The organism is Nocardioides luteus, assembly GCF_000960475.2.
GTDB classification, from domain to species: Bacteria; Actinomycetota; Actinomycetes; order Propionibacteriales; family Nocardioidaceae; genus Nocardioides; species Nocardioides luteus_A.
This window is the reverse complement of the sequence record NZ_JZDQ02000002.1, coordinates 1-56182: the sequence shown is the minus strand read 5'-3', so window position 1 is coordinate 56182 and position 56182 is coordinate 1. Positions and strand designations below refer to the sequence as shown.

The following is a 56182-nucleotide window of genomic DNA, read 5'->3' as shown; positions in this document are numbered from 1 at the left end:
GTGGTCGTCGACGACCAGGCGATGGTGCGCTCCGGCTTCGTGGCGCTGCTCAGCACCCAGCCGGACATCGACGTGGTCGGCACCGCCGCGGACGGCTCGGAGGCGCTGCAGGTGATCCGGCGTACGCATCCCGACGTGGTGCTGATGGACGTCCGGATGCCGGTGATGGACGGGATCGAGGCGCTCCGGCAGCTCTCCGAGAACCCGGCCACGGCGCAGACCAAGGTGATCATGCTGACCACGTTCGACGCCGACGAGTACGTCCACGAGTCGCTGCGTCTCGGCGCCAGCGGCTTCCTGCTCAAGGACGCCTCGCCCGACGAGCTCGCCTCAGCGATCCGGGTCGTCCATGCCGGCGAGGCGCTGCTCTCGCCGTCGGTGACCCGCCAGGTGATCGCGCAGTTCGCCCGCTCGCCGCGCAAGCGCAAGCAGGACCCGCGCCTCAAGCAGCTCACCGAGCGCGAGCGCGAGGTGCTCGAGAACATCGCCCGCGGCAGCTCCAACAGCGAGATCGCCGCCGAGCTCTTCCTCGCCGAGCAGACCGTGAAGACCCACGTCAGCCGCATCCTCGGCAAGCTCGGCCTCCGCGACCGCGCCCAGGCTGTCGTCTTCGCCTACGAGAGCGGTCTGGTCGCGCCGCACGTCTAGCCTGCGTGACCCCTCAGGGGCATCCCGGACTACCCCGGTAGGGGGTCGAATGGCTCCCGGGAGTGACGCGCGGCGGGACACCTGATTCCTACCGTCACGGCCATGACAGTTGTGACGCCGCTCAGGTACGGCCTCAACGAGGCCGACGGAACCATCGGACCCCGCCTCCTCGCCTGTGACCCGCCCGGAGGGGCGCGGGTCGTGGAGGTCTTCGGGGACGCCGCCACCGCCGACCACATCGCCGTCGTCGTGCCCGGCAACGGCCACCACCTCGGCAACTACTTCACCAGCACCGAGGCCCACAGTCCGCGCTCCCGGGGGCAGCTGCTGCTGCGTACGATGCAGGAGATCGCGCCCGAGAGCCGGTCGGCCGTGGTGGTCTGGCTGGGCTACCACTCGCCGCCGGAGTGGTACAACGCGATCACCAACGGGCCGGCCTATGCCGGCGCCCGCGACCTCGCCGCCCTCACCCACTACCTGCCGCGCGCCGCCCATCTCACCCTGATCGGCCACAGCTACGGCTCGACGGTCGCCGGCCTCGCCCTCGCCAGCGCGCGCGCCGAGGACTGCGTGGCGCTGGGCAGCCCCGGCATGGGCGTCGTGCACCGCTCCGAGCTCGGGTCACGCACCCGGCTCTGGGCGGCGTACGGGGAGAACGACCGGATCCGGCTGGTCCCGCAGGTACGCCTCGGCCGCCTCGGGCTCGGGCGCGGCCCGCTGCACCCGGAGCTGGGCGCGACCCGGTTCGGGACCGGCGACATCCCCGGCCACTGCGGCTACTACGCCGAAGGCAGCGAGTCGCTGCTCAACATCGCCCGGATCGCTCTGGGTCGCTACGAGGAGGTGACGACTGCTTTGGTCTCGACACGCCGCCGTTCGTCCCTCACGACGTCGGCTCGACCGACAGAACTGGAGGCAGCAGCATGATCACCGACGAACCCGCCATCTGGACCCAAGGGCTCCGCAAGAGCTACCCCGGCCGCGGCGCCGCCCTGGACGGCATCGACCTCGCCGTCCCCGCCGGCACGGTCCACGGTCTGCTCGGCCCCAACGGCGCCGGCAAGACCACGACCGTACGCATCCTGGCCACCCTGGCCAGCTTCGACTCGGGCCAGGCCTGGGTCGCCGGCCGCAACGTCGCCCGCGACCGCGCCGGGGTGCGCGCGCGGATCGGCATCGCCGGCCAGTACGCGGCGGTCGACGGCGTGCTGAGCGGCCGCCAGAACCTGGAGATGTTCGCCCGCCTGCACCGGATGAGGGCCCGCGAAGCACGAGCCCGTGCGGACGAGCTGCTCGAGCGTTTCGATCTCGTCGAGGCCGCCAGCCGCCCGGTGCGCGGCTACTCCGGCGGCATGCGCAGGCGGCTCGACCTCGCCGTCAGCCTGATCCGCAGCCCCCGCGTGCTCTTCCTCGACGAGCCCACCACCGGGCTCGACCCGCGCAGCCGGATCGAGGTCTGGGACGCCGTTCGCGAGCTGGCCGACTCCGGCACGACCGTGCTGCTCACCACCCAGTACCTGGAGGAGGCCGACCGGCTGTGTTCACGCATCACGATGGTCGACCGCGGCCGGGTCGTCGCCGAGGGGACGCCCGCCGAGCTCAAGTCCAGCGTCGGCGGCCGCGACCTCGACGAGGCGTTCCTGCTGATCACCGAGGGGGCCTGAGATGAGCACCCTGACCGAACCCACCGTCCACGGATCACGCATCACGTGGGCGACGGTCGACACCTGGGTGGTGGCCAAGCGCCACCTCCTCCATCTCGTACGCCGCCCCGACGAGCTTCTCGGCACCCTGATGATCCCGGTGATGGCGGTGGCCATGTTCGGCTTCGTCTTCGGCGAGGCCTTCGGGGTCGCGATGGACGTGCCGGGGTCTGAGTACCGCGAGTTCCTGCTCCCCGGCCTCTTCGCGCTGACCATGGCGTTCGGCATCGGCAACACCACGATCTCGGTCGCCGAGGACGTACGCGGCGGGGTGCTCGACCGGATGAGATCCCTCCCCATGTCGCCGGTCGCGGTGCTGGCCGGGCGCGCCCTGGCCGACGTCATCCTGGCCGTCGTCGAGCTCAGCATCCTGCTGGCGCTGGGGACGCTGTTCGGGTGGCAGGCCCACCTCGGGGTCGGTGGGGTGATCGCCGCGCTCGGGCTCCTGGTCCTGCTCAGGATGGCCTTCTCCTGGGTCGGCATCCTGCTCGGCCTGCTGGTCAGCGGCCCGGAGGCGGCGATGAAGTACTTCGCGCTCGTCTTCCCGCTCGCCATGGTCGCCGACACGATCGTGCCGACCGACCTGATGCCCGGCTGGCTGGCCCTGCCGGCCGCGTGGAACCCGCTCTCCTCGACCGTCATCGCCACCCGTGAGCTCTTCGGGAACACGGCCGTCCCGGCCACCACCTGGGTCGGCGAGCACGCCCTCACCATGGCCGTCCTCTGGCCGGTCGCCATCATCGCGATCTGCCTGCCGCTGGCGATGGCCCGGCTCCGCCGGCTCGGACGGTGACGACGATGACCACGCTCCCGAGCCAGGCGCACCGTCAGGTCAACGCCTACACCGAGCTGATGCGTCGCGTCAGGCAGGCGGGTCTGCTGGAGCGGTCGCCGAGGACGTACGTCCGGCGGGTGGCGCTCCTCGGCACCGGCTTCGCGCTCGCGCTGATCGCCCTGCTCGCCCTCGGACAGACCTGGTGGCAGCTGCTGGTCGCGGCGGCCTTCGGGATCCTGTTCACCCAGACCGCGTTCCTCGCGCACGACGGCGCCCACCGCCAGATCTTCGCCTCGGGCCCGAAGAACGAGTGGGCCTCCCGCATCCTCGGCAACCTGGTCGTCGGGCTGAGCTACGGCTGGTGGATGCGGAAGCACACCCGCCACCACGCCAACCCGAACAAGGTCGACGCCGACGAGGACATCCGCCCCTCGGTGCTGCTGTTCACCACCGAGGACGTGGAGCGACGCACGGGCCTCAAGCGGTGGCTCACCGCCCGCCAGGGATGGCTGTTCTTCCCGCTGCTGACCCTCGAGGGCGTCAACCTCCACCTCGGCGCCGTCCTCACCGTGATCAAGGGAAGAGACCTCGAACATCGGCGTACGGAGGCAGCGTTCCTGGCGCTGCGGCTGGTCGGCTGGCCGGTGCTGGTCTGCTCGGTGCTGGGCCTCGGCCTAGGCGCGGCCTTCCTGGGCGTGCAGCTGGCCGTCTTCGGGGTCTACATGGGGGCCAGCTTCGCCCCCAACCACAAGGGCATGCCGCTGGTGCCGCGCGACACCAGGATCGACTTCCTCTCCCGCCAGGTCCTGACCTCCCGCAACATCCGCGGCGGACGCTGGGTCGACCGGCTCATGGGCGGCCTGAACCTGCAGATCGAGCACCACCTCTTCCCGAGCATGCCGAGCAGCAGCCTGCGCCGCGCCCAGCCCCTGGTCCGTGCCTACTGCGCCGAGCAGGGCGTCCCCTACACCGAGGCCGGCCTCCTGGAGTCGTACGCCATCGTCGTCCGCCACCTCAACCGCGTGGGTCTCGGCGACCGCGACCCGTTCGCCTGCCCGTTCGTCGTCGCCAACAGGACGGGCTGAGCGCCCGATGAGGGGTAGGGGAATCCCTCATCGAGCTGCGGTCATTGCCACTGGAGCCCGGTGCCCGCGCTTCCTACCGTGAAAGCATGACGAGCACCCTGGAGACAGACACGATCGCCGCCCTCCTCCGACGGGTGGAGGCCCTCGAGTCGGAGGCGGAGATCCGTCGGCTGGAGGCGCGCTACATGTTCCTCTGCGACACCCCCTGCCCCGAGTTCGGCGTCGACGACGATGCTCGACGGATCGACCTGATCATGGACCTCTACGCCGAGGACGCGGTCTGGGAAGGGGTCGGGGAGTACTACGACGGTCAGTTCGGCAAGGTCGAGGGGAAGGCCGCGATCCGTGCTCACTTCGAGAGGTTCTGGGGCGAGAAGCAGGACCCGGCCCTGCTGCTCAACGCCCACTACCTGACCTCCGAGCAGATCCACGTCGACGGCGACGAGGCCGAGGGGCAGTGGATCCACATGCAGCCCTGGCTCTTCTCCGACGGCAGGGCGATGCTCCGCTCGAGCCGGCTGAACAACGCCTTCCGCCGCGTCGACGGGACCTGGCTGATCACCCGGACCCGCACCGAGAACGTCTTCATCGCACCGCTCTCGCCGGGCTGGGCCGAGTCCTACCCGTCGACGTCGGTGCTGATGAAGCCCTGAGGTTCGCCCAGATCAGGTCAGACGTCCACCTGGTGCAGGAGCACGTCGCGTACGAGCGTGCCGAGGCTGTCCGAGCCGGTCTTCGCCTTGATCCGTGCCCGGTGGACGTCGACGGTCTTGACGCTGGTGCCCAGCTCCCGCGCGATGTGCTGGCTGGGCAGGCCGTCGATGACCAGGCGCAGCACCTCGAGCTCACGCGGCGTGAGCTGGTCGACGCGGGCCTGTACGTCGCGGCGTACGGCATCGGCGGCGAACCGCTTGCTCGCCTCGAGGAGCTGCTCCTGGACGACGTCCAGCATCTGCTGGGAGTCGTACGGCTTCTCGAGGAAGTCGACGGCGCCGTGCTGCATCGCCCGGACCGACATCGGCACGTCACCGTGGGCCGAGCAGAAGATGACCGGTGCCGGGTAGTGCTGCTGGCGGAGCTTCTCCTGCAGCTGGAAGCCGCTGACGCCGGGCATCCTGACGTCGACGATGAGGACGGCCGGCTCGGTCGGGTCGTACTCGTCGAGGAACGTGGTCGCGTCGGGATAGGTCAGCGCCTCGATGCCGACGGTCTCCAGCAGGAAGACCAGCGACTGACGCAGGTCGTGGTCGTCGTCGACGATGTGGACGACCGGGGTGCGCGCGACGGCGGCGGTGTCGGGCCGGGGGAGTTCGGTGATGCTCATCGTTGCCGCCTTGCTGGTGGGGATGGTCGTCGACGGTACGTCGTCGCTGTTTCCCGTCGGTTTCGTCATCGCGCTTCACTCATCCCTCGTGGTGTGACCTGGGCCATGCCCAGGATCAGGACACCAGGCTTTGCTCGACAGTGCACGCCGCCGACAGGAGCGCGGCCTCGCCGTGGCTGCGGCCGATCACCTGGATGCCCAGCGGCATGCCCTCGGCATCACGCAGCCCGGGCACGGTGACGACGGGCAGGCCGAGCGCCTGCCACGGCCGGCTCAGCACCGGGTCGCCGGTCGCCCCGAGCCCGTGGGGAGCGGGACCCGGGGCGGCGGCGCCGACGATGACGTCGTAGGACCCGAGGAGCTCGGCGACCCGCTCGCGGCCTCGCGCGATCACGTCGCGAGCGGCGTCGTAGTCGCGCCGACTGGTCTCGGCACCCGTACGCAGCAGTCCGGCCAAGGGCTCGGACAGCTGGTCCGCGGCGGCCAGTTCCGCCGCGCGCTCGCGGGCGGCCTCGTACGCCATCACGACCGGGTGCGCGGCGGCGAGGTCGGCGACCAGCTGCTCCTCGGGAAAGTCGACGACGCGGGCGTCGCTCGCCTCCAGCGCGGCCCGGGTCGTGTCCAGCGCACCCTGCATCGCCGGGTCGAGGACGCCGAGCGGCGCCGCCGACCAGAGCAGCACCCGGAGCGGCTCGACCCGATCGGGCGCACCCGGGCGGGCGACGTCGGGTTCGCCGCTCAGCGCGGACCAGGCCAGGGCGAGATCGCTCGCGGTCGCGGCGTACACGCCGTGGCTGTCGAGGCTCTCGCTCAGCCCGGTGACGCCGTCGACCGGGAAGCGACCGTGGCTCATCACCAGCGCCGCGACCCCGCAGTACGCCGCGGGCCGGGTCACCGAGCCGGCGGTCTGGGAACCCAGGCCGAGCGGCACCTGACCGGCGCCGACGGCCGCCGCGGAGCCACTGGAGGAGCCGCCCGGGGTGCGATCGGTCGCGGCCGGGTTCGCGGTGGGGCCGGGGGAGAAGAACGCGAACTCGGTGGTCACGGTCTTGCCGACCGGCACCGCGCCGGCCCGGCGCCAGGCCGACACGATCGCCGCATCCTCGTCGGCCGGCGTCGCCTCCGCGCGCAGGGAAGAGCCGCACCTGGTCGGCAGGCCGGCCACGTCGATGATGTCCTTGACGCCCAGCGGTACGCCGGCCAGCGGCCCGGCCGCGGGAGCCGACTCGTGCCGGATCACCCAGGCCCTCAGCTCGGGCTCGGTCTCCTCGATCCGCGCGGCGGACCGGGCCATCGCCTCTGCCGGCGTGGTGGTGCCACGGTCCAGCTCGGAGACGAGCTCGCGCAGCGACCACGGCTGCCACAGCGACGTACTCATGCCTCGCCCCAGGTCGCGTCGGCGGTCCAGTAGTCCATCCCGCTCGCGGAGACGTCATGACGCCACTCGGACGTGCGCCGCAGGGTCGGCTCGACCTCGGCGGTGATCTCGTCGGCGACCTCGGGGCCGTCGCCGGGGGCCTGCCAGTGCACCCAGTTGAGCTCATGGCCGGAGGCGTCGTGGACGAAGAGGTCCACGTGCTGCCAGCCGTACCCGTGCGTGTCGGTGTAGCACATCAGCGTCATCCGCGCGCCCGGCTCCCTGATGATCGCGCTCGTCCGGCTCATGCGGACAGCTCCGTGGGGTGCAGGGTGTGGAAGCGACGCTGGAAGTAGACCAGGCCTCCGGTGTCCTCACGGCTCTCGACGGCGTCGACCTCGACGAAGAGCACGGTGTGCGAGCCGTGGGAGCGGTGGTCGGCGACCCGGCCGATGACGGTGGCGACGGCCTCACGCAGCACGGGGACGCCGTGGACGTCGTGCTCCCACTCCGGCGCGGCGAGCCGGTCGCTCATCGAGACGTCGCTGGCTCCGGCGAACTGCATCGCGATCGCCTCGTGCTCGGCGGCGAGCACGTTGATGCCGACGCGCTTGTTCTCCACGAAGAAGTCGTGGGTGTAGCTGGACCGGTTGACGCAGACCAGCATCGTCGGCGGGCTGTCGGTGACCGAGCAGGCCGCGCTGACGGTGATGCCGGCCGGGCCGCGCGGGCCGTCGGTGGTGACGATGTTGACCGCTGCGGAGAGATTCGACATCGCGGCACGGAAGGCGCGCTGGGTCGGGGTCAGCTCGGGACTGGTCGGGGTGGACAACCTGGGCCTCCTACCGGATCGGATACCTCGACCGTAGGCAGTCTCGCGCCGCCGTGGAATCGAGAGTTCCTCGACGCCGGATGAGGATTTCCCCTACGCCGGAGCGGCTAAGCGCGGGGCAGCGTGAACGCGAACCGGGTCCCGCCGCCCTCGCGTGGCTCCGCCCAGATCATCCCGTGCTGGCGGGTGATGATCCGGTAGCTCAACGCCAGCCCGATCCCGCTCCCGCGCTCCTTGGACGTGAACGACTCCGCGAACGGATCCTGCGTCAGCCCGCGCCCACGGTCCTCGACCGTCACCATCCCCGAGGTCTTCCCGTCGTACGTCGCGGTGCTGGTGCCGATCCGGAGCACTCGCTCGCCGGGGGCGCACTGGCTCAGTTCGTCGACGGCGTTGAAGCAGAGGTTGAGCACGACCTGTCCCGTCAGGACTCGTTCGCAGCGTACGGGCACGGGGTCGGGGGAGAGGTCGAGCTCGACCTCGATCCCGGCCGGTTCCGCGCGCAGAGCGACGAAGTAGAGGCACTCCTCGACGACGTCGTTGAGGTCCACGCGACTCGAGACCTGCTCCAGATGGCCGACGTAGGAGCGTACGGAGCTGACGATGGTCGCGGCCCGCTCGATCTGGCGTTCGGCGCCGTCCAGCCCGAAGGCGAGCATCTCGGCGTCCCGGGCGACCTCGGCACATCCCGCCAGCGTTCGAGCACGGGCGCGGACCCCGGCCAGGAAGTTGTTCGCCGCGGCCAGGGGCTGACCCAGCTCATGGGCTATCGCCATCGCCATGTCACCCATCGCGTTGTAGCGGGCCAGATAGTTCTCCTGGTCATAGGCCTGTTCGGCGCGCACCCGCTCGGAGATGTCGTAGACGGTCAGGACGAACTCCTCGATCCCGGGCTGGTGCATCCGTTCCAGGGTTCCGCCCAGCCAGGCGGACCGGGCCGGACCGGTTCCGGTGCGGCGGCGCAGCCGGAGCCGGACGGTGGCGATCGGGTCGGCAGCGCCGACCGCCGCCGGCCAGCCGCTGCGCTCGCGGTCGCCGCGCCGGTCGATCTGCACCGTGGCGACGTCATCGAGATGGTGTCCGGCCATCTCGGTGCGCGACACCCCGAACTGGGCGAGCGCCTGGTCGGTCACGTGCTGGACGACGCCGTCCGGGCTCAGCACCACGACGCCGGCGGCCGTGTGCCGGCTCAACGTCTCGACGTACGCCGTGGTCTGCCGCAGCTCCCGCTCGACCGCCTGCTCGCGCTCGATGTCACGGAACTGCACCATCACGGCCGGGCCCTGGGCGAGCTCGATGCGGGTGGCGACGGCCTCGGTGGGGATCACCCGGCCGGTGCTCGAGCGGTAGTGCCACTCGATCCTGCTCCGACCCTTGTCGACGGCCTCCTGCAACCACGCCCTGCCGATCACCCGGTCGTACTCCTGGGCGGAGCTGCTCATGTCGTCGGCCTTGAGCGGGCGCAGCTCGGTGACGCTCCATCCGAGCAGCTCGCACGCGGCGGGGTTGGCCCAGATGATGTCCTTCGTCGTCGCGTCGTGGATCAGCACGCACAGCGAGGTCGCGTTCATCATCGCGAGAAAGTCGGTTTGGACCAGCTCCGGCACCTGCGGGTCGACCTGCATCTGGTCAGGATAGGTCGCCGGATGAGGCGCGGGCGCTGAAGAAATCCCCTACGCGGGGCAGTGACGCCCCCTCATCCGGGCCGGGCATTCCCAATTCCCGCCACGCGGGGAGCCTCATAGCGTCGATCCCGGCGGCCGGCGTCCGGCCGATCCCCCACATCCGACCCGACGCAGAGGAGCCGACATGGCCCAGACCCAGGAGATCCAGCCGGAGACGACCGGCGCGCCCCTCACCCTGGAGGACGTCCTGTCGGAGCTGGCCGAGCGACGCGGTGAGTTCCACGAGCAGAGCTACGTGCCCCGTGACTTCGTCGAGCGGCTCAAGCAGGTCGGGATCTACCGGAGCTCGACCCCGCGGATGTTCGGCGGCGAGCCGATGGCCCCCGCCGACTTCCTCGAGGTGGTCGAGCGGATCTCTGCCGTCGACGGCTCGACCGGATGGGTCGCGGCCTTCGGTTCGGCCCTCACCTACCTGGCGGCCCTTCCGCTGGAGACCCAGGCCGAGCTCTATGCGGACGGCCCCGACGTCGTCTTCGCCGGCGGGCTCTTCCCGGTCCAGCCCGTCACCCCCACCGAGCGTGGCTTCGTCGTCGACGGACGCTGGAAGTTCGCCAGCGGCTGCATGGGCGCCGACGTGCTCGGCGTCGGCATCCCCGGCGACGACACGTCCGGCGGCAAGCCCCGGAGCGCCCTGCTGCGACCCGACCAGGTCGAGATCGTGCAGGACTGGGACGTCGCCGGGATGCGAGCGTCGGGCTCGTTCGACCTGGTCGTCAAGGAGGTCGAGGTCGCCCGCGAGTGGACCTTCATCCGTGGCGGAGCGCCGACCGTCGACGAGCCGCTCTACCGCTACCCGACCATCGGCTACCAGGCCCAGGTCCACGCCGCGGTCGGCCTGGGTGTCGCCCGGGCCGCCCTCGAGTTCGCCCAGGAGGCAGGCTCGCGCACCGGCGTGACCGGAGCACCGCCGCTGGCCGCCCGCGCCTACTACCGCACGTCGTACGCCGAGAGCTATGCCGCGCTCCGTTCGGCGCGCGCCTTCTTCCACGAGGTGGCCGAGGAGGTCTGGAGCACCGTCCTCGCCGGTGACGACGTACGGCCGGAGCAGCACGCGCGGATCCGGCTCTCCGCCACCCACGCGGCCTCCACCGCGGCCCGCGTCGTCGGTGACCTCTGCACCATCTCCGGCACCGGCACCATCGCCAACCGGCACCCCCTGCAGCGGATGCGCCGGGACGCCGAGGTGCCCCAGGTGCACGCCTTCCTGGGGCCGTCGATGTTCGACGCCGCCGGCGCGGTGCTGCTCGGCCAGGAGCCGACCGTCCCCGGATTCATGTGACCAGCCGCCCGTCCCGCCACCCCAAGGAGACCCGATGAGTGATCCGACACCACTCCGCGTCCTGTTCTGCATCGGTATCAACCAGAACTTCTTCGATCTGCCCAGCGCCGGCGTCACCGTCGACGACGTCTGGCGGGCCTTCGTCGAGATGATGGACGGCATCAAGGCGCTGCCGGGCGTCGACTTCATCGGGGACATCGACGACGACGCGCACATGGTCGGCCCCTCCGACTCCTGGCCGTGGACCTGCTACCTGCTGGCCGACGTCGACAGCCAGGAGACCGTCCGGGCCGCCTGCAACCTGTTCCGCACCATCGCGGTGGGCGAGGGCGGCTTCAAGCTCTGGCGTTACGCCAAGGTCGAGGCGCGGATGGGCAGAGCCCTGACCCCGCGCTCCTACGAGCCCGTGGAGGCGAACTGAGATGACCATCGAGATCACCGCATCCAACGTGTACGACCTCGCGCCCGCCGACCTGGTCCAGGACGACCGGGTCGCCGGCCGGATGTACACCGACCCCGAGATCTTCGAGCTGGAGATGACCCGCATCTTCGAGCACACCTGGATCTGGGTCGCGCACGAGAGCGAGCTGCCCAACCCCGGCAGCTTCAAGTCGACGTACGTCGGCCGGCAGCCGGTCATCGTCTCGCGGGACCGCAAGGGTGCGATCCACACCCTCGTCAACCGCTGCCGGCACCGCGGGGCGAGCCTGTGCGAGAAGCGGACCGGCGAGGCGAACGGCTTCACCTGCCCCTACCACGCCTGGTCCTACAGCCTCGACGGCAAGCTGCGCGGCATCCCCTACCCGGAGGGCTACGAGGGCGTCATCGACAAGAGCGAGCTCTCCCTCAAGCGGCTGCGCACCGAGTCCTACGGCGGCATGGTCTTCGCCACCCTCGACGAGGACATCGAGCCGCTCGAGGAGTTCCTCGGCGACGTGAAGCTGTGGATCGACCGCTTCATGAAGCAGGGCGGCGGCTACCCGATCAAGGTGCTCGGCACCCACCAGTTCACCTTCGGCGGCAACTGGAAGATCCAGCTGGAGAACACCACCGACGGCTACCACTTCCCGATCGTGCACCGCTCCTGGATGGCGTCGGTCGACGCCGAGACCGCCGACATGATGTCGTTCATGACCGACCCCGAGGCGGTCACCCACGACCTCGGCAACGGTCACAGCGTCGCCCAGATGGTGCCCGAGCACTCCGACCTCGATGCCGACGACGGCACCGAGAAGCTCCAGGACCGGTTCGACGAGCTGATCGCCGACCTGCGTGCGGCCAACCTGTCCGACTCGGCGATCCGCAAGGTCGTCCTGGCCATGCACGGCACGGGGTTCAACCTCAACCTCTTCCCGAACGTCTCCATGTCCGCGGCCTTCTTCCGGGTCCTGCGGCCGATCTCGGTCGACAGGACCGTCATCGAGCACGTCGCGATCGGGCCCGACGGCCCCGACGAGGTCGTCGGCCCGGTGAACCGCGCCCGGCTGCGGGTGCACGAGCACTTCCAGGGACCCTTCGGCTTCGGCACGCCCGACGACGCCGAGGGCTGGGACCGGGTCCAGCGGGGCGCACAGGGTGCGCCCGAGATGCCGATCCTGGTCAACCGTGGCGCGGCCCGGGAGAAGCCGAGCCCCGAAGGCTGGACGACCTCCCATGTCACCGACGAGACCGGGATGCGCGCTGCGTACGCCCAGTGGAAGCAGATGATGAGCGATGACTGAGACCCTCACCCACACCGCCGCCCCGTCCCTGACGGACCCACGCGTGCTGCGCGGGATCGAGCTGGCCTGGCGGGAGGCCGACCTGCTCGACCGCAAGGAGTACGAGGCGTGGAACGCCCTCTACGCCGAGGACGGGCACTACGTCATCCCGATCGATCCCGACACGACCGACTTCGACAACACGCTCAACATGGTCTACGACGACGCCCGCATGCGCGGGATGCGCGTCACCCGGATGACCGAGGGCTACGCCATCGCCGCCGTCGACTCGGCGACGACCGCCCGCACGGTCTCCCGGTTCCTGCCCGTCGAGGTCTCCGACGCCGAGGTCGTGCTGCGTGCCTCGCAGGTGCTGGTGGCGTACAAGCGTGGCCGGCATGACCTGTGGGCGGGCGACGTCGAGTACCGGATCCGGTTGGGTGCCACCGCCGCCGAGGACCTGATCGTGCGCAAGGTCGTGCGTCTGGTCGACAGCGAGGCCGCCGTTCCGGCTGCTGGGTTCCTGCTGTGACGGCCGGTCCCGACGACCGGCCCTGCGAGCGGCCCGTGGCGGTCGTCACCGGTGCGGGCAACGGCCTCGGTGCGGTGATCGCCGCCCACCTGCACGGGATCGGGCACCGCGTGGCCGTCGTCGACATCGACGGCGCGGCCGCCGCGTCGGTCGCGGACGGGCTGGACCCTGCGGGCGAGAGCGCCCGGGCGTACGGCCTCGACGTCACCGACCGTGACGCCATCGAGGGTCTGCTGGCCGCGCTGCTGGAGAGCTGGGGAGGCGTCCACGTCCTGGTGAACAACGCCGCCCGGACCCAGGCCACCCCGCTGCTGGAGATCTCGTCCGAGGAGCTCGCCTCGGTGATGGCGGTCAACCTCGGCGGCACCTTCGCCGCCTGCCAGGTCTTCGGGAAGCAGATGGCCGCGGCCGGCTACGGCCGGATCGTGAACCTCGGCTCCCTCGCGGGTCAGAACGGCGGCACCGCCACCGGCGGGCACTACGCCTCCTCCAAGGGCGCGGTGCTCGCGGCCACGAAGGTGTTCGCGCGCGAGCTCGCGAGCGCCGGGGTGACGGTCAACGCCGTCTCGCCCGGCCCGCTCGACCTCCCCGTCGTACGCCGCATCGTCGGCGAGGACAACGTCGACCGGTTCGCGGAGACCATCCCCGTGGGCAGGCTCGGCAGCCCAAAGTTCATCGCCGAGATCGTCGCGCTGCTGGCCTCGCCGGGCGCGGCCTCGGTGACCGGAGCGTGCTGGGACGCCAACGGTGGCCTCTACGTGCGCTGATCACCACCCAGAGGAGCAGATCGATGACCGACATCAAGGTGCGGGTCACCCAGATCGGGGTGGAGGCCCCGCACATCCGTACGCTGCGGCTCGTCCGTGAGGACGGCCGGCCGTTCGAGCCTTACCGAGCCGGAGCCCACGTCGACGTGGTCGGCCCGACCGGCGTCCTGCGCCAGTACTCGCTGTGCAGCCCGCCGTCCGAGAGCGGGTCGCAGCTGATCGCGGTCAAGCTCGAGCCCGACTCGCGCGGCGGCAGCGCGGCGTTGCACCAGGTGGGCGAGGGCGACGTCCTCACCATCGGCGAACCGCGCAATCTCGTCTCCGTCGTCGACGGTGCCGACCATCACCTGCTCGTCGCCGGAGGCATCGGGATCACCCCGATGCTGAGCCTCGCCTACGAGCTGCACGGGCGTGGCGAGGAGTTCCGGCTGGTCTACTTCGCCCGGTCGCGCGAGGACGCCGCCTTCCTGGACCTGCTCGAGACCGCCGGCTTCGCCGACCGCGTCGACATCCACCTGGGCGTCCCCCGCGCCGACCAGGTCCCGCTGGTGCGCGACGCGCTCGAGACGGCGACGACGAGCAGCCACGTCTACACCTGTGGTCCCGCCGGCTTCATGGAGCAGGTGACCGCGGTCGCCGCGCCCGTCGTCGGTGAGCGCAACGTCCATGTCGAGCACTTCGAGGCGGCCGAGATCGACACCTCCGCCGACAGCTCGTTCACCGTCGAGCTCGACACCGGGGAGTCCTTCGAGATCCCCGCCGACCGCTCGATCCTGTCGGTGCTGACCGACAACGGCATCGACGTGTTCACGTCGTGCGAGGAGGGCATCTGCGGCTCGTGCGTCTCCGGTGTCCTCGACGGCGTCCCCGACCATCGGGACAACTGTCTCTCCGCAGCCGACAAGGACGCCGGCGACCAGATGGCGCTGTGCGTCTCCCGGGCGAAGAGCCCGAAGCTCGTCATCGAGCTCTATTGACGCCATCGGCGGTAGGGGAAATCCTCAACGGGCTGCGGTCAATGCCAATGGAGCCCCGACGCCATGGTTCCTAGCGTGGGACCACCCCCCGCGAGGGTCGGAGAATCTCCGCCGATGCACGATGTCGTGCGGTCGGGGAAGGATTCGCCCCTCGCGCCCTAACGACAGGACAGTCATGACCACGACATCCCGCGTCGACACCGACACATCGGATCTGACCTCCACCCGCGGCGGCGTCGCCCGCCTCGCCTTCGCCAGCGGCGTCGGAACATCTCTGGAGTTCTACGACTTCGCCATCTACGGCACCGCCACCGCACTCGTCTTCACCGACACCTTCTTCCGCACGAGCAACCCCTGGTTCAGCACCTTCATGGGCCTGGCGACCTTCGCCATCGGCTTCCTGATGGCGCCGGTGGGCGCTGTCGTCTTCGGCTGGGTCGGCGACCGGTTCGGCCGCAAGTCCGCGCTGCTGATGACGTTCATCGGCATGGGCGTCGCCACGATGGTGATGGGCATGCTGCCCACCTACGCCCAGATCGGGGTCGCCGCGCCGATCCTGCTGGTCCTGCTCCGCATGGTGCACGGGCTGTGCCGCGGAGGTGAGACCGGCGGCGCTGCGGTGCTCGCGATCGAGCACGCCCCCGACGACAAGCGCGCCCGCTACGGCGTCTTCGTGGCGCTCGGCTCGCCGGTCGGGTCGATCCTGGCCAACCTCGCCTTCGCGGCCGTGCTGCTCCTTCCGGCGGCCAGCGTCGCGAGCTGGGGCTGGCGGATCCCGTTCCTCATCGGCGGCGTCGTGCTGTTCCTCGGCATCTGGATCCGCCGTGGTGTCTCGGAGAGCCCGGTCTTCCAGCAGATGATGCGTGAGGAGGGCGAGACGCTGAAGAACCAGCTCCCGGTCTTCGCCGTCCTCAAGACCAACTGGCGTCGGGTCGTGCTCGCCGCCGGCGTCAACATCGGCCTGAACTCGAGCACCTTCGCCCTGGCCACCTTCATGCTCTCCTACGCCACCGCCGCCGCTCCCGAGGGCCTCGGCCTGCCGCGTCAGCCCATCGTGAACGCCAGCATCGCCGCGCTGGTGATGCACGCGGTCGCCAACGTACTCTCCGCCTGGGCTGCCGACCGGCTCGGCCGCCGCCCGGTGATGATGGCCGGTGCCATCGGCTCCATCGCGTCCGCGCTGGTGATCTTCCATCTCGCCGAGGCGGGCAGCGTCGCCGGTGTCGCCTCCGCGATGATCATCGGGTTCACCACCACCGGAGTCCTGTTCGGACCGATGTACACCTTCTTCACCGAGCTCTTCCCGCGCGACCAGCGTCAGTCGGGCATGGGCGTCTCCTTCCACGTCGGCGCCGTGCTGGGTGGCGGCATCTCACCGCTGATCGCCAACCGGATCATCGCGGGCACGGGCGAGGCGACGTACGTCGGTTACTACCTGGCCGCGACCTGCGCGCTCTCGCTGATCTGCCTGTGTCTTCTCCCCGAGACCGCACCGCGGGCCCTGGCCCGGGCCAGGCTCCGGGCCCAGGTCGGCTGAACCCGCTGCAGCCGGGGTGGGGTGCTCACGGCGTCGATCCCGTGAGCACCTCGCCGCGGACCCGGCCGAAGGTGGAGTAGTCGGGCTGGACCTCGACGGTTCCGGAGCCGCCCAGCTCGGCCTCCCAGGTGGCGCCGAGGGTCTCGGCCTCGCCCTCCTGGCGGGCCCGCCGGTCGAAGGTGACCCGGGTGACGTACCCGTCGTCGGACCAGACCAGGACCCCGTCGACCTCGGCCTGGAATCGCTCGCCGTCGGGCAGCACCAGGTCGACGTGGTCGCTGTCGTAGTCGCGCATCCCGGGGAACTCCTCGTTGTCCTCGGGCAGGCTGGAGAGCTGGATCGGCTCGCGCAGGTCGAGCTCGATGGTGTCGGGGTCGCGGACGATCTGGGCCCACACGACGAGGGTGGCGACGAACAGCACCGGCACCGCGAGCACGGCGACGCCGGACCAGGCCAGCGGCTTCGCGTTCTTCCCGGACAGCCGCACCACGGCTGCCGCCACCAGCAGGGCCACCGCGACCGCCACGAAGAACAGCAGGACGGCGCCGACGACGATGATCAGAACCGCGCCACCCGCACCCATGGGCTCAGTATCCCGACCGCGGCCGTACGCCGCACGGCCAAATGACTACCCGACGGTCTCGACGATGCAGACGGCCAGCGTGGAGAAGTAGACCACCCCGGCGAACACCGCATGGAAGCTGACCCGGAGCGGCAGCCGGCCCTTGAACATCGAGCGGAGCGCGGCCTTGTAGGCGTTGATCGTCGAGAGGTGGCTGCCGCCCATCGCTCGCACCCGCCGCAGCAGCATCATGTCGCCGAAGGCGTTGCCGATCGTGATGAGGACGAAGGCAGCCCACGCCCACAGGACCCCGTCGGTCAGGACGTACGCGATGAAGGAGGCGACGCCGAGGACGGAGGCGGCCACGTGCGTGACGACGGTGCGCGGCGGAGTCCGGCCGCGCCCGACCCAGCTCGTCAGCAGCAGGACTCCGACCGCGGCCTGGACGAGCCACGCCACGAGGACGACGTAGGTCATGGGGTGACCGTACGGGTCCTCGTGGCGTGCCGGACGTGCCGTGCCGACCTTCCCCGAAAGAGGGGAGAAGCAGGTCAGAACGGGGTCAGCGTCACCGTCATCTCGGAGGCGTTGTCCTCGACGTACGAGGCGAAGCCGCCGACGTCGTCGAAGGCGAACCCGTAGGCCCTCCCGTCGACGGTGTTCTCGTGCATCGCCCTGCTGTACGCATGGACCGGCGAGCCCTGGTAGAACCCGCCCGGGTCGCCGGTGGGCTGGTTGGCGGAGGCGAGCAGCGTGGTCCGGTTGAAGCCGGCGCCGAGCACGGCGGCGACGGGACCGGTGACGCCGTCGTTGGGTGCGGCCAGCGCGCCGTCGCAGAAGAGCACGTCCCGGGTCGAGGGCCGGCTGAACGCCTTGACCTCGCCGTCGAAGACGAGCTGGTCGCCGCTGACCCTGCCGGTGAACGTGGCGTTGTTCGCCTTCACGACGAGGGGCTCGCCGGCGTACTTCGACCACACCTGGTCGATGTAGGAGTCGAAGAAGGTCGTGGAGAACCTCCCGGCGTCCAGCCCGTGTCCCGGCGCGATGATCCGGCGGTCGTCGACCACGAGGGAGCCGAAGTCGGGGGAGGCCGAGACCGCGGAGAAGATCTTCGCGCGGCCGCCATCGACGAGCGTGCCGGTGGTCGGCGACTGCTCGCCGGTCAGCGCGATCGAGAGCGGGACGCTGAACATGTCGACCATGGTCGTGTTGCAGTAGATCCGGCCGCTCTTGTAGGTGAACTCGACGCAGTCGTGCAGCACGCCGTAGCTGGGGTCGGACTCGACCCAGGCCGCCGGGTAGGCGAGCGCGTTGCCCTCGTTGACCTTGAACTTCAGCTTGTCGCCGAGCGAGAAGTAGATCCGGCCGGACATGTCGGCAGGGATCTGGGAGAGCGTGTCGCCGCTGCCCGAGAACGGGATCGCGTAGTCCGCGTAGCCGTCGGTGCCGTTGTCGGCGAGGGAGACCGGCGCGAGCGTCCCCTCGGGCGTGACCCGCGACTGCTGACCCGTCGCCAGGTCGGTGCCGACGATGTAGAAGTGGATCGAGGCGTTGTCGTACGCCCCGGTGCGGTTGACGAAGCGGAGCCGAATCGCGGCGGCCTGAGCGCCCTGCGAGCCCTGCGCGGCCTGGGGGCGCATCGCCTGGGCCTGCCATGAAGTCCCGCCGAGGAGCGGCACGGTGAACGCGGCAGAGGTGGCGGCTAGTACAGATCGTCTGGTCAGCATGGGACCTCCCGAGTGGGGAACTGTAGGAACCGAATTACAGTAAGGGTCCTTTACAGTAAAAGTCCATACCTTCGCCGAGCGGCCTCGTGCGGGCGTCGGTTCGATCACAAATACCGATCGAGTGACCAAAACGGTGGTTCGGGGGCAGCGGATGTTTCGTCAACCTCGCTAGCCTGAATGCTTGTGAAAGTTGTCGTGCTCACCGGAGCCGGGATCTCCGCCGAGAGCGGTCTCGCGACCTTCCGGGATGCCGATGGGCTCTGGCAGGGCCACCATGTCGACGACGTGGCCACGCCGGAGGCGTTCCATCGTGATCCCGCGACGGTCCACCGGTTCTACGACGACCGCCGCCGGGAGCTGCGGACCGTGACGCCCAACCCGGCCCACATCGCGCTGGCCCGGCTCGAGCAGGTCCTCGGTGACGAGCTGCTGGTGGTCACGCAGAACGTCGACGACCTCCATGAACGAGCCGGCTCCCGCCGGGTCGTGCACATGCACGGCGAGCTGCTCTCCGCCCTCTGCGACTCCTGCCAGGGCCGGTTCGCCTGGGACGACGACCTCGGCGACGGTCCGGCCTGCCCGGGCTGCGGCAACGACACGCTGAGGCCCGACGTGGTGTGGTTCGGCGAGATGCCCTACGACCTCGACCTGATCGAGCACGCACTCGTCCGGGCCGACCTCTTCGTCGCCATCGGCACCAGCGGCGCGGTCTACCCGGCCGCCGGTTTCGTACGCATGGCCGCCGGGTCCGGGGCCAAGACCCTCGAGCTCAACCTGGACCCGTCCGAGACCTCGCACCTCTTCGACGACGCCCGTCATGGGCCGGCCGGCAAGCTGGTGCCGGAGTGGGTTGCCGACGTACAGGCCCTCTCGCGTTGACCCCCGGGTAATTTCTGTCACGATAGGCCGCGTGTTTCGCCATGCCGTGCTCAGGACCGCCCTCATCGTCGCGCTGACCAGCGCTCTCGCCGGCTGTGGCGAGGAGGCGGGAACCCTGTCCCAGGCACGCGACTACGCGAAGGAGCCGGGCAACCAGATCGCCGAGGACGCCCGCGCCGCGATGCATGACATCGACACCGTCCATGTCGAGGGAGACGTGCTCGACTCGGAGAGCACCAAGATCACCGTCGACCTCGACGTCTCCGCCGAGGACGCCTGCGTCGGCAAGGTCAGCATCGGCGACGGCGAGATCTCGCTGCGCTCCATCGCCGGCTCGGCCTGGTACCAGGCCGACGAGGAGTTCTGGAAGTCGATTGCGCCGAACAAGGGGGAGGGCGAGCGCATCGCCAAGCGGGTCGGCGACAAGTGGGTCAAGCTCGAGGGCGAGCTGGCCAGCCTCCGCGCCTTCTGCAGCATCGACAGCCTCACCGCCCAGATGGTCCCGGCCGAGGCCGAGGCCCAGGCGATCGGCCCGGCCATGGCCGCCGACGGCCCCGCCGTGCGCCTCGATGTCACCCATGGCGAGACCGAGAGCCGGACGTACGTCCTGGCCTCCGAGCCCCACCGGATCGTGAAGTGGACCCAGGGCAGCTCCGGCGAGCTCACCTTCTCCGACTTCGACAAGGCGTTCCATGTCGAGGATCCTGCGCCTGGCGAGGTCTTCGATCTGGCCGAGCTGGAGAAGTGACTCCCCGGAATGAATACGTGGTCGTGAGGATTGCTAACTAATGTGTCCACCTCGACGACCAGACCCACACGCAGCTCGGTAGGACTTCGTAGCGAACGCGGGCCGATCCTGCTCGCGGTGATGGTGTCGCTGAGCCTGGTCGCGATCGACATGACGATCCTGGCGACCGCGGTGCCGAGCGTGGTCAAGGACCTCGGCGGGTTCGAGCAGTTCCCGTGGCTCTTCTCGATCTACGTGCTGGCCACCGCGGTGACCACGCCGCTGTACGCCAAGGTCGCCGACCGGCTCGGGCGCAAGCCGGTGATGATCGCCGGAATCGTCGCGTTCCTGGTCGGGTCGCTGCTGTGCGGCGTGGCGTGGTCGCTGACCGCGCTGATCGTCTTCCGGGCCATCCAGGGCATCGGCGCCGGGGCGATCCAGCCGATGGCGATGACGATCGTCTCCGACATCTACACGCTGGAGGAGCGGGCGGTCGCGACGTCGTACGTCGCCTCGGTCTGGGCCACCGCCGCCATCGTCGGCCCGACGCTCGGCGGCGTGTTCGCCGACTATCTCGACTGGCGGCTGATCTTCCTCATCAACCTGCCGGTCGGTGCGGTCGCGCTGTGGCTGCTGCGGCACTTCCGTGAGGACCGCCGGCCGGCCGCCGACCCCCAGGCCATCGACTGGGCCGGCGCCGGACTGCTGACCGTCGGCGGGATCGCACTCCTGCTCGGGCTGCTCGAGGGTGGGCACGCGTGGGGATGGGCCTCGCCGGTCTCGTTGGCGATCTTCGCGCTCGGGCTCGGGGCGCTGGTCGCGTTCGCGTTCGTCGAGCGCCGCGCCGCCGACCCGGTGCTGCCGCCCTGGGTGCTCAGCCACCGCGTCCTGGCGCCGGCCAACGCCGCCAGCCTGATCGTCGGCGTGGTGATGCTCGGACTGACGACGTACGTCCCGCTCTACGCCCAGAGCGTGCTCGGACACTCTGCGCTGGTGGCCGGGTTCGCGCTCGCCGGGATGAGCATCGGCTGGCCGATCGCCGCGGCCACGGCCGGCCGGATCTACCTGTCCCGCGGGTTCCGGACCGCCGTCGGGCTCGGGGCGCTGCTCGTCCTCCTCGGCGGGGCCGTGCTGGCGACGGTCGGGGAGAGCTCGTCGTTCTGGCACCTGGCGATCCCGTGCTTCGTGCTCGGTCTCGGCTTCGGCTGGTCGGTCAACCCCGGTGTCGTCGCCGCCGGGTCGGCGGTCGACTGGGAGGTGCGCGGGGTGGCCACCGGGTCCAACATGTTCGCCCGCTCGGTCGGCTCGGCGCTCGGCGTCGCGCTCTTCGGTGCGGTTGCGAACGGGCTGGTCAGGAGCGAGTACGCCGGGGGAGAGGTGCCGCCGCTGGAGGCGCTGCCTCCCGATGTCCTCGCGCCGGCGCTGCACGTCGTCTTCCTCGTCGGCCTGGCCGTCTCGGTGCCCCTGCTGGTGGTGGCGTGGCGTACGCCGGTCCGCATCCGGCAGGACTGATCTCGACTGAATCCTGAGAGGGGTTACCACTGAGTAACCAGTGCGTCGTAGACTCCGAGGCATGCTGAAGCGCGACCACTATGAGGAAGACCACGAGGACTTCCGAGCCTCCGTCCAGCAGTGGCTGGAGCGTTCGGTCAAGCCCCACACCGACAAGCACATCGCCGACAAGGCGCTGCCCCGCGAGTTCTGGCTGGAGGCTGGCGAGAACGGCTTCCTCGGTCTCGCGATCCCGGAGGAGTACGGCGGCGCAGGAGCCGACGACTTCCGCTTCAACGCGGTCCTCGCCGAGGAGCTCGCCAAGATCGGCGCGGCCTACCCGACCTGCGTCGGCATCCACTCCGACATCACCGCTCCCTACCTGGTCCGCCTCGGCACCGAGGAGCAGAAGCAGCGCTGGCTGCCGGGCGTGGCCTCCGGCGAGATCCTGCTCGCCATCGGCATGACCGAGCCCTCCGGCGGCTCCGACCTGGCCGCGCTGAAGACCACCGCGGTCCGCGACGGCGACGAGTGGGTCATCAACGGCTCCAAGACCTTCATCACCAACGGCTACTCCTGCGACCTGGTCATCACCGCGGTCCGCACCGACCCGGAGAAGGGCGCCAAGGGCATCACCCTCTTCGCGATCGAGGCGACCAAGGAGGGCTTCTCGCGCGGCCGCAAGCTCGACAAGGTCGGCATGGAGGAGTCCGACACCGCCGAGCTCTTCTTCGAGAACGTACGCGTCACCGACGCCGAGATCATCGGCGAGCTCAACCGCGGCTTCATCCACATGATGGAGGAGCTCCCGCAGGAGCGCGTCTCGTGCGCGGTCGCCAACATCGCGCAGGCCAAGCAGATCCTGCTCGAGACCGTCCAGTACGCCAAGGACCGCAAGGCCTTCGGCCAGTCCATCGGCGCCTTCCAGCACAACAAGTTCCTGCTCGCCGAGCTGGTCACCCAGATCGAGGTCGCCGAGGCGTACGTCGACAAGTGCGTCGCCGCCCACGCCCGCGGCGAGCTCAGCCCGGTCGAGGCGTCCAAGGCCAAGTGGTGGTCCTCGCAGGCGCAGTCCGAGGTCCTCGACCACTGCGTCCAGATCCACGGCGGCTACGGCTTCATGAACGAGTACCGCGTCGCTCGCGCCTGGCGCGACGCCCGCGTCACCAAGATCTGGGCCGGCTCCAACGAGATCATGAAGGAGCTCATCGGCCGCGATCTCGGCTTCTGAGCCTGATACAAGCCTGATACAAGTCGTACGTCCGAGGGGCGGCCCCGACAGCGGGGCCGCCCCTCGGCGTTGCGGGGTCCGGTGCCCGCCAGGTCGCCGAGGCGTCGATGGGCGCGCCCGATCGGGACCATGCCTCAAATGGGGGACGCTCCTTGCGCCATCGGCACGCGCGTCGTCAGCCCGCGCCTACCTTCGCCCGGGGGTTGGACCATCAGAGGGTTCGATCCGAGCATCCGGGAGGGGACAGCACATGCTGGGATACGGAAAGTGGTCACGCAAGGGGACGATCGTCGTCGCGCTGGCGGCCTTCGGAGCGATGGCGTTGCCTGGCGTCGCCTTCGCGGACAACGTGGTGAACGACGTCGATGTCACCGCTGGTGACAACACCATCACGACCGGCGGTACGACGACGATCGGCTACAAGATCAATGCCACCGGTGTCGGTTCAGACGGGCAAGCCGGTTGTAACGCCAGCGACGCGACACCGGCCACACTGACCTTGAGCGTGCCGGCCGACGTGACGGCGAGCAGGACGTCGTTGACGTTTACCGCGTGTAACGCCTACCAGCCGGTGACCTTCAGCTCCGTGGTCGCCGGTGACCACCACATCAACGTCAGCAGCATCAGCGACGCCGGCGTCGGGTCCTACGAAAACCGCGCGAACTGGACGCTGCGCGTCATCGCACCACCGCCACCGCCCAACACCGCACCGAGCGTGTCGGTCAGCGGTGTCACCGACGGTGCGAGCTACGAGATCGGCTCGGAGCCGAGTCCGTCGTGTGAGGTCACCGATGCCGAGGACGGCAACAGCACGGTGGCGGCTGTCGTCAACGGCACGCTGTCCCACGGCCTCGGCACCCAGACGGCCACCTGTGACCACATCGACAAGGGTGGGCTCGCAGCCGACACCGCCACGGCGACCTACACCATCGTCGACACCGGGAACCCGACCATCGGTCACACGCTCAGCCCCAGCACGCCGGACGGCGACAACGGCTGGTACAGGCAGGACGTCGCCGTGACGTTCACCTGTGCGGACGCCGGCGGGTCCGGTATCGACACCTGCGTGGGTGACACCGCCCTCGGCGAGGGCGAGGACCAGTCTGTGACAGGGACGGCGACGGACTGGGCCGGCAACACGGCGACCGACACCGTGCCCGACATCGACATCGACAAGACAGCCCCGGTAGTGGCGCTCGTCGGTGGACCGGGAGCCAGCTACTACTACGGCAACGACCCTGCCGCCCCCACCTGTGACGCTTCGGACGCTCTGTCCGGCCTCGCCTCCTGCGAGGTCACCGGTGGCGGCACCTCGGTCGGCGCCCACTCCTACACCGCGACCGCGACCGACAACGCGGGCAACACCGCCACGGCGACCCTGAACTACACCGTGCTCGCGTGGACCACCAAGGGGTACAACGCCCCGGTCGACATGGGTGGAGTCTTGAACACCGTCAAGGGCGGCAGCACCGTCCCGCTCAAGTTCGAGCTGTTCGCCGGGCCGACCGAGCTGACGAGCACTTCTGCCGTGACCGGCTTCAAGACACAGAAGATCAGCTGCACCAGCGCCACAGGCGTCGAGGACGCGATCGAGCTGCTGACCACCGGCGGGACAAGCCTCCGCTTCGACACCACTGCGGGCCAGTTCGTCCAGAACTGGAAGACGCCGACAGGTGCTGGCAGCTGCTACGCCGCCACGATGACCAGCAACGATGGCTCCACCATCACCGCGCTGTTCAAGATCAAGTAGTCACGCGGACACACACGACCGCCCCCAGGCGCACGGCCGTCTGGGGGCGGTCGGTGTTTCGGTGACGCTACGAGCGTTCGAAATCTTCGGTTTGTCTATTGTCAACAATCAGCGGGCTCGGTCACGATGATCGGGTGGCGGGAACGGTGTGGATGTGGTGAGCGTCTTCGGCCCCGAGGAGTTCGCGGAGCGGCTGGAGAAGGTGCAGCAGCGGATGGTGGAGCGGGGCTGGTCGGCGCTGGTGGTCGCGGACCCGGCGAACCTCTACTACCTGACCGGCTACAACGCCTGGTCGTTCTACGTGCCGCAGTGCGCGGTGGTGCCCGCTCGGGGGCAGCCGCACCTGTTCCTGCGGGCGATGGACGCGCACGGGGCCCGGCACACGGCGGTGCTGCCGGAGGACCGGATCCACGCCTATCCGGAGGAGCTGGTCCACCGGCCCGACGTCCATCCCTACGACCACATCGCCGCCCTCGCCCGGGAGCTCAATCTATTTGTCGACAATCCTGACGAAGTCGTGGCGATGGAGCTGGACGCCCACCATCTGCCGGTGCGCGGCTTCCTGGCCGTGCAGCGGGCCCTCCTTCATGCCCGGATCGTCGACAGCGAGGAGCTGGTCAACTGGGTGCGCGTGGTGAAGTCGCCGGCCGAGCAGGACGAGATGCGGGCTGCGGGCCAGGTCGCCGAGCGGGCGATGACGGCGGCCCTCGCGGGGCTGCGCTCGGGGCGGCGGGAGTGCGACGTGGTCGCCGACATCCAGGCCGCGCAGACGGTCAGCGTCGGCGGGGTCGGTGGCGACTACCCGGCGCTGGTGCCGCTGCTGCCGACCGGCGACAGCGCCGACACACCCCACCTGACCTGGACCGACAGGGTCCTGCGCCGCGGTGAGGCGACCACGATCGAGCTCGCCGGCGTACGCAACCGCTACCACGCCCCGCTCGCCCGCACCGTCTGCCTCGGGCCGCCGTCGGCCAAGCTCCTCGACTGCGCCGCGGCGACCGCCGAGGGCATGGAGGCGGCGCTCGGCTCGATGAAGCCGGGGGCGGCCGGGGCCGACGTCCATGCGGCCTTCACGCGGGTGATCGCCGCCCACGGCCTCACCAAGGAGTCCCGGATCGGCTACTCGATCGGGGTCGGCTTCCCGCCCGACTGGGGCGAGCGGACGGTCAGCCTCCGGGCGGGCGAGGAGACGGTTCTCGAGCCCGGGATGGCCTTCCACGTGATCCTCGGAATGTGGATGGACGGCTGGGCCTACGAGCTCTCCGAGTCGGTCCTGGTCACCGAGCACCTGCCCGAGCCGCTGACCTCGATGCCGCGTCAGCTGATCGTCAACGAGTAGTCCACCAAGGAGGGAGTGTCGAATGTCGACAATCCGCACGGAAGCCCGGCTGCCCCTGGCAGCGCGCAGCGAGCACCTGGTCGGCTCGGTGATCGACTCGAGTACGTCGCTGCTGGCCGAGCAGACCCACGACATCGTCCGCCTGGCCATGGGCAGCCCGGCTCAGGACTCGATCCCGGCCGCCGCGCTGGCCGAGGTGCCGCTGGAGCCGCACGCCTTCGACTACGCCGCCACCGAGGGCGACCCGATGCTCCGCGAGGCGCTGCTGGCCCAGCTGGCCGGCACCAGCGACGAGACCACCTCCGAGCGGTTGACGATCACCTCCGGCGGGATGCAGGGCCTCGACCTCGTCCACAAGCTCTTCACCGACCCCGGCGACCTGGTCGTCGTCGAGGCCCCGACCTACACCAACGGCAGCGCGACCGCGCTCTCCTACTCCGCCGAGCTCCTCGAGATCCCGGTCGACGAGGAGGGGCTCGACGTGGAGCGGCTCGAGGCAGAGGTACGCCGCACCGGCCGCCTCCCGAAGTCGATCTACGCCATCCCGACCTTCCAGAACCCGTCGGGTGCGACCCTGTCGTTGGAGCGCCGGGTCCGGCTCGTCGAGCTCGCCCGGGAGTGGGGCTCGATCCTGATCGACGACGACCCCTACGGGCTGCTCCGGTTCTCCGGCGACCCGCTGCCGACACTGCACGAGCTGGCCGAGGGCGACCCGCTGGTTTTCTCGGTGCGCACCTTCTCCAAGACCGTGGCCCCGGGGCTGCGGGTCGGCTGGGTCGACGCCGACCCGTCGCTGGGGCAGCTGCTGATCAACGCCAAGCAGGCGATGGACACCTGCACCAACCTCCCGGCGCAGCGGCAGCTCGCCGGGTTCCTCGACTCGGGCGGGTTCGATGCCCACGTGGCCGGTCAGAGGATTGTCTACAAGGAGCGGAAGGAGGCGATGCGCGCGGCGCTGACCGAGCACTTCGACGGCCTCGCGACGTGGACGGATCCAGACGGCGGCTTCTTCCTCTGGGTCACCTTCGACCCGCCCGTCGACACCACCGCACTCTTCGAGGTCGCGCTGGCCGAGGGGGTCGCGCTGATCCCGGGCAACGCGTTCTCGCCCGGTGGGCACTTCCCGCACTCGATGCGCCTCTGCTTCGCCTCCACCCCGCCCGAGCGGATCGCCGAGGGCGTCGCCCGGCTGCGGCGGGCGGTGGACCGTCTCGGCCGGGAGGCGCGTTGACGGGCGCGTCGGTCGATCCCGGCGAGGTCGTCGCGCTCGCCCAGCGGCTGGTACGCGCCCGCGGCCAGAACCCGCCGGGAGAGGAGGCCGCGACGGTCGCGGTGCTCGCCGAGGAGTGCCGCCGGCGCGGTTTCGAGGTGACCCTCGACGAGGTCGCGCCCGGCCGCGCCAACCTGGTCGCGCGGGTCGGAGGCGGTCCCGGGCCTGGCCTCCTGGTCGTGAGCCACTCCGATGTGGTGCCGCCCGGTGACGGCTGGAGCGGTGACCCGTTCTCCGGTGACGTACGCGACGGGCGGCTGCACGGGCGCGGCAGCGCGGATACCAAGGGCGGCCTGGCGGCGGCGATTGTCGCATTGTCCGCAGTCGACAACACCGTCGATCAGCCACCGATCACGCTCGCCGTCCTCGTCGACGAGGAGGAGCTCGGCCTCGGCATCCGCCGCTTCGTCCGCGATTTATCGACAAATAGCCACTCGGCCTGCCTGGTCGTCGAGCCTACCGGTCTCCAGCCCGTGATCGCCGCGCGCGGCGACGCCTACCTGGAGATCACCCTCACCGGCTTGGCGGCTCACTCCGGCAACCCGTCCGACGGCCGTAACGCCATCCACGGGATGGCCCACGTGATCGCCGAGATCGAAGCCTGGCACGACGAGCTGGCCGCGAGCCCGCACCCGCTGTGCGGCCCGGCCACTTGGAGCGTCGGCACCATCGAGGGCGGGCAGGCGACCTCCACGGTCGCCGCCCACTGCCGGATCACCGCCGACCGCCGCCTGCTCCCGGGTGAGTCCGCAGGGGACGTACGGAAGGAGGTCGAGAGCCGTCTGCAGGCACTCGGCCTCGCCGCCCGCGGCCTCACTCTCGACGTACGGTTGACCATGGACATGCCCGGGTTCGAGACGCCTGTCGACGATCCGATCGTCGACAACGTGGCCGCCGCGTTGGCGTCAGCCGGCGCACCCACATCCAGCCCTACCGGCTGGACCGCCGCCTGCGACGGCGGCTTCGTCGCGGCTAGAGGGATTCCGGTCGTCGTGCTCGGCCCCGGCTCCGTCGCCGAGCAGGCGCATCGTCCCGACGAGAGCGTCGAGGTCGCCGAGCTGGCCACCGCCGCCCGCGCCTACGCAGCCCTCTTCCGACATGTCGGAAAAAGTTGACATGTCGGAAATATCCGACATGATGGTGCCGTGACCGAAACGGATGTGTTCGCCGCACTCGCCAATCCCGTACGCCGCAGAGTGCTCGAGCTGCTCATGGAGTCCCCGCGCAATGCCGGCGCTCTGGCTGACCAGTTCGACCTCAGTCGGCCGGCGGTGTCCGAGCATCTCCAGGTCCTACGCCGCGCCGGCCTCGTGCGCGAGGAGGTCCGCGGTCGCGAACGCCGCTACGAGATCGATGCGGGTCCGCTGACGGAGGTCGGCGCCTGGCTGAGTCCGTTCGAGACCTACTGGCGTGAGCGGCTCTCCACCCTTGCCGACATCCTCGAGGAGGAGCCCCAGTCATGACCGAGAAGAACATCGAGAAGAAGACCGAGACCGTCACCGTCGACCAGTTCATCGCCCGTCCGCCGGAGCGGGTCTGGGCGGCCCTCACCCAGCCGGACCTGCTCGGACGCTGGTGGGCCCCGAGCGACATCAGGCCGGAGGTCGGACACCGCTTCCACCTCCAGATGCCGACCTGGGGCCCGCAACCCGCAGAGGTGCTCGAGGTCCGCGAACCCGAGCTGCTCGTCTACACCTTCGCCGACTGGACCCTGACGTGGCGCCTGGTCGCCGAGGGCAGGGGCACCCGCCTGATCCTCGAGCACTCCGGCTTCGACCTCGACGACCCCCAGCACCGGTTCGCCTTCGACAACATGGGGCCGGGCTGGCGCGACGCCGTACTTCCTCGCTTGGCACAGCTGCTCGAGTCGGACTGACCGAACCACTGCCGGCAGCCTCGACGGCAAACACCTCGACAGATGGACGAAGCCCGGCATGATGACGCCATGACTCAGCGCTCCTCGGTTGCCATCACCCATGCCTACGTCGTCCCGATCTCGGGCGAGCCGATCGAGAACGGCACGGTCGTGATCGAGGACGGGGTGATCACCGCGGTGGGAGCCGACGTCGCGATCCCCGACGGCATCGACACCATCGACGCGGACGGCAAGTGGCTGCTTCCCGGGTTCGTCGAGGGCCACGGCCACATCGGAACCCACGAGGAGGGCGAAGGCTGGGCAGGCAGCGACACCAACGAGATGACCGACCCTGACGGCGCGGCCCTGCGGGCGATCGACGCGATCAACATCGAGGACGAGGGCTTCCGCGACGCTCTCGCCGGCGGCGTGACCACGGCGGTGATCAAGCCCGGATCCGGCAACCCGATCGGCGGCCAGACGGTCGCGATCAAGACCTGGGGCGGGCGTACCGTCGACGAGCAGGTCATCTCCGACTCGGTCTCGGTCAAGAGCGCCCTCGGCGAGAACCCCAAGCGCGTCTACGGCGAGCAGAAGAAGACCCCGTCGACCCGTCTCGGCGTCGCCAACATCATCCGGAAGGCCTTCGTCGAGGCGCAGAACTACGCCGACAGAAAGGCCTCCGCCGAGGGGAAGGGCGAGCCGTTCGAGCGCGATCTCGGCAAGGAGACGCTCGCCCGGGTCCTCGCCGGCGAGCTCGCCTGGGACCAGCACACCCACCGCGCCGACGACATCGCGACCGCCATCCGGCTGAGCGAGGAGTTCGGCTACCGCCTCGTGATCAACCACGGCACCGAGGGCCATCTCCTCGCCGACGTGCTCGCCGAGAAGGACGTCCCGGTCATCTACGGCCCGATGTTCGTGAGCCGCTCGAAGGTGGAGGTGCGCAACCGCGCCAATCGCAACATCGCCGCGATGGCCGCCGCCGGGGTGCGGGTGGCGATCACCACCGACCACCCGGTCATCCCGATCAACTTCCTGGTCCACCAGGCCTCCTTCGCCGTACGCGACGGCCTCCCGCGCGACACCGCCCTGGCCGCGATCACCACCAATCCGGCGAGCTTCCTCGGCCTCGACGACCGGGTCGGCGCGATCGCGCCGGGGCTCGACGGCGACTTGGTCATCTGGTCCGGTGACCCGCTCGACACCGACCACCGCGCCGAGCGCGTCTTCATCACCGGGACCGAGGTCTACAGCTGGGACAGCGCGGCCGACGCGGGCCGCGGCGGCGGGGTCACCCGAGAGCGTGCGACCCGGTTCGAGAGCTGAGGATGCGCAACGAACGCCGGACGGCACACGTACTCGAGGTCATGACCCCCACTCAGAACAGCACCGGCACCGACCAGCGCAGGATCCGCCCCGCGGCGTACGTTCTGGCGGTGCTGCTCGGCCCGTTGCTGGGCCCGTTGCTGGCCGGATGTGGCTCCGAGGCGACCGACCCAGGCGCTAACGTGTCTGACGTGCCCACAACGTCCAGCCCGACGCCCGCCGAGGACCCGAAGGTCGCTGCCGCGATCGCCGACCTGGCCAAGCGTCAGGGGGTGAAGAGCGAGGAGATCACCGTCGTCTCGAACGACAAGGTGACCTGGCGTGACGGCAGCCTGGGCTGCCCCGAGCCCGGGAAGATGTACACGATGGTCCTGACCGACGGCGTCCGCGTGGTGCTCGAGGCGGCGGGGAAGACCTACGAGTACCACGGCGGCGAGAGCGGCCCGGTCACCTTCTGCGAGCACCCGCAGGAGCCGGTTCCAGGCAAGGCGAGCAGTGACGCTCCCCAGTGACGGTGCCCATGTGGGGCACGGGGACGCCGAGGAGCGGGCCGACGGCCTGAAGAACCGGCTCAACTGGCTGCGGGCGGGTGTCCTCGGCGCGAACGACGGCATCGTCTCCACCGCCGGTGTCGTGATGGGTGTCGCCGGTGCGACCACGGACACGACCGCTGTCCTGATCGCGGGCGTGGCGGCTCTGGTGGCGGGCGCGATCAGCATGGCAGCGGGGGAGTACGTCTCGGTCTCCACCCAGCGCGACACCGAGGAGTCGCTGATCGCCAAGGAGCGGCGCGAGCTGCGCGAGATGCCCGAGGAGGAGCTGCGCGAGCTGGAGGGTTTCCTGCGCGAGCGGGGGCTGGCGCCCGAGACCGCCGCCGAGGTCGCCGAGCAGCTCACCGACCGCGACGCGTTGCGTGCCCATGCCGCGCTCGAGCTCGGCATCGACGTCGACGACCTCACCTCACCCTGGTCGGCGGCCTGGGCATCGATGGTCTCGTTCACCCTCGGCGCCCTGCTGCCCCTGCTGGCGATCATGCTTCTCCCGGACGGCGCCCGCATCTGGGGGACCGTCCTCACGGTGACCGTCGCCCTCGCCATCACCGGCTGGACCAGCGCGCGTCTCGGCTACGCACCACCCGGCCGGGCCGCGCTGCGCAACGTCGCCGGCGGTCTGCTGGCGATGCTGGTGACCTACGTCGTCGGCGACCTCCTCGGCACGCAACTCAGGTGACCCGGCCCCTGCCGCCGGGCACAATGGGCGTCGATGAATCGAATGTTCGTGGCGGTGATCCCGCCGGAGTCGGTGATCGAAGATCTCGACGAGTTCCTGTCCGTACGCCGCGACGCGGCCGCCTTCCGCTGGTCGGCGCCCGACCAGCTCCATCTGACGCTCGCCTTCGCCGAGCACGTCCCCGACAGGTCCCTCGATGACGCGATCGAGCGGCTGGAGACGGCCGCGGGGCGGCGTACGCCCTTCGAGCTGACCGTCACCGGCGGTGGCGCCTTCCCCAACGTGGCCGAGGGCAAGGTCCTCTACGCCGGCGTCGAGACCGATGCCGCCGAGGAGCTCGACCGGGTCGCGGCCGGGACCAGGAACGCGCTGGTCAAGGCCGGGGTCGAGGTCGACGGCGGGCGGTTCCGGCCGCACCTGACGGTCGCCCGGACCGGTACGCCGGTCGAGCTCAGCAACTGGGTGCGGCTGCTCGATGCGTACCGTGGCCCAACCTGGACCGTCTCCTCCTTCGCGCTGGTCCACTCCCGGCTCGGGGAGGGCCCGCGGAAGCGTCCGGTCTACGACGTCGTAGCAGAGTTCCCCTTCGGGTGAGGCGAAACCCCGGGTGGTAACGGGCGGGTCCCGGGGTCGCTACCGTGTGCGGCTCGTTCTGACCTGACCCAGAGGAGAACCGGACATGAGTCGTCGAGTGGGGCGCAACGCCTTCACCGGACTTTTCAACGACGTCGTGCTGCTCGCCGCCCGTGCGGTGGTCGGTGGGATCTTCGTCGCGCACGGCTGGCAGAAGTACGACCAGGGCTTCGCCGGCACCGAGCAGTTCCTGGGCGGCCTGGGAGTCCCGGAGCCGGCTCTCGCCGCTCAGGTGGCGACGTATGTCGAGCTCGTCGGCGGCGCTCTGCTGGCCGTCGGCCTGTTCGCCCCGATCGCCGGGGTGCTGCTGGCGGGTCAGATGGCCGGCGCGATCTGGTACGCCCACCGCACCACCGAGGTCTTCGTCGACCAGGGCGGCTGGGAGCTCCCCGCCGCGCTCGGCGCCGCCGCTCTCGTGCTCGGCCTGGTCGCCCCCGGCCGGATCACCCTCGACCAGCTCCTCACCTGGCCCTTCAAGGCCCTCGCCGCCCGGCGCAAGGCCCGGAACGCCGAGGCCGCCGACGCCGAGACCGTCGAGGCTCAGCCGTACGTCGAGGAGAAGGTCACGATCAAGGCCTGAGCCGCCGCTGGTCGAGCCGCTGCCCGTGTAACACGTCGTTCGTACGACTACTCGCCCTATTAGAACGACCGGGAAGTCCTACGAACGACGTGTTACAGGCGCGACCGAGCTCCACGAAGAACGTGTCGCCGGCCCGTGAGCTCAGCCCGCGACGCCGTAGAGCCGGTCGCCGGCGTCGCCCAGGCCGGGGACGATGTAGCCCTTCTCGTTGAGCTTCTCGTCCATCGCCGCGGTGACGACCCGGACCGGGGCGTCGACGCCCTCGAGCTCCTTCTCCAGGGCGGCGACGCCCTCGGGCGCGGCCAGGAGGACGACGGCGGTGATGTCGTCGGCGCCACGCTTGACGAGGAAGTCGATCGCCGCGGCCAGGGTGCCGCCGGTGGCCAGCATCGGGTCGACCACGTAGCACTGGCGGCCCGACAGGTCGGCGGGGAGACGCTCGGCGTAGGTCGTCGCCTCCAGGGTCTCCTCGTTGCGGACCATCCCGAGGAAGCCGACCTCCGCGGTCGGCAGCAGCCGGATCATCCCGTCGAGCATCCCGAGACCGGCGCGGAGGATGGGGACGATCAGCGGTTGCGGGTCGGTGAGGCGTACGCCCTGGGTCGGGGCGACCGGGGTGACGATGTCGACCGGGGCGACCCGGACGCCGCGGGTCGCCTCGTAGGCGAGCAGCGTGACCAGCTCGTCGGCGAGACGGCGGAAAGTCGAGGAGTCGGTGTCTTTGTTGCGCAGCGTGGTGAGCTTGTGGGCGACGAGCGGGTGGTCCACAACGAGGGTCTCCATGGGCTGAACCCTACGATCGGTTCGTCCCGTGGTCATCAATTCCCCCTAGACCCAGGGCTGTTTCGGTGTCACTCTGGTCGTGTGTCTGATCAGCTGGAGCAGATCGAGGGTGTTGACTTCGCCGTCGCGATGTATCGCGAGGACGGCGCCTGGGTTGTGCGCGAGCTCGCTCACGACCTGCTGACCGATGTCGAGACTCTGACGCACGCGCTGCACCGCTTCCCGGGCGATGGCGGCGCGATCGCGATGGCGGCGATCGACGAGGACTTCTTCGTGATCGTCCGGGTCTCCGGCGCCGCGACCAGGGTGCTGCTCTCGGACGTGACCGCGGCCGACGAGTGGGAGCTGGCCGCGTCGGCTCTCGACGTGCTCGGGCTGCCGCTGCCGGAGGAGGTCGAGGACGAGGAGGAGGCCGATCCGGCCGGTGATCTCGGCATCCTCGCCGACTTCGGGATGAGCGCGGTCGACATGGGCATCCTCATCGACGACATGTTCGAGGACGACCTCTACCCCGACGAGACGCTCTCCGAGATCGCCCGGGCGATCGGCTGCGGCGAGGCCTTCGACGACACCGTCGGCCTCATGCCCGCGTGACCCCAGCCGACCGGTGGAAGCCCGCGATGCGGGCCGCCCTCGAGGAGGGCCGTGCTGCCCTGGCGACCGGTGACGTGCCGATCGGCGCGGTCGTCGTCGACCCGTCCGGTGCGGTGATCGGGACGGGCCGCAACGTACGCGAGGCGGAGGCCGACCCCACCGGACATGCCGAGGTGGTCGCGCTGCGCGAGGCGGCCAAGGCGCGGGGCGAGTGGCGGCTCGAGGGCTGCACGCTCGTGGTGACCCTGGAGCCGTGCACGATGTGCGCCGGCGCCGCGGTCCTGGCCCGGGTGGAGCGGATCGTCTTCGGTGCCTTCGACGACAAGGCCGGTGCGGTGGGCTCGCTGTGGGACGTCGTACGCGACCGCCGGCTCAACCACCGGCCCGAGGTCGTGGCCGGGCTGCTGGCCGAGGAGCAGCGCGCGCTGCTGGAGGACTTCTTCGGAGCCCAGCGAGGCGCCCCCGATTTCGGCGAAGACCCCCGGAGGTTGTAACTTATTCGGCGGTGACGTGTCCGAGCGGCCGATGGTGCAACACTCGAAATGTTGTGTAGGGAGACCTACCGTGGGTTCAAATCCCACCGTCACCGCCAGTCAGAAAACCCCTGGGCGACCAGGGGTTTTCTGCTTTTCGTGATCAGAGGTAGCGAGCGGCCACGGTGGCCGCACGGGCGCCGTAGCCGCCGCCGAACATCGCCGCGTGGACGAGCAGCGGGAAGAGCTGGTGGAGGCCTTGACGGTCCTCCCACCCCTCGGCCAGCGGCGTCTCCTCCTCGTAGGAGGCCATCATCCGCTCCAGGTGGGGCAGGCCGAAGAGCGCGAGCATGGCGAGGTCGACCTCACGATGGCCCGCGTAGGTGGCAGGGTCGATGAGCCAGGCCTCGCTGCTGCGGTCCCACAGGACGTTGCCGTTCCACAGGTCGCCGTGGAGCAGGGCCGGCGGCTCCTCCGGGATCAGCGACGTCAGCTTTCCGACGACCTGCTCCACGCTCTCCGCGCCGGCGGCGTCGATGGCGCCGCGGTCCCGGGCGGCCTTGAGATAGGGGAGCAGGCGGCGTACGGCATAGAACTCGGCCCAGGTGTCCGCTGGCTTGTTGGGCATCGGGAGCCGGCCGATGAAGCCGTCCTGGTCGGCTCCGAAGCCCGAGACCGGCGTGCTGTGCAGGCGGGCGAGCGCGCGACCGAGCTCCTCGGCGGTCTCGGCCGTGGGACGACCGGGCTCGATCCAGCGCAGGACCAGGCAGTCGGGCTCGGCGGCGAGGACCTCGGGGACCTTGACGGCACCCGACTCCTCCAGCCGACGGAGCCCTCGGGCCTCGGCGGCGACGAAGTCGTCGCGCGGCGGGGAGAGCGCCTTCATCAGCACCAGCGAGCCGTCGCTGAGGCGGATCTTGGTGGCCGTCGAGATATCACCGCCCGCGACCGGAGACGTGCTCACCACCGCCGCCCCGAGCAGCTGCTCGGCGCGACGGGCGACCGCGGGCTGACGGGTCACGAACCGGGCCTCGCCGAGGCCACGGATGCGACGATCGCATCACTCGTACGCTCCACCATCGCCAGCACCTCCCGGAATCCCTCGACACCACCGTAATAGGGATCGGGCACGTCCCCGGGTCCTTCGGGATCGAAATCACGGAACATCCGCAGCCCGCTCTCCGGCGCCTGACCAGCCAGATCGGCCAGGTTGTCGGCATCCATCGCCAGCACCAGGTCGTACGTCTCGGGGTCCCCGACCGGCCACTGCTGGGCCCGGTGGCGCTCGGGGTCATAGCCCGCCTCCAGCAGCGTCGCGGCCGCCCGGCGGTCCATCTTCTCGCCGGCGTGCCAGCCGCCGGTGCCGGCCGAGACCAGCTCCACGTCGTCGAGCCCGGCACCGTCGAGACGGTCGCGCAGGACCACCTCCGCCATCGGAGAACGGCAGATGTTGCCCAGGCAGACGACCGCGATCTTCATGGCCCGAGTTTTACATTTCCGCCAAGAACGCGCGGCGGATGCCGAATCCCGGGCCCCGAACTGCTACTCGTCGCTGTCGGGCCAGACCCGGTCGAGGCCCCAGCCGACGATCGAGATGATGATGCCGCCGAGCACCGCCGCCCAGAACCCGTCGACGTGGAAACCCACCCCGGTCGGGCCGAGGATCCATGCGGTCAGGCCGAGCATCGCCGCGTTGATCACCAGCAGGAGCAGGCCCAGGGTGAGCAGGATGAACGGGAACGCGACGAACTTCAGGATCGGCTTCACGAACGCGGACACGATGCCGAGCACGAGGGCGACGATCAGCAGCGGGAGCAGCTTGTGCTTGATCTCGTCCATGCCGCTGGTCGGGCCGTCGAAGTGGATACCGCCGACGAGCCAGGTCGCCACGGCCAGGGCGATGGCGTTGGTGATGAGCCAGGTCACGATGCGCATGTCGCTGAGTGTGGCAGGGTCCGCGCGACATCCGTAAGAGGCGTGCGGAAGGTGTGGCGACCGTGTTACTCCCCGTCGCCGCACCCGGTCATTTCTCCAGGCGGAGCGCCTTGCAGATGTCGTGGGCCGCGTCGGAGAGGTGCTTCTGCAGGAACCGCTCGGCGTCGTGGATGCGGTCGGCGTCGAGGAGCCGGACGAGGGCGGCATGGTCCTCGGCCTGGTCGTGGGCGTTGCGCCGGATGCGGTCGACCTGGGCGAGCGCGAGCTTGAGCTCGAGGACGAGGTGCTCCTGCATCGCGACCAGCCGCGGTGAGCCGGTGAGCGCCACGAGCGAGAGATGGAAGGCGAGGTGGCGTTCGTTGAGCTCGCGGTAGGACGCCTTCTCGGAGTGGACGGCCGAGATGTACGCATCCAGCGACTCGTGCACGGCCCGGCGGGCCTCGGCGGAGGCCCGGAGCCAGTTGCGGACCCCGGCGCCCTCGAGCACCCAGCGGGCGGCGCACACGTCGCGGACCGAGGCGGCCTCGGGGGTGGCGACGGCGACGCCCTTGTTGGGGGCACGGGTGGCCAGGCCCTCGGCGACGAGGATGGTCAGGGCCTCGCGGACCGTGGACCGGCCGACGCCCAACGAGTCGGCGAGGCCGTGCTCGCGCAGGGCGGTGCCCGACTCGAGCTCCCCCTCGAACACCGCCCGGCGGAGCTCGTCGGCGACGCGGTCGACCGTCGATGCGGGTTCGTCCAGGGTGAGCGACTCGAACATGGGCCCCATTGTCCTACCTGCGTCGGCTTCCGGTGATGACCGTTCGTGCTCTAACCTAACCGCACAGGATTGTCTGACAATCAGTCAATCAGGCAATCCGACGATCAGGCTGAGATCAGCCACATCAATCAGACCGAGAGGGGTACGCGTGAGCACATCGCTGACCTGGGGCCGTCACTACCTGATGACCGAGCCGACGCACTACCGCATCGACTACGCCATCAACCCGTTCATGGACACCGAGATCCAGCCCGATCCGGCCCGTGCCCGCGCCCAGTGGGACGCCCTGAAGGCGACCATCGAGGAGCTCGGCGGCCGCGTCGACGTCATCGCGCCGCGCGAGGACAGCCCCGACATGGTCTACGCGATGAACCTCGGCTTCGCGGCCACTCTTGCGGACAGCCGACGCCACGTGCTCCTCTCCCACATGCGCTTCCCCGAGCGCCGCAACGAGACCCGTTCCGCCGTCGAGTGGTTCGCCGCGAACGGGTGGGGGACGGCGTACGTCGGCAAGGACGGTGTCGGGCCCACCTTCGAGGCGGGCGACGTCTTCCCGTTCGCCGGCCACCTGGTCGCCGGCACCGGCCCGCGCACCGACGAGATGGCGCTGAAGACCCTCGCGACCGAGATGAACGTGCGGGTGCTGGGCGTGCGGACGACCCACTCCGGGATGTACCACCTCGACCTGGCCTTCTGCCCGCTCGACGACCGCCGGGCGATCATCTGCCCCGACGCGCTCGCGCCGGAGTCGGCACAGGCCCTCCTCGACCTGGTCCCGGAGCCGCTGGTCATCACCGAGGAGGAGGCGCTCAGCACGTTCGCCGCCAACTCGATCGTGATCGGCCGCACCATCGTCATGCCGTCCTGCCCGGAGCGCATCCGTCCGATCCTCGAGGGCTGGGGCTTCACGATCCGGATCGTCGAGATGAGCGAGCTGCACCTCGGTGGCGGGTCGGTCCGCTGCGTCACCAACCCGCTCGACATCGTGGTCGGCCGGGACGTGCCCGTGGTTTACGGCGGCGAGGTCATCCCGACCTAGGATCTCACGATATGAGCACCCCACAGCCCCGTCCCAGTGTCGCCGCCATGCCTGCGTACGTCGCGGGCAAGCCGCCGGTCGAGCGGCCCGGCCTGGTGACCTACAAGCTCTCCTCCAACGAGAACCCGTACCCGCCGCTCGACGGCGTCGTGGAGATCGCCGCCGAGGCGGCCGGTCGGGTCAACCGTTACCCCGACGCGGGCAGCACCGAGCTCTACGACGCGCTCGCGAAGGCCTACGGCGTGCCCGCCGAGGAGCTGGCTCTCTCGACCGGGGCTGTGGCGCTCATCTTCCAGCTGGTCTCGGCCTACTGCGGCCCCGAGGACGAGGTCGTCTTCGCCTGGCGGAGCTTCGAGGCCTACCCGATCGCGGTCCTCGCCGCCGGCGCGACCGCGGTGAAGGTGCCGGTCACCGACGGTGGCGAGCACGACCTCGACGCGATGGCGGCGGCCATCACGGAGCGTACGAAGGTCGTCTTCGTCTGCACGCCCAACAACCCCACCGGCACCTCGGTCACCCAGACCGAGCTCGACGCGTTCCTCGCCAAGGTGCCCGAGCACGTGCTGGTCGTGGTGGACGAGGCCTATGCCGAGTTCGTACGCATGGACGACGCCGTCGACGGCGTGGCGACCTATCGCTCGCGCGCCAACGTGGTGGTGCTGCGTACGTTCTCCAAGGCCTACGGGCTGGCCGGCTTCCGGGTCGGCTACGCGTTCGCGCCCGCGCCGATCGCCGCCACCCTGCGGGCGATGGCGCTGCCGTTCGGGGTCAACGTGGTCGCCCAAGCGGCCGGTGTCGCCTCGCTCGAGCGGCAGACCGAGCTGCTCGCGCGCGTCGACGACCTGGTGGCCGAGCGGACCCGCGTGGTCGAGGGCGTCCGCGCCGCCGGCTGGGACATCCCCGGCGCGCAGGGCAACTTCGTCTGGTTCGCCTTCGACTCCGGCGAACGCTGCGCCGACTTCGCCGCGGCCGCCGACGAGGTCGGCCTGATGGTCCGCCCCTACCCGCCGGAGGGCGTACGCGTCTCGATCGGCGAGCCCGAGGCCAACACCCGCCTCATCGAGCTCGCGGGTTCCTTCCCGAAGGGCTGAGAGCCGGCGTAGCCCGCCGAACAGCAGAGGTCCAACAGCGTCGACGCTGCTGGACCTCTGCTCTGTGGTGGGTGATGGTGGGTGCCTTACGGCAGCGGCAGCTTCCCGAGGATCGAGCTCAGGAGGTCGGTCAGGATCGGGCCGACGACCGGGAGGCTGTTGACGATGCCCAGCAGGCTGTCCGTGACGCCCGGGAGCTCAGGCACGCCCGGGAGCCCAGGAACGCCCGGGACCGGGAGGTCCGGAACCGGAACATCCGGGATGGGAACGTCAGGAACGGGTACGTCCGGGACGGGCGTGTCCGCGGCAGGCGTGTCGGCCGCGGGAGCGTCCCCCGAGCTGTCCGGGGCGGGACCGTCCGGAAGGTCAGGGATCCCGGGGACGTCGGGAACGTCCGGGGTGCCGGGGACGTCCGGGACATCAGGGACGTCCGGGGTGCCAGGAACGTCGGGAACGTCGGGCGTGTCCGGGGTGCCGGGTACGTCAGGAACGTCAGGAACGTCAGGAACGTCCGGGGTGTCGGGCGTGCCGGGAACGTCCGGGGTGCCGGGAACGTCCGGAGTGTCCGGTGTGCCGGGAACGTCGGGTGTGTCCGGAGTGCCGGGAACATCGGGCGTGTCCGGGATGTCCGGGGTGTCGGGAACGTCCGGGGTGCCCGGATCGTCCGGAACGTCCGGGGTGCCCGGGTCGTCCGGGATCGGGGTGCCGGGAGTGCCGGGGACCGGTGGGTCGGGAAGTGGAGGTGGGACCGGGCTGGCCATGACAGGTGACGCGACCGTGGCCAGCGCGAGCCCAGCGACGACGGCGGCGATTCGAGTCCGAGAATTCACGAAATCTCCTTAGGTTTTTCTGAGGTCGTGCCGAATGCATCCTGAGGCGATTTGAAGCGTCAAGTCAAGAACTTTCTTGAACTTATTGATTCCTATTCCATCGTTGCATTTCATGTCGTAAACTTCTTTGCTCGCATTTAACGGTGGCTCACGGCAGTAACCCAGCGTAAACAGACGCAATCAAGTTCCCGCAGGTCAGCGGAGGCGTAGGACGTGGGGATAAGTCGTCGCGATATCGGTTCTCGGCGCCGATAAGGGGCTGCGGCGTTCCCCAACACCCCACGGGGTAATTGCCGCCATTCCGGCGAAGCAACGCATGGCCTTCAACCGGGATGAAATGCGTTTACCAGTCAAAGGAATTCGAGCCGTTTGGGACGTCGTCGTGGTAGATCCCGTCGATTCCGATGGTCGGTCAGGTCATCCGGCTCGGATCCGGGATGGCGGGCGCCGGTCCCGGCGGTTCGTTACCCCTGTGCAACCTGGATCGGTCAGGCTTGGCGCATGTCGATCAAGGTTGCGCTCGAGCATCGGACCACCTACGAGTTCGCGCAGCCGGTCAGGGTCAGCCCGCACGTCGTACGCCTGCGCCCGGCGCCGCACACCCGCACCCCGATCGAGGCCTACTCGCTGTCGGTGACGCCGTCGGCGCACTTCATCAACTGGCAGCAGGACCCGTTCGGCAACTGGCTCGCGCGGCTGGTCTTCCCGGAGAAGACCGACAAGCTCGAGATCACCGTCGGGCTGGTCGCCGACATGGTGGTGATCAACCCGTTCGACTTCTTCATCGAGGAGTACGCCGAGAGCTTCCCGTTCGACTACGAGCCGCAGCTGAAGGCGGACCTGGCGCCCTACCTCCGCGACGTCGACTCGGCGGCCGATGCCGATGTCTGGCGCCGACGGCTCCCGGCGCTGCCCGAGGACGGCGTCCGCACCGTCGACTTCCTCGCCGACCTGAACCGGGCGGTCAACGCGGACGTCGCCTACTCCGTGCGGATGGAACCGGGCGTACAGACTCCTGACGAGACCCTGCGGCTCGGCATCGGCTCGTGCCGCGACTCGGCGTGGCTGCTGGTGTCGTTGCTCCGTCAGTACGGCCTCGCCGCACGGTTCGTCTCCGGTTATCTGGTGCAGCTCGCCGCCGACCAGGAGTCGCTCGACGGCCCGTCGGGCCCGACCGAGGACTTCACCGACCTGCATGCCTGGTGCGAGGTGTTCGTCCCCGGCGCCGGATGGATCGGGCTCGACCCGACCTCGGCCCTGTTCGCGGGTGAGGGGCACATCCCGCTCTCGGCGACCCCGCACCCCTCCTCCGCGGCGCCGATCGAGGGCGCCACCGACCCGGTCGAGGTCACCTTCTCCTTCGCCAACGAGGTCACCCGGGTCCACGAGGATCCGCGCGTGACGCTCCCCTACACCGAGCAGGAGTGGGCCCGCATCGACGCGCTCGGCGAGGCCGTCGACCGGCGCCTCCAGGCCGAAGGCGTCGAGCTGACGATGGGCGGCGAGCCCACCTTCGTCTCGCTCGACGACCAGACCTCGGCGCAGTGGAACACCGACGCCGACGGCCCGCACAAGCGCGAGCTCGCCGCCGACCTCGCCGAACGCCTGCGCCAGGTCTACGGCCGAGGCGGCATCGTCCACCGCGGCCAGGGCAAGTGGTATCCCGGCGAACCCCTCCCGCGCTGGAACATCGATCTGCAGTGGCGTACGGACGGCAAGCCGCTCTGGTCCGATCCCGCCCTCTTCGCCGACCCCTGGACCCCCGCCGAGACGTCACCCGCGTCGGTCGACCGGGGTGACGCCTCGGCAGTTGGGCTTGGCATCGCCCGGATCCTCGGACTCCCGGAGGAGCAGGTGTTCCCCGCGTACGAGGATCCGCTGGCAAAGATCGCCCAGGAGGTACGTCAGCCCGACGGCCCGAGGCCGGACGACGCGGCGGAGCGTGGGGACCTCAACGTCACCGAGCTCGACAAGGAGGTCACCGAGCCCGTCGGGTGGGTGATCCCGCTCAACACCAACGACGGGGAGTGGACGAGCCCGCAGTGGCGGTTCCGGCGGGGGCGGCTGGTGCTGGCGCCGGGGACCTCGGCGGTCGGGCTGCGGCTGCCGCTGGACTCGATCTCGTGGCACGACCCGGAGTTCCAGGGGGAGCCGTCGTACCTGACCGCAGGGGAGCCGCTGGACCCTGCGATCCCGCAGGTGACCGTCACCGACCCCGACGAGGCACCGACCACCGCGCTCGCGATCGAGGAGCGCGACGGCCTGGTCCACGTCTTCCTGCCGCCGACCGACCGCCTCAACGACTACGCGGCCCTGCTCCGGGTGATCGAGCAGGCCGTCACCGAGCAGGGCACGCAGGTCGTGCTCGTGGGCTACGGCCCGCCGCCCGACGCCCGCCTGGCCCGGCTGACGGTCACCCCGGACCCGGGGGTGATCGAGGTCAACGTCCAGCCGACCGCGACCTGGGCGGAGCAGCGCGAGCTGATCACGACGCTCTACGAGCAGGCCCGTCAGGCCCGGCTGTCCACCGAGAAGTTCGACCTCGACGGACTCCACACCGGCACCGGCGGCGGCAACCACATCACCCTCGGCGGGAGCAGCCCCGAGCGCAGCCCGCTCCTCCGCCGGCCGGACCTGCTGGCGAGCCTGATCCGCTACTGGCAGCGTCACCCGTCCCTCTCCTATCTCTTCTCGGGCAGGTTCATCGGCCCGACCAGCCAGGCGCCCAGGTTCGACGAAGGGCGCCCGGAGGCGGTCTACGAGATGGAGATCGCCCTCCAGGAGGTCGCCCGGATCAGCCGCGAGCACCCCGAACCCCGCCCGTGGATGATCGACCGCGCGCTGCGTCACCTGCTCACCGACCTGACCGGCAACACCCACCGGGCCGAGTTCTGCATCGACAAGCTCTACTCCCCGGACTCCTCACGGGGCCGACTCGGCCTCCTCGAGCTCCGTGGCTTCGAGATGCCGCCGCACCCGCAGATGGCGCTCCTCCAGTCGCTCCTGGTCAGGAGCCTGGTCGCGTGGTTCTGGGAGGAGCCGTACGAGGCGCCCCTCATCCGCCACGGAAGTGCCCTCCACGAGGACTTCCTGCTCCCGCAGGGCTGTCTGCGCGACATCGAGGAGGTCGTCGCCGACCTGCGCCGCCACGGGATCCCGTTCGAGTCGCAGTGGCTGGCGGCGTACGCGGAGTTCCGTTTTCCGCGGATCGGGTTCGCGCGGGTAGCCCTGGACTCGACGACCAGTATCGAGCTCGAGCTGCGCCAGGCGATCGAGCCGTGGAACGTGCTCGGCGAGGAGGCGACCGGGTCGGGGACGGCACGCTACGTCGACTCCTCGGTCGAGCGCGTTCAGATCTCGGCGAGAGGGATCGACCTCGACCGGCACCTGGTGACGTGTCAGGGTGTTCCGGTGCCGCTCACCCCCACCGCCGTCCCGGACACCCACTATGCGGGCGTCCGGTTCAAGGCCTGGAGCCCGTGGTCCAGCCTGCACCCGAGCATCGACGTCCAGGCGCCGCTCCACTTCGACGTCGTCGACATCGCCTCCGAGACGAGCCTCGGCGGGGCGACCTACCACGTCGTGCACCCCGGCGGCCGCAACTACGACCACCCGCCGGTGAACGCCAACGAGGCCGAGGCGCGGCGCGCGAGCAGGTTCGAGGCGCGCGGTCACACCTCCGGCCGCCTGGACGTCGCGGAGATGCGCGAGCGCGCGGCCCGTGCCACCACCCCGGACAACCCGCACACCCTCGATCTCCGCAGAGCGGTCCGCTGAGTGATGGGGTCGTTGTCGTTCCAGGTCTGCCGGGTAGTCCAGGGAGTTTCCGTCGCTCTACTGGCCAGTAACCGACGGAAACTCCCTGGACTATCCCCCGACAGGGGTGCCCGGTGACCGTCCTTCGCGAGTACGCCGACGCCCTCGGTCTCCTCGACGCGACCGATCAGCCCTACGACGAGGTCGTCGGGCCCGACGGCACCCTGCGCCCGGCATGGAAGCCGATGGCCGAGACGGCGGTCTCGATCACGCCGGCCACGCTGAGCCGGATCGGCCACGACGTCGAGCGGTTCCTCGCCGACGACGGGGTCACCTACCTGCGCCCCGGGGCCAAGCCCGAGCCCTGGCGGCTCGACCCGGTCCCGCTCGTCATCGATCCCGCGCAGTGGCGCATCCTCGAGGTCGGGCTGGCGCAGCGCGCCGAGCTGCTCAACGCGATCCTCGTCGACCTCTACGGCCCGCAGCGGCTCCTGGCCGACGGGATCGTCCCGGCGGCGGTGGTCTTCGGCCACCAGGGGTTCCACCGCGTCGTGGCCCGGGCCAGCAACCACGACCCGCGGCCGCTCGTCCTGGCCGCCACCGACCTCGGCCGTACGCCCGACGGCGAGTGGCGGGTGCTCGCCGACCGCACCCAGGCCCCCTCGGGGATCGGCTACGCGATGGAGAACCGCCGGGTGATCAGCCGGGTCCTCCCCGAGCTCCACCGCGACGCCGGGCTGCACCGGATGGAGCCCTACTTCGCCGCCCTCCGCTCGGCGCTCCTCGAGTCCGCGCCCGGCGACCAGGCCGACCCCCGAGTCGTCGTCCTGTCCCCGGGCACCCACTCCGAGACCGCCTACGACCAGGCGTTCCTCGCCTCGACCCTGGGATTCCCGCTGGTCCAGGGAGCCGACCTGACCGTCCGCAACGGCGAGGTCCTCATGCGTGGCCACGGCGACCGGCTGGAGCGGGTCGACGTGATCCTGCGCCGGGTCGACGCGACCTGGTCCGACCCCCTCGAGCTCCGCGGCGACAGCCAGCTCGGCGTCGCCGGCCTGATCGAGGCCGTACGCCGCGGCAACGTGCGCGTGGTCAACGGGTTCGGGGCCGGCGTACTCGAGAACCCCGGGCTCGTTCCCTACCTTCCCGCCGCCAGCGAGGCGCTGCTCGGGGAGCCGTTGCGGCTCGGCTCGATCGGCACCTGGTGGTGCGGCGACCCGGGCCAGCGTCCCGAGGTCGAGCGGCGGCTGGCCGCCGGCGACCTGGTCGTGCGGACGCTCGAGGGCGCCATCGTCACCGGGACCCCCGAGGAGCTGCGCGCCAGGATCGCCGCCGATCCCTACCGCTACGTCGGGCAGGAGCAGATCACTCTCTCCCAGGCCCCGACCTGGGCCGAGGGGCACGGTGCGGTCGGCCGGCCGCTGACGCTGCGTACGTTCTCCCTGAGATACGGCTCCGCCTACCGCCCGCTGGTCGGCGGTCTGGCCTCGGTCCGCGCCGACGAGACCGGGCTGCCGCCGTGCAGCAAGGACGTCTGGGTGCTCAAGGAGTCGCCGCAGGACGCCGACCAGGGCCTGGCCGACGTGCTCCCGATGACCCACACCCGATCGGTCACGGTGCTCGTCCCGCGAGCCCTCGAGGACATGTTCTGGTCGGGTCGCTACGCGGAGCGCGCCGAGGACCTCATCCGGCTCATCCTGGCCACGCACGTGCTCGCGGAGGACTTCAGGACCAGGCCGCGTACGTCCGGAGGCATCAGCCTCGAGGTCATGCTGAGCGCGCTCGACCGGCTCGCCGGGCACGGCCAGGCGGATGCCGACATCGACGCCGAGTTCCGCTCGATGCTGCTCGACGCCGACCGGCCGGGGTCGGCGGCGCAGTCGCTGGCCGGGATGCGGCAGGCCTTCAGCGGCGTACGCGACCAGCTCAGCCCCGACATGTGGCGGATCTTCTCCTCGACCGACCGCGCGGCCGAGGAGCTCCGGGTCAACCCGCACTCGCTGCAGATCGCCGAGTCGGGCGCCGAGATGCTGCACGGGATCCTGGCGATGCAGGGGATCGTGGCGAGCATGATCCGCGACGAGGGCTACCACTCGATCCGGCTGGGCCGGTTCCTGGAGCGCGCGATGCAGATCTGCCAGCTCCTGCGCGCCACCACGACCGTACGCCGCGGCCTCGAGGTCGACCGCGCGGTGCTCAACGCGGTCCTCGCCTCGGCCGAGTCCGCGGTCACCCACCGCCGCCGCTACCGCGGCTACGTACGCACCGGCGGAGTGCTCGACCTGCTGATCATGGACCGCGACAACCCCCGCTCGCTCGCCTTCTGCCTCGACGAGCTGCGGCTCCACCTGACCAAGCTCCCCGGTTCGACCGGCTCGTCCCGCCCCGAGCGGCTCCTCGACGACATCACCGACATGCTCGACCGCACCGAGGTCGCCGGCCTGGTCGCCATCGGCGGCGTCGGCCGCCCCAACCTGGAGTCCTTCCTCGACCAGGTCCACGCCCAGCTCGTCCGTCTCGCCGACGCCATCACCGACGTGCACTTCGCCACCGGCCCCGCCCCGCAGCCCCTCAACGCCCTCTCGGCGCAATCGCTCACTTGAGCGTAGGTTGGCGGCATGGGCAATACGTCTGATTGCGAGCACGAGAAGATTTCGCTCGATCCGCCGCGTGGTCGACGTGTCGTCTGGGTGGGGAAACGTCCTCCCGTCGAAGGTGGTCCGCTGGCGCTGCCAGGGGTTGTCGTGGATGACTTGCCCGACGGCTGGACGCTCGTGTCGTGGCTCGACAAGGACGGTTGGTACTGCCCTGACGCGGTCTACGAGGTGAAGAACCTTCGAGCGGTGTCCGACGCGGAGTTCGATGACCTTGTCCGGGCTGTCCGCGATAGTCCCGACTGGCAGGGAATCGTCCACAACACCGACATCGATCCGGAGCCTTCGCCGTATCGGGTCGGCGACCTGGTCGAGTGGGTTGGCCCTGTGCCTGGGGATGCCGATTGGGATCCGCACGTTGGTGCCTGGCGGCGGGCGGCGCTCGGCAGCGCATCGGGATTGACTCGTCGGCATCCTGGCCGAATCGTCGAAATTGCACATAACGCCGCGCTTCGGGTTCAGTGGATTGACAAGGTTGGCGAGTACGAGGGGCGGGACTTCATACATCCCGACTTTGTGCGTGCGGCCGATGAGGCGGAAGCCCAGCGTTTGACGACGCAGCTTCGCGAGTCGGACTGGCCTGGTCTCGACTGCACGTAGGCCCCGTGAGAACCACACGAGTGGGCGACGGTCGCGGGATACGATGCCGCGGGTGAGATACCGGGTCAGCCACACGACGACCTACTCCTACGACGAGGACGTGACGAACTCGTTCGGGATCGCGAACGTGACCCCGCGAGAGCTGCCGCACCAGCACGTCGAGACCACCGACGTACGCATCTCCCCGGCACCCGCCGACCAGTCGAGCGACATCGACTTCTACGGCAACACGGTGACGTACTTCCAGGTCCTCGAGCCGCACCAGCTGCTCGAGATCACGGCTGCGTCCGAGGTCGAGGTCACCGCCCCGGTCTATGACGAGACGAGCTTCGACCAGCCGTGGGAGCGGGCGCGGCCGCTGGTCGACCCGAACCTCCCCGGCGCCTGGCGGGCGGCCGACCTGGCGGTGGCCTCGCCGCTCGTGGAGCACACCCGGGAGGCGTACGACTTCGGTGCCGTCTCGCTGACGGAGGGGCGTGGCCTCGTGGAGGCGGCGGAGGATCTGATGCACCGGATCCATGCCGGGTTCGACTACGACGACACCGCCACGACGGTCACCTCGACGATCCCGGAGATCTTCGAGGCCAAAGGTGGCGTCTGCCAGGATTTCGCCCACCTGATGTTGGCCTGTTTTCGAGCGCACGGGCTCGCGGCCCGCTATGTTTCCGGCTACCTCGCCACCACCCCTCCGCCGGGGAAGCCGCGGCTCGTCGGAGCCGATGCGTCCCATGCCTGGGTGGAGGTGTGGGTCCCGTACCTGAGCGGCGCGGGGACGGGCCAGTGGCTCGCCCTCGACCCGACGAACGACACCAGGGCCGACGATCGCTACGTGAGCGTCGCCTGGGGACGTGACTATGCCGATGTGCCTCCTGTGAAGGGGGTCATCTACACCGAAGCCACCACCTCGACCTTGACCGTCTCTGTCGATGTGGCCCCCGACCAGCAGGAGTGAAGTTACGGTGTTGCTCGTGGGACAGCCTCCGCGGCGGGCGAGCATCGTGACCCGCGGCAGCCGCTGGCGTCGCGGAGTACGCATCTCCGGAGCGCTGGTGGTGGTCGCGGCTCTCACCGCGCTCACGCTGTGGCTGCTGGCGCGCGGATCGACCCCGGCGGAGGTCACCCGCGAGTTCATGGAGACCACCTCGGTCGCCACTCTCTACGAGCTCGCCTCCGACGACGGTGACGAGCTCCTCGACGGCGGCGGTGCCAGGGCGATGATCGATGCCGCCGAAGGCAAGCGCACCTACGCCGACCCCAACCCGCGCGCGGTGACCAGGACCATGGTCTTCGGCGAGCCGGAGATGGAGGGGGGTGCCGCCCGCATCACCGTCAAGGTCTCCTACGTCGCCGACGACGGGCCCGTCCCGGACGAGTCGATGGTCGTCGTGCTCGTCCGTGAGGACGGCGAGTGGCGCGTCGCGAGCTGGGGGACGGCCTGAGACGGCCGATGATGGAGCCATGGAAGCATTCACCTGTCGGGAGTGCGGCAACCGTCTCTACTTCGAGAACTCGGCGTGCGTCTCGTGCGGCACCCGGCTCGCCTACTCCCGCGAGGAGCGTGAGATCGTCCCGGTCTCTCCCGAGGGCAGGTACGTCGACGCCGACGGCTACGTCTGGTGGGTCTGCGCCAACACGCTGGACACGGGATGCACCTGGCTGGCCCGGATCGAGGGCGGGATCTGCTTCTCCTGCCAGCTGACCCGCACCCGGCCCAACGACGCCGCGCCCGAGTTCGTCCAGCAGCAGTACTCCCTCGCTGAGCAGGCAAAACGTCACCTCGTGGTCGAGCTCGACACGCTCGGTCTGGAGATCCGCACCAAAGCCGAGGACCCTGCCGAGGGGCTCACCTTCGATCTGCTGGCCAGCGACGGCATCGCGTCCACCCCCGACGTGGTCATCGGGCACGACGGCGGCGTGATCACCATCGACCTGGCCGAGTCCGACGACGCCTATCGCGAGCACGTCCGGGCGACGCTGGACGAGCCCTACCGCACCCTGCTCGGCCACTTCCGGCACGAGATCGGCCACTACTACGAGTGGCAGCTGGTCCGTGGGGCCGAGCTGATGCAGCGGTGCACCGAGGTCTTCGGTGACGAGTCGGTCTCCTACGAGGAGTCGCTGCAGCGTCACTACTCCCAAGGGCCGCCGGCCGGCTGGACCGAGAACTACATCTCGACCTACGCCACGATGCACCCCTTCGAGGACTTCGCCGAGACCTGGGCCCACTACCTGCACATCCGCGACACGCTCGGGTCCGCTGCGGCGTACGGTCTCACCGACCCGGTCCCCGCCGACATGCCGTTCCGGCAGGTCGTCACCGACATCTGGGTGCCGCTCTCGGCCGCGCTGAACGTGATCAACCGGTCCATGGGCCACGACGACCTCTACCCCTTCGTCATCCCGCCCGCGGTCCTCGACAAGCTCGACTTCGTCGCCTCCCTGGTGAGCGACGCTGGCTGACCTGCGGGGCGATTCCGCCGGGACGATGTGCATCGGCGCTCTAGGCTCCGAACCATGACCGAAACCGTCGCCGTGCCAGGCGCCAAGGAGCGTGCCCGCCCCGAGTCGGAACGGCTGTGGACGTCTGCGACGGTGATCACGTTCGTACGCACCATCGCGGCGGTGGTGCTCGCGGCGAGCGCCGCCCACCAGGGGAGCCTGAAGCTCCTCGTCATCGCGCTGGTCGTCTACTGGGCCGGGGACAGCCTCGACGGGGCGGTCGCCCGGTGGCGCGACGAGGAGACGCGGATCGGCGGGGTGCTCGACATCTTCTCCGACCGTCTCTGCGCGGCGGCGTTCTACGTGGGGCTGGCGTTCCTGCAGCCGGACCTGTCGCCGGCGATCTTTGTCTACCTGGCGGAGTTCATGGTGATCGACTGCTTCCTGTCGATCTCCTACCTGGCCTGGCCGATCAAGAGCCCGAACTACTTCTACGTCATCGACCGGACGCTGTGGCGGTGGAACTGGTCCCACCCGGGTAAGGCGCTCAACTCGGGCCTCTTCGCGATCCTGCTGCTGGTCACCGGCTGGATGTGGGTGGGGCTGGTGATCGCCACGGCCCTGCTGGTCATGAAGTGCGTCTCGCTGGCTCGGCTTCTCAGGATCGGCCTGCCCGTGCCGCGATGAGACTCCTGATCGGCACGCTCCTCTTCTGCCTCGGCTCGGCGCTCATCCCGGTGATGAACGCCGAGGCGTACCTCTCCGTCGTCGCCCAGAACTCCGACTGGTGGCCGGCGCTGCTCGGGTTCGTCGCCGGGCTCGGCCAGACCGGCGGCAAGGTGATCTGGTACTACGCCGGTCGTGGATCCACCAGGGTCCCGTGGATCAGGAAGAAGCTCGAGTCGCCCAAGTGGCAGGCCTCCTACGACCGTTGGTACGCCCGGGCATCGGACCGCCCTGCACTTGCCACCGCACTCCTGGCCGCCTCGGGCCTCTCCGGCTTCCCGCCGCTCGCCGTGATGGCGGTGCTCTTCGGCGCGTTGCGGTTCAACCTGCCGCTCTTCACGCTCACGGTGCTCGTCTCCCGTGCGCTGCGGTTCTGGGCGATCCTGGAGGCCGCGAGCCTTGCCTGGAGGTTCCTCTGAGCCGTTCACGATTCAACCACCACGTAGGGTGGCCACATGCAGGAGAAGGCGACGTACGTACAACCGGGCACCGAGTTCAACCGGGACATGAACTACATCCCCGACCGGATCACGCGGGATGCGAGGACACCGGAGTTCGGGCCGAAGGACGTGCCGTTGTGGCCGGTCGAACCGGGCCGCTACCGGCTGGTCGCGGCGGCCGCCTGCCCGTGGGCCAACCGGGCCATCATCGTGCGCAACCTGCTCGGCCTCCAGGACGTCATCTCCCTCGGCCTCGCCGGCCCGACGCACGACGCCCGGTCGTGGACCTTCGACCTCGACCCCGGCGGCGTCGACCCGGTGCTCGGGATCGAGCGGCTGCAGCAGGCCTACTTCAAGCGCTACCCCGACTACCCCCGCGGCATCACGGTGCCGGCCATCGTCGAGGAGGCCACGGGCAAGGTCGTCACCAACGACTTCCCCTGGATTACCCACGACTTCTTCCACGAGTGGACCGACTTCTTCGCCGACGACGCGCCCGACCTGTGGCCGCGGTCGCTGCGCGAGGAGATGGACGAGGTCAACAAGCGGGTCTTCACCGAGGTCAACAACGGGGTCTACCGCTGCGGCTTCGCCGGCTCCCAGGAGGCGTACGACACGGCGTACTCACGTCTCTTCGCCGCCCTCGACTGGCTCGAGGAGCGGCTCTCGACCCAGCGCTACCTGGTCGGTGACCAGCTCACCGAGTCCGACATCCGGCTCTTCACGACGCTGGCCCGCTTCGACGCGGTCTACCACGGCCACTTCAAGTGCAACCGACAGAAGCTCGTCGAGTTCCCCGCGCTGTGGGCCTACGCCCGCGACCTCTACCAGACCCCCGGGATCGGCGAGACCCTCGACTTCGACCAGATCAAGCAGCACTACTACATCGTCCACACCGACCTGAACCCGACGCAGATCGTGCCCGCCGGCCCCGACCTCTCCGGCTGGGACGAGCCGCACGGGCGCGAGTCGCTCGGCTGAAAGAAACTTTTCTTTCAGCCGGCGTAGTAGCCGGTGCGCTGCTGCCGTCGGGCGGCGCCGACCGCGCTGAAGTAGGCCGAGGACGGCGCCACCCACAGCAGCACCAGGATCGCGATCACCAGCAGCGGGTCGAGGACGGAGAGCGCGACGCTGGCGGCCGGCATCGGCATGGTGGCGCCGCCGAGCGCGGCGTTGCCGGCGATGTTGGCCACGCTCGACAGGCTGCCGGCCAGCGAGAGCGCGCCGAGAACGGTGGCCGTGATGCGGGCCCAGTTGCGGCCCTTCCCGTTCATGACCGCCATCCAGATCCACACCCCGAGCGCGATCACCCCGAAGAACGCCCCACCGATCTGGATGATCGGGACGACCACGTCCGCCATCTCCTGCGCATCGAAGACCGACGGGTCGTACGTCGGCTGCTTCTCCATCTCCGTCACCATCAGCGACTTCATCTCGGCGGTGTCCATGGTGAAGAGGAAGACCGTCGAGACGATGCTCAGCAGGCCGCCGATCCACATGCCTGTGACGGCGTACGTCAAGGTCTTCGGTCGCTCGGCGGGAACCGTGGGCGGGGCGGCGTAGGCCGGCTGAGGCTGCTGCTGGTAGCCGTAGGGGTCGGACATCTGCGCCTCCGTGGCCGGGTGTGGGGGAGGCGACTCTAGCCACGAGCCGACGCACCGACTACCCCATTTCCGTGAGGCGATGAGGCGTACGCCGCTTCTGCTCGTGGCGGCGTGGCCGACCCGAGTACCTTGGTGAGTGCCACGTGTTGCGGGTCACAAGTCCGCACACGCGGGCGCGTGCCAGCGGTGGCAACCCCACCCCGTGTGAAGGAAGCGTGATGACTGAATTTCTGGATCCGAGTCCCAGCCACACCGACATGGTGCAGCTGCTGAACCCCGAGGGAGAACGGGTCTCGCACCCGGACTTCGAGTTCTCACCCGACCGACCCGAGGACGAGGCCGTACGCGGCTTCTACCGCGACATGGTGCTGACCCGCCGCCTCGACGTCGAGGCCACCGCGCTGCAGCGCCACGGCGAGCTGGGCCTGTGGGCGCAGCTGCTGGGCCAGGAGGCGGCGCAGATCGGCGCAGCCCGCGCGCTCGCACCCCAGGACTTCGTCTTCCCGACCTACCGTGAGCACGGCGTGGCCTGGTGTCGCGACGTCGACCCGATGCAGCTGCTCGGGCTCTTCCGGGGCACCGACCAGGGTGGCTGGGACCCCGCCGAGCACAACTTCGGGCTCTACACGATCGTCATCGGCGCCCAGACCCTGCACGCGACCGGCTATGCGATGGGGGTGCAGATGGACGGCCTCGTCGGCACCGGCGACCCGACCCGCGACACCGCCGTCGTGGCCCACTTCGGCGACGGTGCCTCCTCGCAGGGCGACGTCAACGAGGCGATGGTCTTCGCCGCCTCCTACAACGCCCCGGTCGTCTTCTTCTGCCAGAACAACCAGTGGGCCATCTCCGAGCCGGTCGAGCAGATGGTCAAGGTGCCGCTCTACAAGCGCGCGCAGGGCTTCGGCTTCCCCGGCATCCGGGTGGACGGCAACGACGTGCTGGCGACGTACGAGGTGATGAAGTCGGCGCTCAAGCGGGCCCGTGAGGGTGGCGGGCCGACGATGATCGAGGCCTACACCTACCGGATGGGCGCCCACACGACCACCGACGACCCGACCCGCTACCGGGTCTCCGACGAGGTCGAGGCGTGGAAGCTCAAGGACCCGATCGCCCGCGTCGAGGCCTACCTGCGCCGCGGCGGTGGCGCCTCGACCTCCTTCTTCGCGAAGGTGGAGGCGGAGGCCGAGGAGCTCGGCGAGCGACTGCGCGCCGGCATCCACGCCCTGCCCGAGCCCGATCCCGTACGCCTCTTCGACAACGTCTACACCGAGCTGCCCGACGAGCTTCGCGAGCAGCGTGACGGCTACGCGGCGTACCTCTCCTCCTTCGAGCACGAGGTGGCATCCCGATGACCAAGATGACGCTGGCCAAAGCGCTCAACGCCGGGCTCCGGCGGGCGATGGAGGACGACGACAAGGTGGTCCTGATGGGGGAGGACATCGGCCGGCTCGGCGGTGTCTTCCGGATCACCGACGGCCTGCAGAAGGACTTCGGGGAGGCACGGGTCGTCGACACGCCGCTGGCGGAGTCGGGCATCGTCGGCACCGCGGTCGGGCTCGCGCTGCGCGGCTACCGGCCGGTGGTGGAGATCCAGTTCGACGGGTTCGTCTACCCGGCCTACGACCAGATCGTGTCGCAGGTGGCCAAGTTCCACTATCGAAGCGGCGGGCGGGTCGCGATGCCGATGGTCATCCGGATCCCGTTCGGTGGTGGCATCGGGGCCGTCGAGCACCACAGCGAGTCGCCGGAGGCGCAGTTCGCGCACACGCCCGGCCTCAAGGTCGTGGCCTGCTCGGACCCGGTCGACGCCTACTGGATGATCCAGCAGGCGATCGCGCACCCGGACCCGGTCATCTTCCTGGAGCCGAAGCGGCTCTACCACTCGACCAAGGCCGAGATCGACGTCGACGGGTCACCGGGTCCGCTGTTCGCCTCGCGGGTCACGCGGCCCGGCACCGACCTGACGATGCTGGCCTACGGGCCGACCGTGAAGACGGCGCTGACCGCTGCCGAGGCGGCCGCAGGGGAGGGCAAGTCGGTCGAGGTGATCGACCTGCGCACCCTCTCGCCGCTCGACATGGCGCCGGTCTACGAGTCGGTGCGGCGTACGGGTCGCGCGGTCGTCGTCCACGAGGCCCACGTCAACCTCGGCCTCGGCGCCGAGCTCGCCGCCCGGATCACCGAGCAGTGCTTCCACTCCCTGGAGGCGCCGGTGCTCCGCGTGGGTGGGTTCGACACGCCCTACCCGCCGGCGAGAGCGGAGGAGTACTTCCTCCCCGACCTGGACCGGGTCCTCGACGCCGTCGACAGGAGCCTCGCATGGTGAACGAGTTCAAGCTTCCCGACGTGGGGGAGGGCCTCACCGAGGCCGAGATCGTCGAGTGGCACGTCGCCGTCGGCGACGTCATCAAGGTCAACGACCCGGTCTGCGACATCGAGACCGCCAAGTCCGTCGTCGAGCTTCCCTCGCCCTACGCGGGTGTCGTCCAGGAGCTCCTCGTCGAGGTCGGCACCGAGGTCCAGGTCGGCACCCCGATCATCCGCATCGGCGACTCCGTCGAGGCGTCGGCCCCGTCGCCCGAGGCGTCGGCCCCGCCTGCCGAGGCGTCAGCCCCGTCGGCCGAGACCGACACGGCCGCTCCCGAGGACGACAAGCCCCTCAACCTGGTCGGCTACGGCGCCCGGGAGGAGACCGCCGTACGCCGCTCCCGCTCGATGTCCGCGCCCGTTGCCGCCGCGGCGAACGGCGTGCTCGCCAAGCCGACCGCTCGAAAGGCTGCCCGGGACCGCGGGATAGACCTGTCCAGCGTGACGCCCGCCCGGGCAGACGGCGTGATCACGACCGCGGACCTCGACGCTGTCGGTTCCGACACGGGCTCCGTCGCACCTCGGGAGCCAGGCTCGACCAGCGAGGGCGGGGAGCGGCGTGAGCCGATCAAGGGCCTGCGCAAGCAGATGGGCCAGGCGATGGTCGACTCGGCGTTCACGCTGCCGCACGTGACCATCTGGACGACGATCGACGTGACCCGTACGTCCGAGCTCGTCGCCGCCCTGAAGACCAACCGCGACTTCGCCGAGATCCGGGTCAGCCCCCTGCTGGTCGTGGCCAAGGCGACGCTGCTGGCGATGCGACGGAACCCGATCATCAACTCCTGGTGGGACGAGGCCGCGCAGGAGATCGTCTTCAAGGACTACGTGAACCTCGGCATCGCCGCGGCCACGCCCAGGGGTCTCCAGGTGCCGAACGTGAAGGGCGCCGACCGGATGTCGCTGGTCGAGCTCGGGGCCGCGATCAACGAGCTCACCGATGTCGCCCGCACGGGGAAGACCCCGCCGGCCGACCAGACCGGCGGGACGTTCACGATCACCAACATCGGTCCGTTCGGCATCGACGGTGGCGCGCCGATCATCAATCCGGGCGAGTCCGCGATCCTCTCCGTCGGTGCGATCAAGCGTCAGCCTTGGATCGTCGGCACCGGCGACGACGAGCGCATCGAGCCCCGCGACGTCTGCACCCTCGCGCTCAGCTTCGACCACCGCCACATCGACGGCGAGGCCGGCTCCCGCTTCCTCGCCGACGTGGCGAGGATCGTCGGCGACCCGAGTACGGCCCTGCTGTTCTGACCCCACCGCCGAGACGTCAGCAACGTC

General features: G+C 70.0%; 59 protein-coding genes and 1 tRNA gene (1 of these 60 cut by a window edge). 45 read left to right on the top strand and 15 right to left on the bottom strand.

Annotated features, from left to right (window positions below; translation table 11 throughout):
* From UG56_RS01600 to UG56_RS01575, 6 genes are all read left to right on the top strand, one after another.
* Positions 1-648 carry the 3' portion of a response regulator gene (locus UG56_RS01600; RefSeq protein ID WP_045551681.1) on the top strand. Its footprint begins 15 nt before the window's first position, so only the last 648 of its 663 coding nucleotides appear in the window; its start codon lies beyond the left edge, outside the window; it ends in the stop codon at positions 646-648.
* Positions 649-750: 102 nt separating this feature from the next.
* Positions 751-1575, top strand: coding sequence for an alpha/beta hydrolase (locus UG56_RS01595; RefSeq protein ID WP_045551682.1), 825 nt, complete (start codon positions 751-753; stop codon positions 1573-1575).
* On the top strand, positions 1572-2312 hold the full coding sequence (locus UG56_RS01590; RefSeq protein ID WP_071326820.1) for an ABC transporter ATP-binding protein: 741 nt from the start codon (positions 1572-1574) through the stop codon (positions 2310-2312). The genes UG56_RS01595 and UG56_RS01590 overlap by 4 nt, the downstream gene beginning before the upstream one ends.
* Before the next feature lies 1 nt (position 2313).
* Entirely contained in the window at positions 2314-3144 is an 831-nt protein-coding gene (locus UG56_RS01585) for an ABC transporter permease (RefSeq protein WP_045551884.1), read from the top strand.
* 5 nt (positions 3145-3149) lie between these two features.
* The gene (locus UG56_RS01580; RefSeq protein ID WP_045551885.1) at positions 3150-4211 is read left to right on the top strand and encodes a fatty acid desaturase family protein; all 1062 of its coding nucleotides are present in this window, start codon (positions 3150-3152) and stop codon (positions 4209-4211) included.
* 86 nt (positions 4212-4297) lie between these two features.
* Entirely contained in the window at positions 4298-4864 is a 567-nt protein-coding gene (locus UG56_RS01575) for a nuclear transport factor 2 family protein (RefSeq protein ID WP_045551886.1), read from the top strand.
* Between the two features lie 17 nt (positions 4865-4881).
* Here the strand turns inward: UG56_RS01575 and UG56_RS01570 are convergent, their stop codons facing one another.
* The 5 genes from UG56_RS01570 to UG56_RS01550 all read right to left on the bottom strand — a co-directional run bounded on the left by UG56_RS01570 (position 4882) and on the right by UG56_RS01550 (position 9349).
* Positions 4882-5535 (bottom strand): response regulator transcription factor, encoded by a 654-nt coding sequence (locus tag UG56_RS01570; RefSeq protein ID WP_045551887.1) that lies wholly within the window; start codon positions 5533-5535, stop codon positions 4882-4884.
* Positions 5536-5650: 115 nt separating this feature from the next.
* Positions 5651-6913 (bottom strand): amidase, encoded by a 1263-nt coding sequence (locus tag UG56_RS01565; RefSeq protein ID WP_071326819.1) that lies wholly within the window; start codon positions 6911-6913, stop codon positions 5651-5653.
* Positions 6910-7200, bottom strand: coding sequence for a hypothetical protein (locus UG56_RS01560; RefSeq protein WP_045552056.1), 291 nt, complete (start codon positions 7198-7200; stop codon positions 6910-6912). The genes UG56_RS01565 and UG56_RS01560 overlap by 4 nt, the downstream gene beginning before the upstream one ends.
* Positions 7197-7724 carry a flavin reductase gene (locus tag UG56_RS01555; protein ID WP_218145104.1) on the bottom strand — a complete coding sequence of 176 codons (528 nt, stop codon included), beginning with the start codon at positions 7722-7724 and terminating at the stop codon, positions 7197-7199. The genes UG56_RS01560 and UG56_RS01555 overlap by 4 nt, the downstream gene beginning before the upstream one ends.
* Before the next feature lie 107 nt (positions 7725-7831).
* A complete protein-coding gene (locus tag UG56_RS01550) occupies positions 7832-9349 on the bottom strand; it encodes a PAS domain-containing sensor histidine kinase (protein WP_071326818.1) in 1518 nt (505 codons plus the stop codon).
* Between the two features lie 184 nt (positions 9350-9533).
* On the opposite strand from UG56_RS01550, the gene UG56_RS01545 reads away from it, so the two are divergent.
* The 7 genes from UG56_RS01545 to UG56_RS01515 all read left to right on the top strand — a co-directional run bounded on the left by UG56_RS01545 (position 9534) and on the right by UG56_RS01515 (position 16201).
* Entirely contained in the window at positions 9534-10688 is a 1155-nt protein-coding gene (locus tag UG56_RS01545) for an acyl-CoA dehydrogenase family protein (RefSeq protein ID WP_045547460.1), read from the top strand.
* 34 nt (positions 10689-10722) lie between these two features.
* Positions 10723-11109: a hypothetical protein gene (locus UG56_RS01540; protein ID WP_045547459.1), complete on the top strand. Its 387-nt coding sequence runs from the start codon at positions 10723-10725 to the stop codon at positions 11107-11109.
* Between the two features lies 1 nt (position 11110).
* The gene (locus UG56_RS01535; RefSeq protein WP_045547458.1) at positions 11111-12409 is read left to right on the top strand and encodes an aromatic ring-hydroxylating oxygenase subunit alpha; all 1299 of its coding nucleotides are present in this window, start codon (positions 11111-11113) and stop codon (positions 12407-12409) included.
* On the top strand, positions 12402-12920 hold the full coding sequence (locus tag UG56_RS01530; protein WP_045547457.1) for an aromatic-ring-hydroxylating dioxygenase subunit beta: 519 nt from the start codon (positions 12402-12404) through the stop codon (positions 12918-12920). The genes UG56_RS01535 and UG56_RS01530 overlap by 8 nt, the downstream gene beginning before the upstream one ends.
* Positions 12917-13687 (top strand): SDR family NAD(P)-dependent oxidoreductase, encoded by a 771-nt coding sequence (locus UG56_RS01525; protein WP_218145103.1) that lies wholly within the window; start codon positions 12917-12919, stop codon positions 13685-13687. The genes UG56_RS01530 and UG56_RS01525 overlap by 4 nt, the downstream gene beginning before the upstream one ends.
* Positions 13688-13710: 23 nt before the next feature.
* Complete coding sequence (locus tag UG56_RS01520) at positions 13711-14664, top strand: PDR/VanB family oxidoreductase (protein ID WP_045547456.1); 954 nt, start codon at positions 13711-13713, stop codon at positions 14662-14664.
* A 175-nt stretch (positions 14665-14839) separates the two neighbouring features.
* Positions 14840-16201, top strand: coding sequence for an MFS transporter (locus tag UG56_RS01515; RefSeq protein WP_052693234.1), 1362 nt, complete (start codon positions 14840-14842; stop codon positions 16199-16201).
* 25 nt (positions 16202-16226) lie between these two features.
* On the opposite strand, the gene UG56_RS01510 is transcribed toward UG56_RS01515, so the two are convergent.
* From UG56_RS01510 to UG56_RS01500, 3 genes are all read right to left on the bottom strand, one after another.
* Positions 16227-16784: a hypothetical protein gene (locus UG56_RS01510; RefSeq protein WP_045547455.1), complete on the bottom strand. Its 558-nt coding sequence runs from the start codon at positions 16782-16784 to the stop codon at positions 16227-16229.
* A 45-nt stretch (positions 16785-16829) separates the two neighbouring features.
* The gene (locus UG56_RS01505; protein WP_045547454.1) at positions 16830-17240 is read right to left on the bottom strand and encodes a hypothetical protein; all 411 of its coding nucleotides are present in this window, start codon (positions 17238-17240) and stop codon (positions 16830-16832) included.
* A 74-nt stretch (positions 17241-17314) separates the two neighbouring features.
* A complete protein-coding gene (locus UG56_RS01500; RefSeq protein WP_045547453.1) occupies positions 17315-18490 on the bottom strand; it encodes a beta-1,3-glucanase family protein in 1176 nt (391 codons plus the stop codon).
* Positions 18491-18667: 177 nt separating this feature from the next.
* Here UG56_RS01500 and UG56_RS01495 point away from each other — a divergent pair, with 177 nt between their 5' ends.
* The 15 genes from UG56_RS01495 (at position 18668) to UG56_RS01425 (ending at position 32804) form a co-directional block, all read left to right on the top strand.
* The gene (locus UG56_RS01495; protein ID WP_045547452.1) at positions 18668-19369 is read left to right on the top strand and encodes an NAD-dependent deacylase; all 702 of its coding nucleotides are present in this window, start codon (positions 18668-18670) and stop codon (positions 19367-19369) included.
* A gap of 31 nt (positions 19370-19400) precedes the next feature.
* Positions 19401-20117: a hypothetical protein gene (locus tag UG56_RS01490; protein ID WP_143054865.1), complete on the top strand. Its 717-nt coding sequence runs from the start codon at positions 19401-19403 to the stop codon at positions 20115-20117.
* Between the two features lie 42 nt (positions 20118-20159).
* Entirely contained in the window at positions 20160-21608 is a 1449-nt protein-coding gene (locus UG56_RS01485; protein WP_045547450.1) for an MDR family MFS transporter, read from the top strand.
* A 61-nt stretch (positions 21609-21669) separates the two neighbouring features.
* The gene (locus tag UG56_RS01480) at positions 21670-22818 is read left to right on the top strand and encodes an acyl-CoA dehydrogenase family protein (protein ID WP_371264370.1); all 1149 of its coding nucleotides are present in this window, start codon (positions 21670-21672) and stop codon (positions 22816-22818) included.
* Between the two features lie 250 nt (positions 22819-23068).
* Positions 23069-24568 (top strand): PxKF domain-containing protein, encoded by a 1500-nt coding sequence (locus tag UG56_RS01475; protein ID WP_045547449.1) that lies wholly within the window; start codon positions 23069-23071, stop codon positions 24566-24568.
* 157 nt (positions 24569-24725) lie between these two features.
* Positions 24726-25907, top strand: a complete 1182-nt coding sequence (locus tag UG56_RS01470) for a M24 family metallopeptidase (RefSeq protein WP_256206382.1) — start codon at positions 24726-24728, stop codon at positions 25905-25907.
* Between the two features lie 22 nt (positions 25908-25929).
* Positions 25930-27138 (top strand): aminotransferase-like domain-containing protein, encoded by a 1209-nt coding sequence (locus UG56_RS01465; RefSeq protein WP_045547447.1) that lies wholly within the window; start codon positions 25930-25932, stop codon positions 27136-27138.
* On the top strand, positions 27135-28292 hold the full coding sequence (locus UG56_RS01460; protein WP_045547446.1) for a M20 family metallopeptidase: 1158 nt from the start codon (positions 27135-27137) through the stop codon (positions 28290-28292). Before UG56_RS01465 ends, UG56_RS01460 begins: the two co-directional genes overlap by 4 nt.
* A gap of 30 nt (positions 28293-28322) precedes the next feature.
* Positions 28323-28640, top strand: a complete 318-nt coding sequence (locus UG56_RS01455) for an ArsR/SmtB family transcription factor (protein ID WP_045547445.1) — start codon at positions 28323-28325, stop codon at positions 28638-28640.
* Entirely contained in the window at positions 28637-29053 is a 417-nt protein-coding gene (locus UG56_RS01450) for an SRPBCC family protein (protein WP_045547444.1), read from the top strand. The genes UG56_RS01455 and UG56_RS01450 overlap by 4 nt, the downstream gene beginning before the upstream one ends.
* Positions 29054-29122: 69 nt before the next feature.
* On the top strand, positions 29123-30361 hold the full coding sequence (locus UG56_RS01445) for an amidohydrolase (RefSeq protein WP_045547443.1): 1239 nt from the start codon (positions 29123-29125) through the stop codon (positions 30359-30361).
* Between the two features lie 41 nt (positions 30362-30402).
* Complete coding sequence (locus tag UG56_RS01440; protein ID WP_143054864.1) at positions 30403-30873, top strand: hypothetical protein; 471 nt, start codon at positions 30403-30405, stop codon at positions 30871-30873.
* Positions 30857-31591 carry a VIT1/CCC1 transporter family protein gene (locus tag UG56_RS01435; protein ID WP_218145102.1) on the top strand — a complete coding sequence of 245 codons (735 nt, stop codon included), beginning with the start codon at positions 30857-30859 and terminating at the stop codon, positions 31589-31591. The genes UG56_RS01440 and UG56_RS01435 overlap by 17 nt, the downstream gene beginning before the upstream one ends.
* A 33-nt stretch (positions 31592-31624) precedes the next feature.
* A complete protein-coding gene (gene thpR / locus UG56_RS01430; protein ID WP_045547441.1) occupies positions 31625-32185 on the top strand; it encodes an RNA 2',3'-cyclic phosphodiesterase in 561 nt (186 codons plus the stop codon).
* Positions 32186-32270: 85 nt separating this feature from the next.
* Positions 32271-32804, top strand: coding sequence for a DoxX family protein (locus UG56_RS01425; RefSeq protein ID WP_084100298.1), 534 nt, complete (start codon positions 32271-32273; stop codon positions 32802-32804).
* Between the two features lie 141 nt (positions 32805-32945).
* Here UG56_RS01425 and upp read toward each other — a convergent pair whose 3' ends face one another.
* A complete protein-coding gene (upp, locus tag UG56_RS01420; protein WP_045547440.1) occupies positions 32946-33587 on the bottom strand; it encodes a uracil phosphoribosyltransferase in 642 nt (213 codons plus the stop codon).
* Between the two features lie 81 nt (positions 33588-33668).
* Between upp and UG56_RS01415 the strand changes: the two genes are divergently transcribed.
* The 3 genes from UG56_RS01415 (at position 33669) to UG56_RS01405 (ending at position 34773) form a co-directional block, all read left to right on the top strand.
* Entirely contained in the window at positions 33669-34181 is a 513-nt protein-coding gene (locus tag UG56_RS01415; protein ID WP_084100295.1) for a tRNA adenosine deaminase-associated protein, read from the top strand.
* A gap of 26 nt (positions 34182-34207) precedes the next feature.
* Positions 34208-34675: a nucleoside deaminase gene (locus UG56_RS01410; protein WP_045547439.1), complete on the top strand. Its 468-nt coding sequence runs from the start codon at positions 34208-34210 to the stop codon at positions 34673-34675.
* 10 nt (positions 34676-34685) lie between these two features.
* Positions 34686-34773: transfer RNA gene (locus tag UG56_RS01405), tRNA-Ser, on the top strand.
* 44 nt (positions 34774-34817) lie between these two features.
* Here UG56_RS01405 and UG56_RS01400 read toward each other — a convergent pair.
* The 4 genes from UG56_RS01400 to UG56_RS01385 form a co-directional block, all read right to left on the bottom strand.
* Entirely contained in the window at positions 34818-35675 is an 858-nt protein-coding gene (locus tag UG56_RS01400; RefSeq protein ID WP_052693230.1) for a fructosamine kinase family protein, read from the bottom strand.
* A complete protein-coding gene (locus tag UG56_RS01395; RefSeq protein ID WP_045547438.1) occupies positions 35672-36133 on the bottom strand; it encodes a low molecular weight protein-tyrosine-phosphatase in 462 nt (153 codons plus the stop codon). The genes UG56_RS01400 and UG56_RS01395 overlap by 4 nt, the downstream gene beginning before the upstream one ends.
* 63 nt (positions 36134-36196) lie before the next feature.
* Positions 36197-36589 carry a phage holin family protein gene (locus UG56_RS01390; RefSeq protein WP_045547437.1) on the bottom strand — a complete coding sequence of 131 codons (393 nt, stop codon included), beginning with the start codon at positions 36587-36589 and terminating at the stop codon, positions 36197-36199.
* A gap of 88 nt (positions 36590-36677) precedes the next feature.
* A complete protein-coding gene (locus tag UG56_RS01385; protein ID WP_045547436.1) occupies positions 36678-37349 on the bottom strand; it encodes a GntR family transcriptional regulator in 672 nt (223 codons plus the stop codon).
* A 148-nt stretch (positions 37350-37497) separates the two neighbouring features.
* Here UG56_RS01385 and UG56_RS01380 point away from each other — a divergent pair, with 148 nt between their 5' ends.
* Positions 37498-38388: a dimethylarginine dimethylaminohydrolase family protein gene (locus tag UG56_RS01380; protein ID WP_045547435.1), complete on the top strand. Its 891-nt coding sequence runs from the start codon at positions 37498-37500 to the stop codon at positions 38386-38388.
* Positions 38389-38399: 11 nt separating this feature from the next.
* Complete coding sequence (gene hisC, locus UG56_RS01375; RefSeq protein ID WP_045547434.1) at positions 38400-39479, top strand: histidinol-phosphate transaminase; 1080 nt, start codon at positions 38400-38402, stop codon at positions 39477-39479.
* 86 nt (positions 39480-39565) lie between these two features.
* Here the strand turns inward: hisC and UG56_RS28160 are convergent, their stop codons facing one another.
* Positions 39566-40309, bottom strand: a complete 744-nt coding sequence (locus tag UG56_RS28160; protein WP_177191399.1) for a hypothetical protein — start codon at positions 40307-40309, stop codon at positions 39566-39568.
* Positions 40310-40810: 501 nt separating this feature from the next.
* Here UG56_RS28160 and UG56_RS01370 point away from each other — a divergent pair.
* From UG56_RS01370 to UG56_RS01330, 9 genes are all read left to right on the top strand, one after another.
* Positions 40811-44086: a transglutaminase family protein gene (locus tag UG56_RS01370; RefSeq protein ID WP_045547433.1), complete on the top strand. Its 3276-nt coding sequence runs from the start codon at positions 40811-40813 to the stop codon at positions 44084-44086.
* A gap of 113 nt (positions 44087-44199) precedes the next feature.
* A complete protein-coding gene (locus UG56_RS01365) occupies positions 44200-46668 on the top strand; it encodes a circularly permuted type 2 ATP-grasp protein (protein WP_045547432.1) in 2469 nt (822 codons plus the stop codon).
* A 15-nt stretch (positions 46669-46683) separates the two neighbouring features.
* Positions 46684-47319 carry a hypothetical protein gene (locus tag UG56_RS01360; RefSeq protein WP_143054863.1) on the top strand — a complete coding sequence of 212 codons (636 nt, stop codon included), beginning with the start codon at positions 46684-46686 and terminating at the stop codon, positions 47317-47319.
* A 52-nt stretch (positions 47320-47371) separates the two neighbouring features.
* Entirely contained in the window at positions 47372-48271 is a 900-nt protein-coding gene (locus tag UG56_RS01355; RefSeq protein ID WP_218145101.1) for a transglutaminase family protein, read from the top strand.
* A 16-nt stretch (positions 48272-48287) separates the two neighbouring features.
* Positions 48288-48758: a hypothetical protein gene (locus UG56_RS01350; RefSeq protein WP_143054862.1), complete on the top strand. Its 471-nt coding sequence runs from the start codon at positions 48288-48290 to the stop codon at positions 48756-48758.
* A 19-nt stretch (positions 48759-48777) separates the two neighbouring features.
* Positions 48778-49779, top strand: a complete 1002-nt coding sequence (locus UG56_RS01345; RefSeq protein ID WP_045547428.1) for a zinc-binding metallopeptidase family protein — start codon at positions 48778-48780, stop codon at positions 49777-49779.
* 54 nt (positions 49780-49833) lie between these two features.
* Positions 49834-50445, top strand: a complete 612-nt coding sequence (locus UG56_RS01340; protein ID WP_084100289.1) for a CDP-alcohol phosphatidyltransferase family protein — start codon at positions 49834-49836, stop codon at positions 50443-50445.
* Positions 50442-50903: a hypothetical protein gene (locus UG56_RS01335; protein WP_045547427.1), complete on the top strand. Its 462-nt coding sequence runs from the start codon at positions 50442-50444 to the stop codon at positions 50901-50903. Before UG56_RS01340 ends, UG56_RS01335 begins: the two co-directional genes overlap by 4 nt.
* 36 nt (positions 50904-50939) lie before the next feature.
* A complete protein-coding gene (locus tag UG56_RS01330; protein WP_045547426.1) occupies positions 50940-51905 on the top strand; it encodes a glutathione S-transferase family protein in 966 nt (321 codons plus the stop codon).
* A gap of 14 nt (positions 51906-51919) precedes the next feature.
* Here UG56_RS01330 and UG56_RS01325 read toward each other — a convergent pair whose 3' ends face one another.
* Positions 51920-52528: a hypothetical protein gene (locus UG56_RS01325; protein WP_045547425.1), complete on the bottom strand. Its 609-nt coding sequence runs from the start codon at positions 52526-52528 to the stop codon at positions 51920-51922.
* Between the two features lie 218 nt (positions 52529-52746).
* On the opposite strand from UG56_RS01325, the gene pdhA reads away from it, so the two are divergent.
* From pdhA to UG56_RS01310, 3 genes are read left to right on the top strand one after another with little or no spacing between them, the layout of a single operon-like run.
* Complete coding sequence (pdhA, locus tag UG56_RS01320) at positions 52747-53883, top strand: pyruvate dehydrogenase (acetyl-transferring) E1 component subunit alpha (protein WP_045547424.1); 1137 nt, start codon at positions 52747-52749, stop codon at positions 53881-53883.
* Positions 53880-54857 carry an alpha-ketoacid dehydrogenase subunit beta gene (locus tag UG56_RS01315; protein WP_045547423.1) on the top strand — a complete coding sequence of 326 codons (978 nt, stop codon included), beginning with the start codon at positions 53880-53882 and terminating at the stop codon, positions 54855-54857. The genes pdhA and UG56_RS01315 overlap by 4 nt, the downstream gene beginning before the upstream one ends.
* Positions 54851-56155 (top strand): dihydrolipoamide acetyltransferase family protein, encoded by a 1305-nt coding sequence (locus tag UG56_RS01310; protein WP_045547422.1) that lies wholly within the window; start codon positions 54851-54853, stop codon positions 56153-56155. Before UG56_RS01315 ends, UG56_RS01310 begins: the two co-directional genes overlap by 7 nt.
* Positions 56156-56182: the final 27 nt, after the last annotated feature.

Bases quoted from the DNA above. Each gene is read 5' to 3' on its own strand.
- UG56_RS01595 (WP_045551682.1), top strand. From the start codon at position 751: ATGACAGTTGTGACGCCGCTCAGGTACGGCCTCAACGAGGCCGACGGA.
- UG56_RS01590 (WP_071326820.1), top strand. From the start codon at position 1,572: ATGATCACCGACGAACCCGCCATCTGGACCCAAGGGCTCCGCAAGAGC.
- UG56_RS01585 (WP_045551884.1), top strand. From the start codon at position 2,314: ATGAGCACCCTGACCGAACCCACCGTCCACGGATCACGCATCACGTGG.
- UG56_RS01580 (WP_045551885.1), top strand. From the start codon at position 3,150: ATGACCACGCTCCCGAGCCAGGCGCACCGTCAGGTCAACGCCTACACC.
- UG56_RS01575 (WP_045551886.1), top strand. From the start codon at position 4,298: ATGACGAGCACCCTGGAGACAGACACGATCGCCGCCCTCCTCCGACGG.
- UG56_RS01570 (WP_045551887.1), bottom strand. From the start codon at position 5,535: ATGAGCATCACCGAACTCCCCCGGCCCGACACCGCCGCCGTCGCGCGC.
- UG56_RS01565 (WP_071326819.1), bottom strand. From the start codon at position 6,913: ATGAGTACGTCGCTGTGGCAGCCGTGGTCGCTGCGCGAGCTCGTCTCC.
- UG56_RS01560 (WP_045552056.1), bottom strand. From the start codon at position 7,200: ATGAGCCGGACGAGCGCGATCATCAGGGAGCCGGGCGCGCGGATGACG.
- UG56_RS01550 (WP_071326818.1), bottom strand. From the start codon at position 9,349: ATGCAGGTCGACCCGCAGGTGCCGGAGCTGGTCCAAACCGACTTTCTC.
- UG56_RS01545 (WP_045547460.1), top strand. From the start codon at position 9,534: ATGGCCCAGACCCAGGAGATCCAGCCGGAGACGACCGGCGCGCCCCTC.
- UG56_RS01540 (WP_045547459.1), top strand. From the start codon at position 10,723: ATGAGTGATCCGACACCACTCCGCGTCCTGTTCTGCATCGGTATCAAC.
- UG56_RS01535 (WP_045547458.1), top strand. From the start codon at position 11,111: ATGACCATCGAGATCACCGCATCCAACGTGTACGACCTCGCGCCCGCC.
- UG56_RS01530 (WP_045547457.1), top strand. From the start codon at position 12,402: ATGACTGAGACCCTCACCCACACCGCCGCCCCGTCCCTGACGGACCCA.
- UG56_RS01520 (WP_045547456.1), top strand. From the start codon at position 13,711: ATGACCGACATCAAGGTGCGGGTCACCCAGATCGGGGTGGAGGCCCCG.
- UG56_RS01515 (WP_052693234.1), top strand. From the start codon at position 14,840: ATGACCACGACATCCCGCGTCGACACCGACACATCGGATCTGACCTCC.
- UG56_RS01510 (WP_045547455.1), bottom strand. From the start codon at position 16,784: ATGGGTGCGGGTGGCGCGGTTCTGATCATCGTCGTCGGCGCCGTCCTG.
- UG56_RS01505 (WP_045547454.1), bottom strand. From the start codon at position 17,240: ATGACCTACGTCGTCCTCGTGGCGTGGCTCGTCCAGGCCGCGGTCGGA.
- UG56_RS01500 (WP_045547453.1), bottom strand. From the start codon at position 18,490: ATGCTGACCAGACGATCTGTACTAGCCGCCACCTCTGCCGCGTTCACC.
- UG56_RS01495 (WP_045547452.1), top strand. From the start codon at position 18,668: ATGCTTGTGAAAGTTGTCGTGCTCACCGGAGCCGGGATCTCCGCCGAG.
- UG56_RS01480 (WP_371264370.1), top strand. From the start codon at position 21,670: ATGCTGAAGCGCGACCACTATGAGGAAGACCACGAGGACTTCCGAGCC.
- UG56_RS01475 (WP_045547449.1), top strand. From the start codon at position 23,069: ATGCTGGGATACGGAAAGTGGTCACGCAAGGGGACGATCGTCGTCGCG.
- UG56_RS01465 (WP_045547447.1), top strand. From the start codon at position 25,930: ATGTCGACAATCCGCACGGAAGCCCGGCTGCCCCTGGCAGCGCGCAGC.
- UG56_RS01450 (WP_045547444.1), top strand. From the start codon at position 28,637: ATGACCGAGAAGAACATCGAGAAGAAGACCGAGACCGTCACCGTCGAC.
- UG56_RS01445 (WP_045547443.1), top strand. From the start codon at position 29,123: ATGACTCAGCGCTCCTCGGTTGCCATCACCCATGCCTACGTCGTCCCG.
- UG56_RS01440 (WP_143054864.1), top strand. From the start codon at position 30,403: ATGACCCCCACTCAGAACAGCACCGGCACCGACCAGCGCAGGATCCGC.
- thpR (WP_045547441.1), top strand. From the start codon at position 31,625: ATGAATCGAATGTTCGTGGCGGTGATCCCGCCGGAGTCGGTGATCGAA.
- UG56_RS01425 (WP_084100298.1), top strand. From the start codon at position 32,271: ATGAGTCGTCGAGTGGGGCGCAACGCCTTCACCGGACTTTTCAACGAC.
- upp (WP_045547440.1), bottom strand. From the start codon at position 33,587: ATGGAGACCCTCGTTGTGGACCACCCGCTCGTCGCCCACAAGCTCACC.
- UG56_RS01410 (WP_045547439.1), top strand. From the start codon at position 34,208: ATGCGGGCCGCCCTCGAGGAGGGCCGTGCTGCCCTGGCGACCGGTGAC.
- UG56_RS01395 (WP_045547438.1), bottom strand. From the start codon at position 36,133: ATGAAGATCGCGGTCGTCTGCCTGGGCAACATCTGCCGTTCTCCGATG.
- UG56_RS01390 (WP_045547437.1), bottom strand. From the start codon at position 36,589: ATGCGCATCGTGACCTGGCTCATCACCAACGCCATCGCCCTGGCCGTG.
- UG56_RS01385 (WP_045547436.1), bottom strand. From the start codon at position 37,349: ATGTTCGAGTCGCTCACCCTGGACGAACCCGCATCGACGGTCGACCGC.
- hisC (WP_045547434.1), top strand. From the start codon at position 38,400: ATGAGCACCCCACAGCCCCGTCCCAGTGTCGCCGCCATGCCTGCGTAC.
- UG56_RS01370 (WP_045547433.1), top strand. From the start codon at position 40,811: ATGTCGATCAAGGTTGCGCTCGAGCATCGGACCACCTACGAGTTCGCG.
- UG56_RS01360 (WP_143054863.1), top strand. From the start codon at position 46,684: ATGGGCAATACGTCTGATTGCGAGCACGAGAAGATTTCGCTCGATCCG.
- UG56_RS01345 (WP_045547428.1), top strand. From the start codon at position 48,778: ATGGAAGCATTCACCTGTCGGGAGTGCGGCAACCGTCTCTACTTCGAG.
- UG56_RS01340 (WP_084100289.1), top strand. From the start codon at position 49,834: ATGACCGAAACCGTCGCCGTGCCAGGCGCCAAGGAGCGTGCCCGCCCC.
- UG56_RS01335 (WP_045547427.1), top strand. From the start codon at position 50,442: ATGAGACTCCTGATCGGCACGCTCCTCTTCTGCCTCGGCTCGGCGCTC.
- UG56_RS01330 (WP_045547426.1), top strand. From the start codon at position 50,940: ATGCAGGAGAAGGCGACGTACGTACAACCGGGCACCGAGTTCAACCGG.
- UG56_RS01325 (WP_045547425.1), bottom strand. From the start codon at position 52,528: ATGTCCGACCCCTACGGCTACCAGCAGCAGCCTCAGCCGGCCTACGCC.
- pdhA (WP_045547424.1), top strand. From the start codon at position 52,747: ATGACTGAATTTCTGGATCCGAGTCCCAGCCACACCGACATGGTGCAG.
- UG56_RS01315 (WP_045547423.1), top strand. From the start codon at position 53,880: ATGACCAAGATGACGCTGGCCAAAGCGCTCAACGCCGGGCTCCGGCGG.
- UG56_RS01310 (WP_045547422.1), top strand. From the start codon at position 54,851: ATGGTGAACGAGTTCAAGCTTCCCGACGTGGGGGAGGGCCTCACCGAG.